This window comes from Guptibacillus hwajinpoensis (assembly GCF_020524165.1).
GTDB classification, from domain to species: Bacteria; Bacillota; Bacilli; order Bacillales; family Guptibacillaceae; genus Guptibacillus; species Guptibacillus hwajinpoensis_D.
Window position 1 is genome coordinate 692,057 of the sequence record NZ_JAIVKU010000003.1, and the last position, 57,148, is coordinate 749,204.

The following is a 57,148-nucleotide window of genomic DNA, read 5'->3' on the forward strand; positions in this document are numbered from 1 at the left end:
AATGCCCGTTAATGGTACCCCTATTGGTGAAAGTGTGAGCCGAGCTAACGGAATCAATCACGAAATGGGTAATGTTGTAGACGTCTCCAACAGCGAAGATATTACGGTTTACTTCATGGCTCAAAACGAAGACTATTCTTATTATGTGCCGGTAACAAAGCGAATGGAAGGCGTATCCAACGATGTAAGAGGCGTATTAAAAGGCTTGATGGAAGGCCCGCCTGTTCAATCTGGATTATTTAGTCAGTTTTCGAAAGATATCAAATTACTTGGCGCAAATGAAGAGGACGGATTATTAACACTTGACTTCAATGAAGCCATTTTAACTGGATCAGAAGAAATGGTTTTGCAGCAAGATCTGTTAAATAGCCTTGTCCTTTCGTTAACTGAGCAAACAGATATCAATGAAGTAGCTATAACAGTGGATGGTCATCCTGAAGTAATGGATGAATCTGGGAACGCATTGAGCGAACCCGTTTCAAGGCCAGAAGACGTTAACAAAGTGGGTTTTTAAAATAGAATATGATAGGATGTAGAGGCAGGGAAACTGCCTCTTTTCCATGTTGATAAGAGAGGTAGATGATGATTGAATTAAGTGACATCAGGTGAAAAAGCGAACGATTTGTTATTAGGAGGACAAGTATGAGAGTAGATGGGCGTCAGGAAAATGAATTGAGAGCGATACATATTGAAAGAGACTATATAAAGCATCCAGAAGGCTCTGTTTTGATAACTGTAGGCGATACAAAAGTAATCTGCTCTGCTTCTATTGAGGATCGAGTTCCTCCATTTATGCGTGGACAGGGGAAGGGATGGATTGCAGCAGAATATGCGATGTTACCGCGTGCGACTGAGCAGCGAAACATTAGGGAATCAAGTAAGGGAAAAGTGGCTGGACGTACGATGGAGATTCAGCGTTTAATCGGAAGGGCGCTACGTACCGTAGTTGATCTTGATGCGCTTGGGGAACGTACAATCTGGATAGATTGTGATGTCATACAGGCTGACGGGGGGACACGTACTGCCTCTATTACTGGAGCATTTGTGGCACTCGTCATTGCCGTTGAAAAAGGAATGGCGCGCAAGCAAATCAAGAAAATGCCTATCACTAATTTTCTTGCCGCTACGTCGGTTGGCATAGACAAAAATGGGTCAGCGTTATTAGATTTATGCTATAGAGAAGATTCTTCCGCTCAAGTCGATATGAATATTGTACTGACAGGTAGTGGAGAATTTGTTGAATTACAGGGAACAGGAGAAGAAGCAACATTCAATATGGATCAACTGAATGAAATGCTGGCCCTTGGAAAAGCAGGGGTTGAGGAATTAATTAAAATTCAAGCTGAAGTGATTGGTGACTTCGCGACGAAGATAAAGGAGGCTCCCTCATCTAATGCGTAAGCTCCTTATTGCCACACAAAATGAAGGGAAAGTAAAAGAATTCAAGCGAAGATTCGAATCAGCTGAGTTAAGCGTTCTTTCTTTATTAGATATTGAAAATGCTCCAGATGTGGCTGAAACCGGGAGCACCTTCGCTGAGAACGCCGTTTTAAAAGCGGAAGCAATCATGAAACTCACAAATCAGCCTGTCATTGCGGATGATTCGGGGCTAGTTATTGATGCGCTTGATGGAGATCCTGGCGTCTACTCTGCGCGCTATGCAGGGCCAGAGAAAGATGATGAAGCGAACATTGATAAAGTTTTACAAGAAATGAAAGATGTGCCGAAAGAAAAGCGCAACGCTTCCTTTCATTGTCTCCTAGCAGTAGCAATTCCCGGTCAAAACACTGAGATATTCTCGGGTACGTGCAATGGCATGATTACGTATGAACGATCTGGAAGTTATGGTTTTGGGTATGACCCGATTTTCTATGTTCCTTCTTATGACAAAACGATGGCTGAGCTTTCTCCTGAAGAGAAAAATGCGATTTCCCATAGGGGACAAGCGCTCGACCGATTAGAAGAGGCATTCAAAGAGTTATTTTAACGAAAAGAGGTGGCGTAAAATGAAAGTCCTTATTGTTAGTGATAATCATGGATCTGAGGAAGAATTGCAGCATCTGGTAGAGCGACATCAGCATGAAGTGGCGTGTATGATTCACTGTGGAGACTCAGAATTTGATTATGATGCAGACGAGATGCTTCCATTCGAGGTAAGAGTGAGAGGGAATTGTGATTTTGATAACCGATATCCTGATGAGTTCGTTCACACAGTAGGAAATAAAACCATCTTCGCCACACACGGTCATCTGTATAATGTGAAGATGACATTAATGAAGTTGCACTACAAAGCACAAGAAGAGCATGCTGACCTTGTTTGTTTTGGCCATTCTCACGAAGTTTTAACCGAATTTGTAGACGGGACGCTTTTCCTTAATCCCGGTAGCGTTAAACTTCCAAGAAGACCGACGATCCAAACATACGCCATTGTGGAGTGGACAAATGATACGGTTCAAGTACATTACTATGATGAAAATGGAAAAGTGATCGGGGAAATTTCTAAAACATTTTCTCTTTAAATAGGAAGAAAAACACAGCCTCTGCTGTGTTTTTTGACTTATTTCTATTGACTTTACGAATGCAGTCCGTTATATTAATAAATGTCGCTAGAAACTTAAGGAATAAAAACTTAAGGAATAAAAAAGCATCATGACACCTTTGATCATTAGCATGTCCCAGTAGCTCAGCAGGATAGAGCAACAGCCTTCTAAGCTGTGGGTCGCAGGTTCGAATCCTGCCTGGGACACCATTATATATTTTCTGTAAAGGCATTTATCCTATGTGGTAGAATGGCTTTTTTTTGTTTATCATCTATCTCTAATAAGCTGGTACAGTAACTATAAATGGAGAGGTAAAAGGATTCCACATTCCAGTAGCGTGCTTCAGCTTGAGTTTACAGGTGGATACTGATAAACTGATACCTAATCGTAGCTGCGCCTTTCCTGCTGTAAACTCTTTTAATAGAGAATATAAGAGAGTGGAGCGATTACGTCATGGATAAAGAAAAGGATGAAAGGAAAATAGTTTATTTTCCAAACGTGGCAGGCAAGCTTGTCGAAAAAGGAATGGCAGCACTTAAAGCTAAAGAAATACAAGAGGCACACGAACATTTTAGTCAGCTACTTGAAATCGAACCAGATCATCCGCAGGGGCATTTTGGAATGGTCTTGAGCCTTGTAGAGATGGGCGATTTGAATGAAGCGTCTGAACGCTGCGAAACAATGATGCAGCAGGGGATCGGAGACTATTACGACATTTTTCAAGTATACATATCAATTTTAGTTCAGCTTGGAAAGTATCAGAAAGTAGTTACGATGATTGAAGCGGTATTACAAGAAAATCAGCTTCCGTCTAATATTGCGGAGTCGCTCTACCAGCTGCTTCATTTTAGCAGACAAATGACGAGCTATGATCTTGATTCTGAGAATGATTATGATGCTGGTCAGGAGGAAGATGTTGACAAGCTTATTGCTTATCTTGAAAGCGATAAGACGGAAAAACAGTGGTTAGCTATTCAAAAATTAAGCACTGTAGATGAAAGTAAGTCTCTCCCCGTATATCTTACATATTTAAATGCAACAAACAAAGATCCCCTTCTTAAAAGTTTAGTTTTACAAGTGTTGAGAGAAAAAGAATTGGATCAAGAAGTCGTCGTACATAAGTTCGGAAGAGAGATTACAGTAAACCCTGCTACATTAAAGGATATCTTTTTACAAGAATTTTCTTTAAGTGTAAAGGCTAAACTCTCTGACGTAGTTGAACAGGGGAATCCAGCTCTTTTTGAAATGTGCATGCAAATTTGGTGGCATTATTTATTTGCGATCTCTCCCTTTGAAGCAGAGCCTTCCAATAGTTCCGTGTGGGCAGCTGCTGTTCACAAAGTAGCATCTGAAATGAATGGGGAAGATGTGTCGAATGAGGAACTTCGTACATATTACGAAGTGAAGCCTTCTGAGTTTGAAGTCGCTGCCAATCGGATCATGAACATTGAGAATCAGCCGTTTTATCGACCGTTCGAATAGTAATACATGGAAAGAAAATGGTTTTGCTTGCGCTAACGCTCCATTATCGTTAAGCTGTACTATGGCTAGACGGTTTTCGTTCACGCTGTATGTGTTGAAAACTCGCTGTTCTATGTTATAATACAATAGTTGCAAACCCATATTTACTAGTAAAAGAGACCGTTTGAAAGACTGTCGACGCTTTTATACTCCAAAAAGCGTCATCATTTTTAAACGCTCGATTAGTGGAAATATATTTATTGTTGGAGGTAATGTGTAAATGACTGCAAATTGGGAAAAGCTTGAAGGTAACCAGGGCGTTCTTACTGTTGAGGTGGACGCTGCTGAGGTAAATAATGCGCTAGATGAAGCGTTCAAAAAAGTTGTAAAACAGGTGAATGTACCTGGATTCCGTAAAGGAAAAATGCCACGTTCTCTTTTTGAAAAACGTTTTGGTGTAGAATCTCTTTACCAAGATGCTCTTGATATTATTCTACCTAAAGCTTATTCAGAAGCAATTGACGAATCTGGTATCGAGCCAGTTGATCGTCCTGAAGTTGACGTTGAGCAAATGGAAAAAGGTCAAAACTTGATTTTTAAAGCAACTGTAACAGTTAAGCCTGAAGTGAAGCTTGGCGAATACAAAGGTCTTGAAGTAGAAGAACAAGATACGAACGTTACAGATGAAGAAGTGGAAGCAGAGCTTAAATCTCTTCAAGAAAAACAAGCGGAGCTTGTTGTAGTTGAAGATGGCGAGCTTCAAGAAGGCGATACTGCCGTTATCGACTTCGAAGGTTTCCTTGGTGAAGAACCATTTGAAGGTGGAAAAGGCGATAACTATTCACTAGAAATCGGTTCTAACACGTTTATTCCAGGTTTTGAAGAGCAATTGATTGGTGAGAAAGCTGGCGCTGAAAAGGAAGTTAAAGTAACTTTCCCTGAAGAGTACCATGCTGAAAATCTTGCTGGACAAGAAGCTACGTTTAAAGTGAAAATTCATGACATTAAGCGTAAAGAGCTTCCAGAACTTGATGATGAATTCGCTAAAGATGTAAACGAAGAAGTTGAAACACTTGATGAGCTTAAGAAAACAACGAAAGAAAATCTTGAGAAACAAAAAGCAGAAGATGCTGATGTTCAAAAGAAAGACACGTTGATTGAAAAAGCTACTGAAAACAGTGAGATTGACCTTCCATCAGCTATGGTAGATGCAGAAGTAGACCGTATGCTTCAAGAATTTGAGCAGCGTCTACAGCAACAAGGTATGAACCTTGAAATGTACTACCAGTTCTCAGGACAAGATGAGAAAGCACTTCGCGAACAAATGCAAGAAGACGGTGAAAAGCGCGTGCGCACAAACCTAACTCTTGAAGCAATTGCGGATGCTGAAAATGTGGAAGTTTCAGAAGAAGAAGTGAACGAAGAACTTTCTAAGATGGCTGCAATGTATAACATGGAAGAAGAACAAATTCGCCAAATGCTTATGATGCAAGGTGGCACTGATGCACTTAAAGGTGACCTACGTATTCGCAAAGCAATCGATGTTCTTGTAGATAACAGCAAAAAAGCATAATAGAAGCGAATAAACTGGCTTATTTGAAACAAGGCGCTTACTGCGCCTTGTTTTTACAAAAAGAAGTAGTAATGAAATCACACAAAGATGCTAAACATAGTAGTAGGACAATCATTCGATACATAATAAGCTATAAAGAGTCGTTTTACTTCGTATCCTTTTGCGTTATATGATACAATTTCAATACATAAATAGGATGAGAAACCAGTGGTGGATAACCGTTTAGATTGCTTGTTTTGTAATCGAAGTTCAAATGAACAGACGGAGTTCCTTTTCCAGATAGACCTACTCGGGTTTCATCGAGATCAAAGGTTAGGGGTGAATTCATGTTTAAATTTAACGATGAAAAAGGACAACTTAAGTGTTCTTTCTGTGGTAAAACACAGGATCAAGTCCGTAAGTTAGTTGCAGGACCAGGTGTTTATATCTGTGATGAGTGTATTGAGCTTTGCACTGAAATCGTTGAAGAAGAGCTTGGAACTGAAGAAGAGGTGGACTTCAAAGAAGTACCGAAACCTCATGAAATTTGCCAGATTCTTGATGACTATGTCATTGGGCAGGAGAAGGCTAAGAAGTCACTATCAGTAGCGGTTTACAACCACTATAAGCGAATTAATGCATCTTCTAAACCAGATGATGTTGAGCTGGCGAAAAGTAATATTGCGCTAATCGGGCCAACTGGTAGTGGTAAAACACTTCTTGCACAAACGCTTGCTAGAATTCTTAACGTACCTTTTGCCATTGCAGATGCTACGTCATTAACAGAAGCTGGTTATGTTGGTGAAGATGTTGAAAACATCCTTCTAAAGCTAATTCAGGCGGCAGATTACGATGTGGAGAAGGCTGAAAAAGGCATTATCTATATTGATGAAATTGATAAAGTAGCTCGTAAGTCGGAGAATCCGTCTATTACGCGTGACGTATCTGGTGAAGGTGTGCAACAAGCGCTTCTTAAAATTCTTGAAGGTACAACAGCTAGCGTACCTCCTCAAGGTGGCCGTAAACATCCTCATCAAGAGTTTATTCAAATTGATACAACAAATATCCTCTTCATATGTGGAGGAGCATTTGACGGTATCGAGCAAATCATTAAGCGACGCCTTGGTAAGAAAATTATTGGATTCAGCGGTGAAGCCAAACAAGAGGATCTTAAACCAGGTGAATACTTAGGTAAAGTCCTTCCGGAAGATTTGCTTCGTTTTGGACTTATCCCTGAGTTCATCGGTCGTCTTCCGGTTATCGGAAGCCTTGAGCCACTTGATGAAGAAGCTTTAGTAGAAATTCTTACGAAACCTAAGAACGCTCTTGTAAAGCAATACCAAAAGCTTCTTGAGCTTGATGATGTTGAGCTTGAATTTGAAGATGAAGCCCTCGTTGAGATTGCAAAACAGGCAATTGAAAGAAAAACAGGCGCGCGTGGCCTTCGTTCCATTATTGAAGGTATCATGCTTGATGTCATGTACGATCTTCCTTCGCGTGAAGAAATTAAAAAGTGCGTATTGTCTGCTTCTACAGTAAGCGAGAAAACGACGCCAAAATTAATTCTCGAAGATGGCTCAGTCATCGATGAAGATAAGAAATCACCAAAAGAAAGTGCATAATAATGAAACCAGCCACCTGTGGCTGGTTTTTTTGCTTTTACTTGTTCATCTCGACATTTCTTTATAGGAGGGATCCGCTCCGAGCGTAGAAGCCGGATGATGAAATCAACATCTTTTCCTGAAGATCGTCTGCTCATTTTGGTGATTTCCGGTTTATGGAACCAAAGCTCAGGAGATACTAGTGCTATTGATTATTCATCAGGAGGTAGGAGTATGAATTGGACAGGGATAGCACTAGCAATACAATTATTCTTCGGGATTGTGATAGGATTATATTTCTGGAACTTACTTCGTAATCAGCGAACTCAGAAAGTTTCTATAGATAAGGAATCACGAAAAGAAATGGAGCATTTACGCCGGCTAAGAAGCATCTCTTTAAGCGAACCGCTATCTGAACGTATTCGACCTACAGGGTTTTCAGAGATCGTTGGTCAGGAGGAAGGAATTCGCACATTAAGAGCGGCGATCTGTGGTCCAAATCCCCAACACGTTCTTATATATGGCCCTCCTGGGGTAGGGAAGACGGCGGCAGCACGGCTTGTACTCGAAGAAGCGAAACGTAATTTTGGAACGCCTTTCAAACAGTCAGCTGTCTTTGTGGAGTTGGATGCAACGACTGCAAGATTTGATGAGAGGGGAATAGCGGATCCGTTAATTGGATCTGTTCATGATCCAATTTATCAAGGGGCAGGTGCAATGGGACAAGCAGGTATTCCTCAACCAAAGCAGGGTGCAGTTACCAATGCACATGGCGGCATTCTCTTTATTGACGAAATAGGTGAGCTTCACCCAATTCAAATGAATAAGTTATTAAAGGTACTAGAAGATCGTAAAGTTTATCTTGAGAGTGCTTATTATAATGAAGAAAACACTACGATTCCGAATCACATACACGATATTTTTCAAAATGGCTTACCGGCTGATTTTAGGATGATCGGAGCCACAACTAGAACGCCTGATGATATTCCTCCGGCTATTCGGTCAAGATGTATGGAAGTTTATTTCCGTGAGTTGAGTCAGGAAGAGATTGCTCGCATTGCAACAAGAGCAGCCAAGAAGTTAAATCTCACTCTTGATGAGGACGGGATTGAACGTGTCAGTCGATATGCAAGAAATGGGCGTGAGGCAGTTAACTTAATGCAAATTGCAGCAGGACTAGCCATTACTGAAAAACGTGACAGAATAACTGCTGCAGACATGGAATGGGTCGTCCATGCAAGTCGACTCACTCCACGACCAGAAAGAAAAATACCGCTTTATCCAGCAGTTGGTGTAGTGAATGGATTAGCGGTTTATGGCCCTAACACTGGTGCGTTACTTGAGATAGAGGTTACTGCTGTAAAAGGGAAAATGGATAAAGAAGGATCGGTAACGATAACAGGAATTGTAGAAGAAGAAAGCATTGGTAATCAATCTAAATCCATTCGAAGAAAGAGCTTGGCAAAATCTTCTGTAGAAAATGTGATGACTGTACTTAAGTCCATGGGCATTCCTGTAGACATTTATCAGTTACATATCAATTTTCCTGGAGGTGTCCCTGTAGATGGTCCATCTGCTGGTGTAGCTATTGCCACAGGAATTTACTCTGCCATTAAAGGAAGCCCTGTGAGTAATAAAATTGCCATGACAGGTGAAATTAGTATTCACGGATTTGTAAAACCAGTAGGCGGTGTTTTTGCAAAAGTGACGGCCGCTCGTGATGCTGGTGCTGAAATGGCGCTTATTCCAAAAGAAAACGATGAGGAAATGCTCCAAGTAATCAAGGGCATTAAAGTGGTACCCGTTACGCACCTTTCAGAAGTATTCGATGCGGCTTTTATGACGGAAAAACACCAAGAGTTTCCTTCCATCGTTATTGGAAAATCCCAGCCCGGAAGTTAACGGGCGGGGATTTTCTTTGTATCTCTTTCAATTCGTAGAAATTTATCTCAACTAGTAAAAAATGTTGAATAGAAAGAACTGTTTATTTTGCAGAAAAACAACAATTAGGATCTTTGTGTAAAATCAGTAAGCAATAAAGCGAGTTTTCTATTCTAAGTAAGTTTTTTTGCAGTTTGAGCAGGGATGATTAGACAAGTAGAAGAAACTTAGGATACAATGAAGTACAACTTATCAATAGTATAAGGTCGGATTAAAATGAACGATATAACGTTTTTATAGTTTGTTGTCTGGAGGTGCCATGATTGAAAAATGAACATAAAACATTACCGTTGCTACCTTTAAGAGGGTTGCTCGTCTATCCATCAATGGTTCTACATCTTGATGTTGGTCGAGATAAGTCTGTTCAAGCCCTTGAAAAGGTTATGATGGATGATCAAAAGATTTTTCTATCTACGCAAAAAGAAGTAGAAATTGAAACACCTGAAGTAAGTGATATTTATGAGGTTGGAACACTTGCTACTGTCAAGCAGATGTTGAAATTACCAAATGGAACAATTCGTGTGCTTGTTGAAGGACTTCAGCGAGGCAAGATTATTGAATTTAAAGATACAGAAGAGTTTTACGAAGTTGAGATTGAACAAATTGATGAAAGTGCAGATAGTAACGTGGAAGAAGAAGCGTTAATGCGTACTGTCCTTGATTTATTTGAACAATATATTAAAGTTTCTAAAAAAGTGACGGCCGAAACATTTGCCTCAGTAAGTGATATTGAACAACCGGGGCGACTAGCTGATATTATTGCTTCTCACCTATCTTTAAAAATCCGGCAAAAGCAAGACATTCTCGAAACGTATAGTTCATACGAAAGATTAAATAAATTGATTGAAATTCTTCAAAATGAAAAAGACGTTATTGATCTTGAGAAGAAAATTGGCCAGCGAGTAAAGCGCTCAATGGAAAAAACGCAAAAAGAATACTATCTTCGGGAACAAATGAAGGCTATTCAAAAAGAACTTGGAGAAAAAGAAGGCAAAACTGGGGAAATCGCTTCTTTAAAGGAAAAGATTGAGGAAGCCAACATGCCTGAAAACGTTCAGGAGATGGCCTATAAAGAGCTTGATCGCTATGAAAAAATTCCACAAAGCTCAGCTGAAAGTTCTGTGATTCGAAATTATATCGATTGGTTAATTCAAGTACCGTGGTCGAAAGAGACAACAGATAATCTTGATATTAATCATGCAGAAAAAATTCTTGATGAGGATCATTATGGCCTTGAAAAAGTGAAAGAACGGGTACTTGAATACCTTGCCGTTCAGCAGCTCACGAAATCCTTAAAAGGACCAATTCTTTGCCTGGTTGGACCACCGGGAGTCGGAAAGACATCCCTGGCAAGATCCGTTGCACGATCAATCGGGCGGGAGTTTGTTCGTATTTCACTTGGCGGAGTACGTGATGAAGCAGAAATTCGTGGACATCGTAGAACTTATGTTGGAGCGATGCCAGGACGTATTATTAGAGGCATGAAAAAGGCGGGGACAGTCAATCCAGTTTTCCTTTTGGATGAGATTGACAAAATGTCAAATGACTTTCGTGGAGATCCATCTTCAGCGTTGTTGGAAGTATTGGATCCACAGCAAAATAATACGTTTAGTGATCACTATATCGAGGAGCCATATGACCTTTCAAAAGTCATGTTTGTGACAACAGCGAATAACCTTGCAACGATTCCAGAGCCACTTCTTGATCGAATGGAAGTAATTCAAATTGCGGGTTATACCGAAATAGAGAAAGTCAACATAGCTAAGAATTATCTTGTGCCGCGACAGCTTGAAGAACACGGCTTGAAAAAAGGCAATCTTCAAATTAGAGAAGAGAGCCTTTATAAGCTTGTGCGCCATTATACAAGAGAAGCCGGTGTCCGAAATCTCGAACGACAAATCGCAACCGTTTGTCGGAAGGCAACAAAGTTAATTGTCTCAGGTAAGAAGAAACGTGTAATTGTTACTGAAACGATGCTTGAAGAATTACTCGGTCATCCGAAATTCCGATACGGCGAAGCGGAGAAAGAAGATCAAATTGGCACCGCAACTGGTCTTGCTTATACAACAGCAGGAGGCGACACACTAGCTATTGAAGTTTCTCTATCACCAGGAAAAGGCAAGCTGATTTTAACAGGGAAACTTGGCGATGTGATGAAAGAGTCAGCACAGGCTGCGTTCAGCTACATTCGCTCAAAATCAGAAGAGCTGTCGATTGATCCAACCTTCCATGAAACGAACGATATCCACATTCATGTTCCAGAAGGTGCTACGCCTAAAGACGGTCCTTCTGCTGGCATTACGATCGCTACAGCCCTTGTATCTGCGTTAACAGGTAAAGCTGTTCGAAGAGATGTAGGGATGACTGGAGAGATTACGCTCCGAGGTAGAGTTCTTCCGATTGGTGGACTGAAGGAAAAGTCGTTAAGTGCTCACCGTGCCGGATTAACTACAATCATTATGCCGAAAGAAAATGAGAAAGATCTGGATGATATTCCAGAAAGCATTCGTAAGGATTTAACGTTCCTTCCAGTGTCACATCTGGATGAAGTGTTAAATACCGCACTTGTGGGGGAGAATAAATGAAAGTAACAAAATCAGATTTTATTATCAGTGCCGTTAAACCAGAGCAGTATCCTGTAGAAGGTTTACCAGAGATTGGCTTAGCTGGACGATCCAACGTAGGGAAATCTTCTCTTATTAATACACTGATTAATCGTAAGAACCTTGCTAGAACATCACAAAAACCTGGAAAAACCCAGACGCTTAATTTTTATCTAATTAATGAACTGTTATATTTTGTTGATGTTCCTGGCTATGGATTTGCTAAGGTATCTAAAAAAGAAAGAGATGCCTGGGGTCGTATGATTGAAACGTATTTGACAGATCGCGATCAGTTAAAAGCGGTTATTCAAATTGTCGATTTACGTCACGCTCCTTCAAATGACGATGTCGTCATGTATGATTGGTTAAAGCACTATGAAATTCCAGTCATTGTTGTAGCTACAAAGTCGGATAAAATTCCTAAAGGGAAATGGCAAAAACATTTAAAAGTTGTAAACCAGACATTAAAGATTGAACCTACAGATCGACTTGTTACGTTTTCTTCTCATACTGGACAAGGAAAAGAAGATGTTTGGAGTGCGATTAAATCATATTTATAAGGTTAAGCTCGGTCACATGACCGAGCTTTTTATATGTCGAATATTTTCTGATTATTAGGAAAAAAGACGTTTTTAAATCAAATAGATAGGGAATGGGAATATATCGGAGGAAACAGAAGAATACGCATTCTCATTGGCTGTAATCAGAGCTTAGTCCAATATAGGAGGTGTAGACAGTACAAGTCAGAATTGAAAGAAATGTCTAAATATTGGTATTATAAAAGTGTTGCAGTTTACATAATTCGAACTGCATAAAGAAAAAGTCGTTTTAGGGGGACGCGTGATGATGAAGAGAAAATGGAGTTTTCTAACCGCACTAATGTTAATGTTTCTTCTTGTTTTAACAGCGTGTGGAGGGAATGAAGAAAGTAATGGATCATCTAGCTCTGAAGGAGACGACGGACTTGAATTAACGGAAGATGGAAAGTTTAGCTATGTCGTTTCAGGTGAGTTTCCACCATTTAGTACAGTAGATGCAAATGGGGATCTTGATGGGTTCGACGTTGCAGTGGGTAAGGCGATTGCGGAAAAGCTTGATCTTGAACCTGCAGTTGAAAAGTTTAAATTTAGTGGGATGGTATCCGCTATTCAGTCTGGTCGTTATGACGCAGCAGTAGCTAGCCATACGATTACAGATGAACGTAAGGAAGCTGTTAATTTTAGCGAACCATACTATTATTCTGGACCGGTTCTATATGTTCAACCTGGTAGCGATATTCAAAGCGTAGAAGATCTAGAAGGCAAAGATGTAGCTGTCTCAAAAGGTTCAACTTATGAAAAAACCGCACAAGAGTATACGGATAAGATTTCAAATTACGATAGTGACCAAACTGCTTTACGCGCACTAAGCGAAGGAAAGCACGATGCGGTTATTACAGATGATATTACAGGCAAGCAAGCTATGGAAGAAGGTTTTGAAATTGAAAAAGTAGAGCAGCTTGGAACAAGTGAACAAGCTGTCGCAATAAAGAAAGAAAACTCAAATCTTCTTGATGCTGTTAACAAAGCGTTAGAAGAGTTAAAAGAAGACGGTACGTTAACAAAACTTAGTGAGGAATACATCGGAGTCGATATCACCCAGAATCCTGAAAGTGAGTAAGAAAGAGGAATGTGTGCGGTGCGCGCATTCCTTTTTTACCTGTAATGTTACTGAATTCTAAGGAGCTGATCGCACTTGCCAACTTTTGCTCATTTTTTTGAAACGTTATTAGAAAGTTATCCGGTATTTTTTGAAGGTCTTTGGCTGACGATTCGCGTTACGTTCGTATCCGTTTTGATTGCTGTTTTTATTGGCCTATTTTTTGCTTTATTTAAAATATCACAATCAAAAATTCTGAATTGGATTGCAAATGTGTACATTGCTGTTATTCGAGGTACACCGCTTATTGTTCAAATTTTTATCTTTTATTTTGGTTTAACCGAGTTTAATATTCCGAAATTCTGGGCTGCTTCCATTGGACTCGCCCTACATAACGGGGCTTATATTGCAGAGATCTTTCGTGGGTCCATTCAATCCATTGACAAAGGTCAGATGGAGGCAGGCCGCTCTCTTGGAATGAGTCATACGCTTGCGATGCGACGTATTATTCTTCCTCAGGCATTTAGACGCGCTTTGCCGCCTCTTGGTAATCAATTTATCATTGGATTAAAAGATTCCTCTCTAGCAGCATTTATAGCCCTTCCAGAATTATTTAGCGTTGCGACTACACAGGGGGCAAGAACGTTTGATGAGATGACATATCTACTTATTGTAGCGGTATACTATCTTGTTCTTGTACTAATCTTCACGCTTCTTGTTAATCTCCTTGAAAAACGTTTATCAGCTAGTGATTAAGAACGAAAGAGGTGTTGTCCGTGGTAGAAAAATCTGAGATGATCCGTGTTGAGAAGTTGAATAAATCGTTTGGAGATCTTCACGTGCTTAAAGATATTGATCTTGAAGTAAATGAAAGTGACGTTGTTGTACTCATAGGTGCCAGCGGTTCCGGTAAAAGTACGCTACTTCGGTGTATGAATTTTCTAGAGATCAAAAACAGCGGGAATGTGATTATTGAAGGGGAAACCATAGATCCCGAAAAAAATGATTTAAATAAAGTCAGGCAGCGCGTTGGTATGGTGTTCCAACATTTTAACCTCTTTCCGCATAAATCCGTATTAGAAAATGTGATTGAGGCGCCGTTAATGGTTAAGAAAATTAAGCGGGCCCAAGCGGAAAAAGAAGGAAAAGAACTACTTGCAAAAGTAGGACTTGGTGATAAAGCGAATGTCTATCCTAATAAGCTTTCCGGAGGGCAGAAGCAGCGAGTTGCAATCGCTCGAGCGCTTGCAATGAAACCTGATATCATGCTGTTTGATGAGCCGACATCAGCGCTTGATCCCGAGCTAGTAGGAGAAGTACTATCAACCATGAAAGAGCTGGCGAAAGAAGGGATGACGATGGTTGTCGTTACTCATGAGATGGGTTTTGCACGTGAGGTAGGCGATTGGGTTGTCTACATGCATGATGGGAAAATCGTAGAAAAAGGCCATCCTAAAGAATTATTTAGTGAGCCAAAAGAACAGAGAACACAAGATTTCTTAAGTTCTATCTTGTAAAGGTAAGGAGCGTAGGCTCCTTACTTTTTTTTCGTTACAAGATAGATTCCAAGTGCAATCAATACAAGTGGCCAGAATTTTCCTACGAAGGAAAAGGTTGAATTGAGCCACATCTCTAAGCCTGAATAAAGAAGTTCAATAATCGAAAGAGCAAGTAGCAGCAAGCCAGGGACGAGGCCACTTTTTTTTGTTTTGTAGTATGTCATAAGATAAGCTGCACTTAAAATTAGTGTGTACATTCCCCAGCTATCTGGCCAAACAGCTAACTTCGTAACAAAATAGAAATGTACACCAAGTCCAAGAAGTAAAATTCCCGGAAAAAGCATATTTCCTTCTTTTGCGATAGAACCTTGAATGATCATGGCAAGACCTATGACGATTAAAATCACCTGCCAGTTCATAAGCTGATCAGAAAAAGGAAGGTTTAGCGTTTGAAATAAATAATAAAGTCCGATTCCAATAAACAAAACACCGGGAAAAACACCTTGACGTTTCAATGAAAATCCTCCTACTGTAAGAAATACACAAGTTTTGCTATACATTTGATTTTCTGGTACATTAATAGTTGTATGATTACTAATAATATGCAGAGATAATTCTTTCTTCATCATATCATAATTGCTTTCATAGTCTGTTCACATTTCGTAACTCTGTGCAATTTGTCACATGTTATACTAGTGATAGATGATAGCAAAAGATTAGGTTTGGTTAACAATTTTTTGGGGGTGGAACGATGCACATCCTGGTCGTAGGGTTGAACCACAAAACAGCCCCTGTGGAAATACGAGAGAAACTTTCCTTTCAGGAGAATGATTTGCCTGAAGCGTTAGATAAGTTGCGTCACTCTAAAAGTATTCTAGAAGCAGTGATTTTGTCGACATGTAACCGTACCGAGTTATACGTTGTAGCTGATCAGCTTCATACAGGGAGATATTATTCAAAAGCTTTTCTATCTGAATGGTTCGGAATTGAAAAAGATGAGTTTTCCCCATATCTTGTGATTCGTGAGAACGATGCGGCGACAGAACATCTTTATCGAGTTGCAGCAGGTCTCGATTCGCTTGTTATAGGAGAAACGCAAATCTTAGGACAAGTTCGCGATGCGTTTTTACTTGCTCAGAGTTCTGACACAACAGGCACGATTTTTAATCAGTTGTTTAAACAGGCCATCACGCTAGCGAAACGCTCACATTCTGAAACAGAAATTGGAGAAAATGCCGTTTCTGTTAGTTATGCTGCCGTTGAATTAGCGAAGAAGATTTTTGGTGGACTTCACAATAAACACGTAGTTATTCTTGGTGCAGGTAAAATGGGTGAGCTAACAGCGAAAAATTTGCAAAGCAATGGTGTCGATCAAGTAACGGTTGTAAATCGTACGCTTGAGAAAGCAGCGGAACTTGCTTCAAGATTTAAAGGACAGGCTCGCTCGATGGATGAGATAGAAGTGGCACTTTCGGATGCTGATATTCTAATTAGTTCTACCGGGTCTACAAATTATGTTTTAACGGAAGAAAATGTAAAGCCGTTACTTAAAAAGCGTAGAGGTCGTCCGTTATTTATGGTGGATATTGCTGTCCCAAGAGATCTTGATCCTTCGCTGAATAATATGGATTCCGTTTTTCTCTATGACATTGACGATCTTGAAGGGATTGTCGAAACAAACATTGCTGAGCGCAAGAAGGAAGCAGAGAAAATTGAGCTTATGATTGAAGAAGACCTCGTGCTATTTCGAGAGTGGCTCAATACACTTGGCGTCGTACCTATGATAACGGCTCTTCGTACGAAGGCGCTTTCCATTCAAGCTGAAACAATGAAGAGCATAGAGCGAAAACTTCCTGATTTAACGGATCGAGAACGAAAAGTATTAAGTAAACATACGAAAAGTATAGTGAACCAGCTGCTACGTGATCCTATTGTTCGGGTAAAGGAGATGGCTGCAGAGCCAAATGCAGAGGAGTCGCTCGAGATCTTCACGAAAATCTTTGCGATTGAAGAAGAAATTGAGAGAGAACTTCATAAGCAGCGAGTGAAAGAAAACGAAGAAAAAAGGCAGCATGAATCCGTTGAATACTCCACTTTATTACAGGCATCGCAGTTGCGCTCCTAGGAGAGGAGACATGATTTGTGACAAACGCCAGCTGGCTTTATGATATAACCATACTACTTTATGCCCTTAGTGTACTGGGTTATTTTATTGATTTTCTGCAGAACAACCGGAAAGTAAATCAGTTTGCTTTCTGGTTGCTTTCTATTGTTTGGGTGCTGCAAAGTGCGTTTCTTGTAACGCAGATTATTGAAATTGGCGGTTTCCCGATTTTAACACCTTTTGAGGGGTTATTTTTTTATGCGTGGGTGATTGTCTCACTATCGCTCTTGATTAATTGGTTTTTTCGAGTCGATTTTTTTGTCTTTTTTGCAAATGTACTCGGTTTCAGCATTATGGCCATAAATTTATTTGCTACTCGAGAACAGGCTTCTAGTTTGTTAACAGAACAGCTGATGTCTGAGCTATCCATTATCCATATTACAATGGCGTTTTTATCATATGGGGCATTTTCGCTTTCGTTTATTTTTTCGATCATGTATTTGATTGTTTATCAAATGTTAAAAGGGAAAAAGTGGAGTAAGCGCTTAAGAAGATTTGGCGACCTTTCGCAGCTTGAGAAGCTCTCGTATTTATGTAGCGTTCTCGGCGTTCCTCTTTTATTACTAAGTCTTATTTTAGGGATTGTATGGGCAATGCTAAAGGTGGATCAATTTAGTTTATTTGATGCTAAGGTGATTATTTCATTTTTTGTATTAGGCGCTTACAGTACGTATTTATATCAGAAAGTGGCTAGAGAAATGGAGGGGCGATCCCTCGCTTTATGGAACGTTGCAGCGTTTCTAATTGTTTTAATTAATGTCTTCCTTTCTGGAACATTTTCAGAATTCCATTTCTGGTATGTGTAAGGGAGAACTGAAAGGTTGGAGGAGTGTTCATGCGTAAAATTGTCGTTGGCTCAAGAAGAAGTAAACTAGCGATCACGCAAACGAAGTGGGTGATCAGTAAGTTAAAAGAACTAAATCCAGGAGTAGACTTTGAAATAAAAGAGATCGTCACGCGTGGTGACAAAATCCTTGACGTTACTCTTTCCAAAGTAGGTGGAAAGGGATTGTTTGTGAAAGAAATTGAAGACGCCATGTTGAAAGGTGAAATCGATATGGCGGTTCATAGTATGAAAGATATGCCTTCTGTTCTTCCTGAGGGACTCATGATTGGTTGTATTCCTGAACGTGAAGATCATCGCGATGTGATTATTTCAGAATCAAAGAAACCATTTCGAGAACTACCTGAAGGTGCCGTAATTGGAACAAGTAGTCTTAGACGTGGTGCACAATTAAAAGCCATTCGTCCGGATGTTGAAATTAAGTGGATTCGCGGAAATATTGACACGCGTATCCGTAAATTAACAGACGAAGATTACGACGCCATTGTGCTAGCCGCTGCAGGCCTTCATCGCATGGGATGGTCGAAAGAAGTTGTAACAGAGTATCTTGATCCCGACTTGTGCGTGCCAGCAGTCGGACAGGGAGCGCTTTCGATTGAGTGTCGAGAAAGCGACGATGAGTTAAGAGCGATTCTAGAGAAATTTAGCGATAAGGAAACGACTAAGACTGTATTAGCTGAACGTGCTTTTCTTCATACGCTTGAAGGAGGCTGTCAAGTACCTATTGCAGGTCACGCCACGCTTAACGGTGATACGGTTACGGTTACTGGACTTGTTGGAGAGCCTGATGGGTCAGTCATTATTAAAGAAATGGAAATGGGCACTGATCCAATCCAAGTAGGTAATAAGCTTGCGAATCAAATGAAGGAACAGGGTGCTAAAGAGATTCTTGATCGTGTGAAAGAGGAATTAGATCAATGAGTTCTCCGCTCTCAGGAAAGCGTGTAATGGTCACGAGAGCTCGGGAGCAGGCAGCTACATTTACAAAATTAATCGAGGAAAGAGAAGGGATTTCCATTGAAATCCCTCTTATTTCTTTCGAACCTCGAAAACAATTATTACACTCGCTTCGCTTGAGCGAGTATAGCTGGGTTTTATTTACGAGTGCCAATGGCGTGCGTTTTTTCTTAAATCAGGTAAAACTTCCCAAAGGTGTAAAAATTGGCGCGGTTGGAAGTAAAACAGCAAAAGCTCTTAAGCGGTATGGAATACAAATTGATCTTATGCCTGATGATTTTGTAGCTGAAGGACTTGTTGCTGCGCTAGCCAAGCAAGCTACGCCCGATGAGAAGATACTACTACCAAGAGGAAATCTTGGTCGAGCAGTATTACCAGGGCAATTAAGTGAATTAGGGTACGAAGTGACTGATTTACCTATCTATGACACGGTCATTCCATTTGAATCCAAGGCAGCTTTAATTGAGGTAGTGGAAAACCGAGCATGTGATGTGATTACGTTCACTTCTTCGTCAACAGTCCATCATTTCGTTCAACTTCTCGGTGCGAACAATTTGAAAGATCAGCTTAAAGGGATCACAATAGTAGTCATTGGACCGATTACAGAGAAGACGTTGCGATCATATGGGATCGTACCGCAGGTTGTTCCTGAACAATATACCATTGAAGGAATGCTTGAAAGCCTGGAGGATTTCTTTGATAAATAGGAGGAAGAAGATAATGGAAACAGTAAACTTTCAACGTCACCGTCGCTTAAGACGATCTGAATCAATGAGATCGCTCGTTAGAGAAACGTATTTACATAAAGAGGACTTGATTTATCCAATTTTTGCAGTTGAAGAAGAGGATGTAAAGAGAGAAATTCCTTCAATGCCTGGTGTCTATCACTATTCATTAGACCGTTTGAATGAAGAGGTTCGTGAAGTAGTTGATCTTGGTATAAAGTCCATCATGATGTTTGGCGTTCCAAATCATAAAGATGCAGTTGGGTCAGAGGCCTATTGCGATACTGGCATTGTACAAAGAGCAATTGCCCAAGTTAAAGAAGAGTTTCCTGAGTTAACGGTGATTGCAGATACATGCCTTTGTCAGTATACAGATCACGGGCATTGTGGTGTTATAGAGAACGGATACGTACAAAACGATGAGTCTCTTGAACTACTAACTAAAACAGCGATCTCTCAAGCAAAAGCGGGGGCTGACATTATTGCCCCATCTAATATGATGGATGGTTTTGTGGCGGCTATTCGTCATGGTCTTGATGAAGCTGGATTTGTTGATGTTCCTGTTATGAGCTATGCTGTGAAATTTTCATCTGCGTTTTATGGTCCATTTCGTGATGCTGCACACAGTACGCCGCAATTTGGGGACCGCAAAACCTATCAAATGGACCCTGCCAATCGACTTGAAGCGATCCGAGAAGCAGAGAGCGACATTGAAGAAGGTGCAGATTTCTTGATGGTGAAACCGGCCCTTTCTTATCTTGATATCATTCGTGAACTAAAAGATCGCTTCCCGCTTCCGATGGTTGCGTATAACGTAAGTGGGGAATATTCCATGATAAAAGCAGCTAGTCAAAATGGATGGCTGAATGAACAAGAGGTTGTTCTTGAGAAACTAACAAGCATGAAACGTGCGGGAGCAGATTTAATCATTACTTATTTTGCAAAAGACGCTGCTCGCTGGCTAGATCAATAGAACCGAAAGAGAGGGACTACAAAAATGGGTAATTATGATCGTTCCAAAGAAGCTTTTAAAGAAGCATCTAAAGTGATGCCTGGCGGCGTAAACAGTCCGGTAAGGGCATTTAAATCCGTTGGCATGGATCCGATTTTTATGGAAAAAGGGAAAGGCTCTAAAATTTACGACATTGATCAAAACGAGTATATCGACTATGTACTCTCTTATGGACCACTTATCCTTGGCCATGCTGATGAACAGGTTGTGAATCGGCTTAAAGAGGTGACGGAGCTTGGAACGAGTTTTGGTGCACCTAGTCAGTATGAAACGAAGCTTGCGGAGCTTGTTATTGAACGAGTTCCTTCAATTGAAATCGTGCGAATGGTAAACTCTGGTACGGAAGCTACGATGAGTGCATTGCGTTTAGCAAGAGGTTATACCGGCCGAAATAAAATTTTAAAGTTTGAAGGCTGCTACCATGGCCACGGTGACTCTTTGTTAATTAAAGCTGGGTCTGGTGTCGCTACCCTTGGTCTTCCTGATAGTCCAGGTGTGCCCGAGGGCATTGCGAAAAATACTATTACAGTCCCGTATAATGATCTTGAAAGTCTTCGCTATGCCTTTCAGGAGTTTGGCGATGATATCGCGGGTGTGATTATAGAGCCTGTAGCGGGCAATATGGGTGTCGTCCCACCTCAGCAGGGGTACCTTGAAGAAATTCGCAAAATCACAGAGGATAATGGAACTCTTTTGATCTTTGACGAGGTTATGACAGGGTTTCGGGTAGGTTACAATTGTGCTCAAGGGTACTATAACGTTACACCTGATTTAACTTGCCTTGGTAAAGTCATAGGTGGAGGTCTACCAGTTGGCGCTTATGGTGGTAAAAAGGAAATAATGGAGCAAATCGCTCCAAGTGGTCCGATTTATCAAGCAGGGACATTAAGTGGGAACCCACTTGCTATGACAGCTGGTTACGAAACGCTTTCACAACTTACACCAGAAAGTTATCAGGAATTTGAACGTAAAGCAGAGAAGCTTGGAGAAGGGCTTTCAAAAGCTGCAGCAAAATACAACATCCCTCACACCGTTAACCGTGCGGGATCAATGGTTGGTTTCTTCTTTACTAACGAGGACGTCATTAACTTTGAAACGGCATCTTCTTCTAACCTTGATCACTTTACAACCTATTTCAAAGAAATGCTTGCTCAAGGAATTTCACTTCCACCATCTCAATTTGAAGGAATGTTCCTTTCAACCGCTCATACGGAGCACGACATTGATGAAACAATTGCTGCTGCAGAAGCAGCTTTCTCGAAGCTCGTTTAATTCAAAGCTACTGGCAAATATGTCAGTAGCTTTTTCTAATGACCAAACAATGAGAACTTTCTCATTCTTAATCAAATTAGACATAATCCTGTGAATTACTCATACATGTGTAATGTATGGATAATGTTTGAAAGGAGGAGAAAGCATGTCTGAAGGCACATATTTGCATTTCTCCGTAGAGGAGCAGGTCTGGTTAAAGAAAGGACAGGAAGTTGAAGAAGTTCTATCTATTTCACTTGATCCTGAAATTTCAATTGAAGAGTATGAAGATTATGTAGCTGTGAAAGGCTGTTTATATTTAACTGGAGAATATTTGCAGCGTGATCAGACCAGTGAGGAAGAAATGAATGAAGGGTCTCCTTATCGCTCGATTCATGAAGTACATGTAAGAGAAGATGGAACGGCATCGATGGGTCACCGCTTTCCAGTAGACATTACCATCCCTGCTAGTCGTGTAAGAAGTCTAGAAGATATCTTTGTTACGGTCGATACATTTGACTATACGCTAGTTGAGGAAAATTGCCTTCAGTTGAAAGCTGATATTTCCATTAGTGGAATTCAGGGTGATCAAAATCGTGAAGAAGTAGAAAGTGATTCTTCGGAAGATTATGAGGTAGAAGAAAGCGAATATGTTCATGAAGAGGAGGAGAATGTTTGGGAAAATGATATTAAATATGTCGATCATCAAGAAGAATCACTAGAACAGACCTTTCATTTACGATCTCCTCAAGTAGATATGCGAGCTCAGTCGAATCAGTTTGAAGTTGATTATTCAGAGACAAGTGCAGAAAATGAAGAGCACCAGGCGTATCAGGAACCAACGTACGATTATTTAACGCGAATGGCTCAGCAATTAGAGGGGTCAACTGAATACAACAATCAGCCAATCGTGGAAGAAACGCGCTCTAGCCACAACGAATACGTGGATTATGAAGAGGAAGAGATTTACGAAGAAAAGCAACAAGCACCACGCGAAGAAAATGCTCTTTATTTAACAAGTATGCTGACAAAAGAGGAAGAGCAATTTTCAAAAATGAAAATGTGCATCATCCAACCTGGTGATTCATTAACTGAAATTGCTGAGCGATATCGTGTTCTGCCAAGTCATCTTGCTCGTGTAAACCGTCTTGAAGAAGAAGAAGTAAAAGAAGGTCAGATACTCTATATTCCTATCAATCGATAACTTCGCTTGCCCCACTGCTAATGAATTATGAAATCGGCGGGGGGAAAAGGAGTAATGAAGATGAACTTATTAACACTTATAGCAGAAAAATACGGATTTAAAGAACTAAGGTGGGTTCAAACGCCTGATGTAATTATGACACACGTAGGAAAGCGAAAGGTATCATACTGGCGGGAGCGGGATTTGCTTGAGTATCATCTCAACTTCCGTGACCGTCTTTTTTTTAACTCTGGGATTATGTGTAATCGAATGATTCGCACCCTGAATCAAGAGGCATTCATTCCAATCGATTCAGGATTTCTGACAGTTCATGATTTTGTGGAAGATGAATTCGCGTATGAGCTGTTTCCAGAAATGGTAGGGTATCTTCTATCCTCCCTCATCAGATGTGGTATAGAGCAGGACGATTCTCATACTCTTTCGCCATTTCCTTACCGGGAGACAGTAAAAGCATTATCAGCAGTTAAGACGTTAGATCCAGAGTCGTATTTTCTCCTTATTAGCCTAATTCCAGATGTGAAAAAACGACTTTGCTATCATAAAGATATACTAAATGGAATGATTCCATTTTCATCTCATTCTTTAAAAGAAGTGATGGGTCAGCTTTACTTTGAATGTAGTGATGAAGCACCTGTTTCAATGTGTAAAGTGCTCTCAAATGAAGTGCATTTGTGGTATGAAAGAAAAAAGCGTTCCGATTTTAACCACTATTTTAACGCTTTATTAAGTGAAGTGGATCGTGAACTTAGAAGTGCGCTTATCCAAACAGTCATTGCGCCGTGGGAATGGCAAACGTGTATTCAGTCGCTTCAGAATGAAGGGAGCAACGTAGATCGAGTGATGAAGGAGTTCGTTGAAAAGTGGGAAGCGATGAAGGAGATAACGGGTTTAGTGGGGCTCTCCATCTTGGAGGGGAGGGTTGCGGTTCATGAGTGATCCAGCACTTCTATTTCAATATGACTTATATCCTGAACGTGTCATGAAAATGGGGAAAGTGACTAAGATTGAAACAGAACGTGGAACGTTTGCTCTAAAGGAGACAAAGCTAAGGAAAGACCAGATGGATCGTATCTTATACCTTGAGGAACGATTTAAACAGCTTAAATTTGAAAGTTTTGTACCTCTTGAACGAACGAAATACGGTGATGCTTTTGTTTATACAGGAGATGGAGTGGCTTATTTAACTCCCTGGGTGGACGGAGGCGAAGGACACGCTGCTCAAAAAGAAGAGCGGTTCATTCTAGACCTTGCAGAACTTCATGGGTATACTGCTAGAGATCAAGCATTTTCTGAAGAAGTGATCAAACAATCTTATCAAAAGATGATTTTTATGAGAGAAAGCAGACAGTTTGAAATGGAGAAATATGTTAATGCAATTGAAAAACGTATCTATCTCTCACCTTTTGAACTCACGTTTGTGACTCACTTTCACCAGTTAATGAAATATTGTGATCTTGCTAAAACAAGATTGGATCATTGGTATGAGCAGGTCTTAGAAGCGAAAAGATACCGCACTGTGTTTTGTCATGGGAAATGTTCGCCATCACATTATGTTATGAATGGCGGACGAGGGTATTTTATTAATTTCGAGAGAGCTGTCATTGATACGCCTGTTCGGGATCTTGCCTACTTTATTCGGTCATCTGTGCATCCATTTCAGTTTAATCCGGCAACGACAACTGCACATATTGGGCGATATGAATCGCAATTTTCGTTATTAGAAGAAGAGAAAGAGCTCCTTGCAAGCTATTTATATTTCCCTGAATCTGTTTTTAATAGTGTCACCCGTTTTAATGAGAATCGCCAGTACTGGCCCCATATTAAGCATGTCCGGTTATTTACGAAAAAAATAGAAGTGATGAATGGGATCGATCATGTGTTGCAAACATTTTAGATCCATTCAAAATAAAAACACACTTCTAGTGCTACAAGGATAATGAGGATAAGCACATCGACTGAAGTTGGAAATAGAATCGTTCGAATCGTCTGAAACACAATAAAGGGCGGAACAAATTGAGCGCAGATGTCCCTGAATTTATAAACAGCCGGTGGGAGCTGATAGCGATTCATTCCCCCAAAACGTTTTTTCATAGCGTATTCCCCTTTGTTTTCATCTGCCGTTACAAATAGTCTATGTATAAAAGCGGATGGGGTGATTAAGAAGGCAGAGAACTGGCTAAGCTAAGAAAAAGGGCGCTTAGTATCTTGACGATCTTGAATCTACACGGTAAACTTATTTATACAAATAGTCGACAGGCAAAGATAGGGAGTAGTAGAATGTGAACCCTTCAGAGAGAGAAATCGTCCGCTGAAAGATTTCTCAGGATCGTAGCATTTGAAGTCGCCCTTAAGCTGTTTCTCTGAAATAGTAGTAGGAGAATCCGGTAATCCCGTTATTGGAATGAAGCGTATAGCTAACGCTTGTTTAGCTGTAAATAAAGGTGGTACCGCGAAGAAACTTCTTTCGTCCTTTTCCTAAGGATGGGGGGAGTTTTTTTGTTATTTAAAAACACCTCTTCATGAAAATGGGAATGCGACATCGGCCTAAGACTTATTGAATGGAAAGGAAGAGTGGCAATGGTGAATAAAGAGCTATCGATGCCGACGAAATACGATCCGAAGGCAACCGAGCAAAAATGGTACCCATATTGGGTAGATGGTAAGTTTTTTGAAGCAACAGGTGATAAAGCGAAAGAGCCTTATACAATTGTAATTCCGCCGCCAAACGTTACAGGTAAACTTCATTTAGGGCACGCCTGGGACACAACGTTACAAGATATTCTCTCACGTGTAAAGCGAATGCAGGGCTACGATGTTCTCTGGCTGCCAGGAATGGACCATGCAGGGATTGCCACACAGGCGAAAGTTGAAGGGAAGCTTCGTGAAGAGGGAACCTCTCGTTATGATCTTGGACGTGAGAAGTTTCTTGAGAAGTCATGGGAATGGAAAGAAGAATACGCAGACTTTATCCGCAGTCAGTGGGCGAAGCTTGGTCTTTCTTTAGACTATTCAAGAGAGCGTTTTACACTTGACAACGGTCTGTCTGATGCAGTGCGTGAAGTGTTTGTTAAGCTTTATGAAAAAGGGTTAATTTATCGTGGAGAATATATTATCAACTGGGATCCCCAAACTAAAACGGCTCTTTCTGATATTGAAGTCATTCACCAGGAAGTAACGGGACATTTCTATCATATGCGCTATCCTCTTGCTGATGGTTCAGGGCATATCGAAATTGCAACAACGCGTCCTGAAACCATGCTTGGTGACTCAGGAATTGCGGTTCATCCTAAAGATGAGCGTTACAAGCATCTTGTTGGAAAGAAAGCGATCTTACCAATAGTAGGTCGTGAGATTGAAATTGTGGCAGATGACTACGTGGATATGGAATTTGGCTCTGGAGCTGTTAAAATCACTCCAGCCCATGACCCTAATGACTTTGAAATTGGTAATCGTCATAACCTTGAGCGTATCCTTGTTATGAATGAAGATGGCTCAATGAATGAGAATGCAGGCGACTATCAAGGAATGGATCGTTTCGAATGTCGTAAAAAGCTAGTAAAAGATTTGCAGGAAAAAGGGATTCTTTTCAACATTGAAGAGCACGTTCATTCCGTAGGGCACTCTGAACGAAGTGGTGCTGTAGTAGAACCGTACCTTTCCACTCAGTGGTTCGTTAAAATGGGCCCACTTGCTGAGCAGGCGATTGCGCTTCAAAAATCAGACGACAAAGTTAACTTTGTCCCAGAACGATTCGAGAAAACTTACTTAAATTGGATCGAAAATATTCGTGACTGGTGTATTTCGAGACAGCTCTGGTGGGGCCATCGCATTCCTGCATGGCATCATAAAGAAACAGGTGAGATTCACGTTGGATTGGAAGCGCCAGCAGATATTGAAAACTGGCAGCAAGATGAAGATGTACTTGATACGTGGTTTAGTTCGGCGCTCTGGCCTTTCTCAACGATGGGCTGGCCGGACGAGGAAGCAGCAGACTTTAATCGCTATTATCCAACGAACGTTTTAGTCACAGGGTATGACATCATCTATTTCTGGGTAGCGCGTATGATTTTCCAGGGCATTGAGTTTACAGAGCAACGTCCATTTAATGATGTATTGATTCATGGTCTTGTACGTGATTCTGAAGGACGTAAGATGAGTAAATCACTTGGTAACGGTGTTGATCCGATGGATGTTATCGAGAAGTACGGTGCTGATTCGCTTCGTTTCTTCCTATCCACTGGTTCATCTCCAGGTCAGGATCTTCGCTTCTATTGGGAAAAGGTAGAGTCTACTTGGAACTTTGCTAATAAGATCTGGAACGCTTCACGTTTTGCTCTTATGAATATGGATGGCATGACGTATGAAGAGCTTGATTTAACCGGTGAGAAATCGACAGCGGATAAATGGATTTTAACTCGCTTAAACGATACGATTGAACAAGTGACGCGTCTCATTAATAACTACGAATTTGGGGAAGTTGGTCGCTACCTTTATAACTTTATCTGGGATGACTTCTGTGACTGGTATATTGAAATGGCGAAACTACCGCTATATGGCGAAGATGAAGCAGCCAAGAAAACAACGCGATCTGTTCTCGCTTATGTACTGGATCAAACGATGCGCCTTCTTCATCCCTTCATGCCGTATCTGACAGAGGAGATTTGGCAGCACCTTCCGCATGAAGGAGAGTCAATTACGGTAGCAAGCTGGCCAGTGAAGAATGACGAACTTCACTTCCCTGAAGCAGCAGCTGATATGGCGCTACTTACTGAGATTATTCGTTCCGTTCGAAACATTCGAGCTGAAATGAATGTAGCACCAAGCAAGCCGATTGAACTTCGCATTAAACCGAAGTCAGGGGAAGCACAAAAGCAGCTTGAACAAAACAGTCAATACATTGAGCGGTTCTGTAATCCTGAGACATTAACCATCTCCGCCGATCTTCAGGCACCTGAAAAATCAATGACAGCTGTGGTATCTGGAGCAGAGCTATTTCTCCCGCTGGAAGGCTTAATTAACATTGATGAAGAAATTGAGCGACTAAAAGGAGAAATGAAGAAGCTCGATGCTGAAGTCGATCGAGTACAGAAAAAGCTCGCTAATGAACGCTTTATCAGTAAAGCTCCTGAAAAAGTTGTTGAAGAAGAACGAGCGAAAGAAAAAGACTATCTTGAAAGAAGAAGTAACGTGGAAGCGCGCATAAATGAACTAAAAAAATAAGAAATTGACGAATCTCTTCTTAGAGATTCGTCTTCTTTTAAGGAGGAGCGAGAATGTTTCAGTCATATGAAGAGGCAGTAGGTTGGATACATAGTTTGTTAAATCACGGCATCAAGCCCGGGTTGGAGCGAATGGAATGGATGCTCGAACAGCTTGATCACCCGGAAAGACGATTAAAAACCGTGCATGTTGGTGGGACAAATGGAAAAGGTTCAACCGTAACTTACATGCGGACGGTGCTTGAAGAGTCAGGCTATGAAGTAGGAACGTTTACTTCTCCTTATATTGAATCGTTTTCGGAACGAATAGCTGTGAATGGACAACCCATTAATGAAGGTGACTTAATAGCTCTCTGTAATCGTGTTCAGCCACTCGTTGAGATGGCATCCGTTTCACCCCTTGGTTCTCCAACCGAATTTGAAGTGATTACAGTTATTGCCCTCATGTACTTTGGAACAATTGCCTATCCAGATCTTGTTTTAATGGAGGTTGGTCTAGGGGGGCGACTTGATTCAACTAACATTATTCATCCACTTGTTAGTGTGGTTACAAATGTTGGCTATGATCACACTCATATCCTCGGTAGTGATCTAAAACAAATTGCCTATGAAAAAGCAGGAATTATTAAGTCAGGTGTTCCGCTCGTTACAACTGCTGAAAAAGAAGAAGTACTAACGCTTTTGCATGAAACAACAAAAGTGAAAAACACGAAAATTTACCGCTTGAATAAAGAATTTTCTGTAGTCGAACATAGGAGTGACGGTAAAGGAGAGCGCTTCTCTTTTCAATCCCCATATCGTAAACTCGTTGATCTCTACATTCAAATGAAAGGTGAACACCAGGTTAAAAATGCAGGTGCAGCGCTCATGGCGCTTGAGTACTTGCGTGTTTTTTATGGTCTACATATTGAACAAGATATGGTTCAACGGGGTCTTGAAAGAGCCGCATGGCCAGGACGATTTGAGAAGCTTAGTTCCAATCCACCTATTATTGTAGATGGGGCACACAATCCTGAAGGTGTTCAAAGTCTGGCAAAAACCCTGCAACAGCATTACGCTGAGGCGAAAATTCACGTTATTTTCAGCGCACTAGGAGATAAAGATATTGAATCAATGTTAAAGCCGCTCTATTCGCATATTCATACGATTACCTTTACAACTTTTGATTTCCCACGGGCGATTTCAGCTGAGAACTTATTCAAAAGAGCGACCTTCTCACCAAAATCGTACGAAGAAGACTGGAGAAGAGCAATAGAAACAACCATTGAGCAGATGGGTGCCAATGACCTACTGTTAATAACGGGTTCTCTCTACTTTGTATCTGAAGTTCGTCGTTTTCTAAAAAATTAGAATTTAATGCAAAAAAATAGGACTTTTTCGCTACTTTTTGCTAAAATGGAACGTAACCACATGCGAATGGAAAAATATTCTTTCTTTAAAGGGAAGATGGAGGGGGAAATAATTGACGGCAACAATGAAACGTAACGTCTGGATTGTATGGCTTTTGTGCTGGCCACTACTCATTTTTGCAACGTTCTATTTCTTTCCCCCCGATTTTACAGGGAATATGGCCGATATTTTTGCGCTCTTTGTACTTCTTGCCGTTGTTGCCATGATGCCAATCAATGTGAAAGGAACGGACCTTTTTTTTATCCAGGGAATTTCATTAGCAGTCTTTCTTAGGTACGGTTTATTCGTGGAAACAATCTTAACTCAGTTAGCGATTCTCGTATTTTTGTTGAATTTGCGCGTCACGAGGAAAGATAGTCACCGCTACCCTGTTAATATGCTCATGTTTATGATTGTTTCACTCGTATCAGGAGGACTTTTCTATTTACTTGGAGGCTCTACGGGTGAATTCTCTGGGGATGCAATTACTCAACTTGTTCCCTCTATTGTTTACATTCTGTCGCTAATTGTTGTTAATCAAATACTCCTTCATTTTTTACGCATCTCTATTTATAAAGAAGCTGATACGAAATTTTTTGGGAAAGATATGCTTTGGGAAGCGATTTCCACAGGGGTAACACTTCCAGTCGGGTTCCTTTTGTATATGTTACATACCTATCTTGGCACAATTGCCATCTTCTTTGTCGGGGTACCTTTTGTTCTAGCATCTCTTATGCTCAGGTTGTACTACTCGAGTCGAAAAGTGAACGATCTGCTTCAACAAACGAGTGAAATTGGTCAGCAAATTACCCAGTCTCTTGATACGGATGAAATCCTGCATTTGTTTTTGAACGAAGTAAAGGATATGTTTGTTGTTGATTATGCCTATATCATGGATGCGGAGCAGGTAAAGAAGCTAACAATTATTAAGAGTTTTGAAAAGGGGAGAGGCGTTCGGGATAATGGAGATGATAGCCTTTTTGAGGAAGGGATTAGCTCAAGAGTCTGGCGAAGTGGACGTAGTCGATTATATACAAAGCGAGCACAGTGGAAAAATCTAACTAGAGGAATTCTTCCACAAACAGCGAACGCTGTTATATCAGTACCAATGAAGCGTAATAAAAAGGTTGTCGGCATCATCACACTAGCAACCGATCGCGTTCGGTCATATGAAAAACATCATATTCTTGTTCTTCAAATTTTGGCGAACTATTTAGCGGTTGCGGTTGATAATGCAAGACACTATGAAGAGACAAAAAGGCGAAGTGAGCGGTGCCCGTTAACGAATTTGTACAATTTCCGATTTTTTGGTGAGTTATTAGATGAGAAATATAAGCGTTTTGACGAAACCCCTGACCCATTCTCCATTATTCTTCTTGACTTGGATCATTTCAAAAAAGTAAATGATACGTTTGGTCATCACAGCGGAAATGAAGTGCTTTGTGGAGTGGCGAATCGACTGGAAGAAGAGATTGGAGAACGAGGGACTGTTGCACGGTTTGGCGGAGAAGAATTTGTAGTTCTCCTTGAAAGTCATTCTCATAATAAGAGTTTACAAGTTGCTGAAGACTTACGATGTGCTATTGCGGACCGGCCGTTTGAAATCTTTAATGATCTTGATAACGGCAATCGTCAGGTCATATACGTAACGGCAAGTATAGGTGTAGCAACCGCTCCTGAGCAAGGAGAAGATCCCCAAACGTTAATACGAAATGCAGATCGGGCAATGTATACGGGGGCAAAGCAACAAGGGCGCAATCGTGTTGCGAGCTATGTTGGATGAGTAAATCCCTATTCTTCACAGTGCGGAGGATAGGGTTTTTTGTTTCGCATTTCCTTAATCATACAATTGACAGTTTTGCAGAAATTGTGTATTTGCAGGTTTTTCTGTTTTAAATTTAAAAAGGTTGTTAGCCATAAGTTGGGAGATTAAGTTTAAAACTACCATTGCTTTTTTGAAAAATCATATGAAGAAGGATGAAAGATATGGAGGTTTGGTTACATAGTTATTTATTTCTAATTGGCCTTGCTCTTGGTTCTTTTTATAATGTTGTTGGTCTTCGTGTGCCGATCAAACAATCGATTGTCGCCCCTCGTTCATCTTGTCCAACATGTGCACGCGAGCTTTCACCATATGAGCTTGTTCCTGTTTTTTCATATTTGTTTCAGCGGGGAAAATGTAGAGGATGTTCTTCAAGTATTTCATCTATTTACGCATTTGTTGAAATTGTTACAGCTCTTCTTTTTACAGCCGCACCTTTTTTGGTAGGATGGTCAAAAGAATTGATGATTTCCTATGGATTGATTTCGCTTCTCGTTATTATCTTTGTTTCAGATACCATATATATGTTAATTCCTGATCATGTTCTTTTATTTTTTGCAGCTTACTTTGTTTTGGGGAGAATTATTGTTCCGATGGATCCATGGTATAGCCCTTTGATAGGGGCGGTAGGAGGCTTTTTATTGCTCCTGGTAATTGCTGTGATTAGTAATGGGGGAATGGGTGGCGGTGACATTAAATTGTTTGCGGTACTAGGATTTGTTTTTGGATATCAAGAATTAATCATTGTCTTTTTCTTTTCTACATTAGTTGGGACGATTATTGGGGTCACGGGGGTATTGATTGGAAAAGTAAAAAGGAAGCAGCATATTCCGTTTGGACCTTCTGTGGCGTTGGCAGCTCTTATAACGTATTTTTATGGCGAACAACTCTTACAATGGTATTTTTATTTTCTTTTATAAAGGAGTGAATACAGGCTATAAGCTTTTTCTATCTTAAACTAAAATAAGTTAGATTAACTTCTTTGAACTCCTCGCTTATGAACGAGGGGTTTTTATGTGATGTCATCCTTTTCAACTCTAGTATTTTCAGTTCTAGCATTTCGCGAGATTTCATAGACTGTAGTACAAGCCGGTACTTGAGGGGGATGGAAATGGATAAGGAGAAACGAACGATTTCAATCCGATTAAATGATGAAGTCCATAATACTCCAGAAACACATAAAGAAAGCGCAGCGGCTGAGGAAAAAGAATTCGAATGGATTTTACCTGAGCGACGCGATGCAAAGAAAATCGTAGAATTAAAAAAACGTCATAGTCAGAAAAAAGCCACAACATTTTTTGAGCAGTCAAAGAAGAGCCCGAGGTTACCAGTGGGACGCAAAAAGAAAAAGCATCTTGTTCCTCATAAGCGTGTGGTCACCTTCCATAAAAAAGTTGTCGCTTCAGCAGTCTTTGCCATTGCGCTTGGCGTTTTATTTGGATTCGGTTTACTAATGGTCTTTGGTGGAGAAAGTGTCGCCACGCCTATAGATAAATCGAACGAAGCGGTATCCGTGGCAGCAAGTCAAACAGATTTATCTCTTGACCTACACGTCGTGCAGTCCGGTGCATATGAAACGAATGAGTCTGCTAAGGAGTTTCAAGATAAGCTAAAGGATAAAGGCTTACCTGCAACGATTTTTAAAGGAGAAAAATATTTCTTACTTATTGGTGTATCGCCATCTGCAGAAGGTCAAGATGCCCTTGCGACCTACTTTGAAAGCAATGGGCAGGAGGTATATAAAAAACTATGGACGATTGAGGGGAAAAAAGTGGTGGCGAGCGCGGATCTGGCAAATCATTTGAAAGAGAGTAAGGAGTTAATTGAGGAGCTAACGACGCTTGACCTGGTTGCTTTATCAGATGGAGAGGTTTCAAGTAAAGAGGTTACGAAAGTAAAGAAAGCGGTACAAACCTGGAATGAAAAAGGGAGCGGAATAAAGGAATGGGAAGAAAGTGAGGGACAAGCCTTAGCAGAAGCCTTAAATGCTGCCTCAAAAGAAATTGAAGATTATTCGGCGGAAGAAACAGTACCCTCGTTATGGATGGCTCAGCAACATTTATTGGATGCGCTAGCAATGTATCAAGAAGTTGTGGAAGGGTTGGAATAGTCTGATATTTGCGGAGTGAATGAATAAGCGGTACGATATGATAGGAGTGTTAAGAGCGACCCTCCTGAAAGGATCGCTCTTAACGAACTAAAATAAGATTAAACAAATTTTAACTGTATGCACATACAGAATCGAAGTGAAACGAAAAATGTAAAGGAACGTTAGAAAATTAATTTGTGGAAAGAAAAGGGATTTGATAAGCTGTTATCAAGCCCTTTTCCCACTTGTGAATCTTTTACAAAAAAGGGTGGTAAAATGAAGCGCCTCGTCTTAGCCTCAGGGTCTCCACGAAGAAAAGAACTTCTAGAGCAAGTGAACCTCCAATTTGAGATTATCGTTAGCCGCTTTGAAGAACATCACTCTCAATCTGTGCCCCCTTCTGAACTTGTGAAACAGCTAGCTTTTGGGAAAGCCAATGATGTTTTGACCAATGCCTCGGACGCTATCGTTCTGGGAGCAGATACGGTTGTCACACTTGATCACGATGTACTTGGGAAGCCAGAAAGTCGCCAGCATGCGAGGCAGATGCTGAAAGCTTTGTCTGGCCGAAAGCATATCGTTTATTCGGGTGTGGTCATTCTGTCAAGCGAGCAACGTTCACAGTTCTATGAAGCAACAGAAGTAGAATTTTGGGACTTAAGAGATGCGGATATTGAGAATTATCTTGATACCGGTGAGCCGTTTGATAAAGCGGGAGGTTATGGGATACAGGGTTTCGGTGCCGCCTTTGTGAAACGTATTCACGGGGATTATTATAGTGTGGTAGGGCTTCCGATTTCCAAAACGCTTAGAGAACTTGAGGCTTTTGGAATTTTTCCGGAGATTCAGCGTTAGTCAGACACGAAGATGAATCCAGGGAGGAAGCGTGTTGCTTAAAACACCGTTAATGATTCGTGATTATCCTGAAGAGGAGCGCCCGAGAGAGCGTCTCGTGAAGGATGGTCCTGAGACATTATCTAATCAAGAGTTATTGGCGATTATTCTCAGGACCGGGACAAAGCAGGAGTCTGTCCTGCAGCTATCTTATCGCATTATTCACTATTTTGAAGGGCTGCGGCTTCTTAAAGATGCTAGTATTGAAGAATTAACCTCATTAAATGGCGTGGGTACGGCTAAAGCTGTTCAACTCATTGCGGCGATGGAACTCGGTAGAAGGGTCAGTCGTCTTCAAATGGAGGAGCGCTATACCATTCGTTCACCAGAAGACGGTGCGAATTATGTGATGGAAGACATGCGCTTTTTATCACAAGAGCACTTTGTTTGCTTATACTTGAATACGAAGAATCAGGTGTTACATCGTCAAACTGTTTTTGTTGGAAGCTTAAATGCATCTATTGTGCATCCTCGAGAAGTTTTTCGAGAAGCTTTCAGGCGGTCAGCTGCATCATTAATTTGCTTTCATAATCATCCAAGCGGTGATCCGACACCAAGCAGAGAAGATATTGAGGTAACAAAACGTCTCGCAGAGTGTGGTAAAATGCTTGGTATTGATATGCTTGATCATATTATTATCGGAGATCAGAAGTTTATTAGTTTAAAAGAAAAAGGATACGTATAGGCAGTGGAATAGTTTTCCCACTACCGTTTTCAATACTGATGCAGTATAATCATACTTATGAGTTTTGCTTGAATTGAAGGGAGATTTAACATAAATGTTTGGTGGATTTTCAAGAGATATGGGAATAGATTTAGGTACAGCTAACACGCTGGCATATGTAAAAGGAAAAGGTGTCGTCGTTCGTGAACCATCAGTTGTTGCACTTCGTACAGATACGGGATCAATTGAAGCAGTTGGTAATGACGCGAAGAATATGATTGGTCGTACACCGGGGAATATTGTGGCACTTCGTCCAATGAAAGATGGCGTAATTGCTGATTTTGAAACGACAGCAACGATGCTGAAATATTTTATTCAGCAGGCACAGAAAAATCGTTCTGTTTTTGCGCGAAAGCCTAACGTAATGGTCTGTGTACCTTCTGGCATTACAGCTGTTGAAAAAAGAGCGGTTGAAGATGCGACGCGTCAGGCAGGTGCACGTGAACCTTATACGATTGAAGAGCCTTTTGCTGCTGCGATTGGTGCAGATCTACCAGTTTGGGAGCCGACCGGTAGTATGGTTGTCGATATTGGTGGGGGAACAACAGAAGTTGCCATCATTTCTCTTGGAGGAATTGTTACAAGTGAATCGATCCGCATTGCTGGAGATGAAATGGACGAGTCTATTATTCAGTATGTGAAGAAAACGTATAATTTGATGATAGGTGAACGTACTGCTGAACAGCTTAAACTTGAAATTGGTTCTGCTGGAACAACAGAAGGCATTGATGCCATGGATATTCGTGGCCGTGACCTTGTAACAGGTCTTCCAAAAACAATCAGCGTTTCTGCTGATGAAGTGTCTGGAGCTTTACGTGACACAGTCAATAGTATTATGGAAGCTGTGAAAGTAACGCTTGAAAAAACACCACCTGAGCTTGCAGCTGATATTATGGATCGTGGCATTGTTCTTACAGGAGGCGGAGCGTTACTACGAAACTTGGATCAAGTCATTAGTGATGAAACGAAAATGCCTGTTATTGTTGCAGAAAATCCGCTTGAATGCGTTGCGATTGGTACCGGACGTGCGCTTGAAAATATCCATTTATTCAAATCTAGAGCTGGTATAACTTCCCGCTCAAAACAGAAGTAGTTGGAAGGTGTAACGCATGCCACAATTTTTTTCAAATAAACGTCTCATTGTATTGCTTGTGAGCATTATTATTTTAGTTGCGTTAATCGGTACATCAATGAAGGAACGCGATGCGCTTACAATGCCTGAGCAGTTTTTCAAAGATTCCATTGGATGGCTTCAATCAATCTTCTATAAACCCGCTAATTCAGTAGCGGGTTTATTTGAGAGTATTGGAGATATGAAAGACATGTATGAAGAAAATGAGCTACTTAAGTCGAGGCTTAATGAATTCGTTGCCGTGTCAGAAGAGTTAAAAACGGTTAAGAAAGAAAATCAAGATTTAAAAAGCGAGTTAAACATTGACTCCTCAACTGGACTCTCGAACTATCAGACGTTTCATGCAAATATGATTGCCCGGTCACCTGATCGCTGGAATGATTTGTTAACGATTGATAAAGGAGAACAGGATGGGGTAGAAGCGGATATGGCCGTTGCCACACCTGATGGTCTAATTGGTAAGGTGAAAAATGTTCAGCCTTTCTCTTCAACCGTTCAACTAGTAAGTGATGTTGATCGGACGAATCGAATTGCTGCAATGACGCAGGAAGATAAGAATGTTTTCGGAACGATTGAAGGATATGATACGGAAAAAGAAGTGTTGCTTTTCTCAAAAATCCCGGTAGATACGAAAGTGGAGAAAGGTCAAACCGTTATTACAGCCGGTAATGGTGGGATTTTCCCACGCGGTGTTGTCATTGGTGAAATTGTTGATATTGAAACAGATAATGTTGGGACTACTCAAACCGCTTATGTAAAACCAGCTTCTGATTTATATGATATTAACAATGTGATGATTATCGATCGCGGTGCACAAAACGTAAATCCTGATGAGGGGGAAGGTGAAGAAGAATGAGGCGTTTTTTTCTAGTTGGAACGCTATTTGTTCTTTTTCTTCTGGAAGGGACCGTTTTTCAGGTGTTTGCACCTGAACAATACGGCTTTGACTTTCAGCTCATTCCGCGTTTTGTGACGGTGATTGTCGTCATGGTTGGAATGGTGTTGTCTCCAGCTTATGGCGTTCTATACGGTGTTGTTTTTGGACTTCTACATGATTTGATTTATACGGATCTTGTCGGAGTATATATGTTTGGAATGTCGGTTGCAGCTTACATAATCGGTTATTTATCGAAAGTTTTTCACCTGAACTGGTTTACGACCCTCATACTTGGTTTACTAGGCGTCACATTGGTGGAATTCTATGTGTATGAATTGTTTTCTTTAATTAATGTAACGGACGTATCTTTCCATTCCTTTTTCTACAGTCGCTATCTTCCTTCCTTACTTTTAAATGGAATCTTCTTGCTTATTGTTTACTACCCTGTAAAACGGTTGCTTGAAGATTTATCTGAAAGCCGTAGACAAGAAAATCAGGCCAAAAGAAGGAGTTTCCTTTAGCAACGTTGAATTATTCTATGTTGAGGTGAATGAAATTGTCTATGGTACAAAAGCAAACGCAGCATTTTGTAACGATTAAAGGAACGAAAGACGGCCTGAATCTGATTTTAGATGATTCCTGCGCTTTTCGTGATGTTATAAATGAGCTTGATGAAAAACTTTCCGCTCGTCATATTCAGCAAACAGAAGGACATACGATTACCGTTACGCTTAAAATTGGCAATCGGTATTTAACTGAAAAGCAGGAAAAAGAACTTCGAGCAATGATTCAATCGAAGCAAAATCTTGAAATTGATCGCATTGATTCAAATGTCATCTCTCGAGATGAAGCGGAAGAAGAGCGCAAGAGATCCACGATTACATCCGTAGCGAGAACGGTTCGATCTGGACAAGTTCTTGAAGTAGATGGGGATTTGCTTCTAATCGGAGATGTGAATCCAGGTGGCACTGTAAAAGCTTTCGGCAATATTTTTGTAATGGGAACGCTTCGTGGTATTGCCCATGCAGGAGCTTATGGGGATATCAAGGCGGTTATTACAGCTGCTGTGATGAAACCTTCGCAGCTTAAAATTGCGGATCTTATCAGTAGACCGCCTGATCAAGTAAGCGCAAGCATTCATGAAGCAGAATGTGCTTTTGTCAAAGACGGTCAATCTGAAATTAGCGTTGATCGCGTTCAAATACTGACCAAAGTACGACCGAATTTGACTAGGTTGTAGACAGAAAGGGGAATGTTGTGTGGGAGACGCTATCGTCATTACTTCCGGAAAAGGTGGTGTGGGTAAGACCACAACGACAGCAAACATTGGAACAGCTCTTGCACTATCGGGGAAAAAAGTATGTCTGGTTGATACGGATATCGGTCTTCGAAATCTTGATGTAGTGATGGGGCTTGAGAATCGTATTATTTATGATCTCGTCGATGTAGCTGAAGAAAGGTGTCGGCTTCATCAAGCCTTAATTAAAGACAAGCGCTTTGAAGCGCTTTATATGCTTCCAGCTGCACAAACGAAAGATAAATCTGCTGTGCAGCCTGCGCAAATGAAAAAAATTATTGATGAACTAAAGCAGGATTATGATTACGTGTTAATCGATTGTCCGGCGGGCATTGAGCAGGGCTTTAAAAATGCGATCGCTGGGGCAGATAAATCCGTTGTTGTCACGACGCCTGAAACGTCAGCGGTAAGAGATGCCGATCGTATTATTGGTCTTCTCGAAAAAGAAGAGAACATTGAAGCGCCGAAGCTTGTCGTGAATCGTATTCGAAACCATATGATGGAAAGTGGCGAAATGCTGGATGTCGATGAGATTGTTTCGATTCTTGCAATTGACCTGTTAGGCATTGTTGGAGATGATGATACGGTCATTACCGCTTCAAACAAAGGGGAGCCAATTGCGCTCGATCCTAGTTCAAAAGCTTCCATCGCCTATCGTAATATCGCTAGACGCATTTTAGGTGAATCAGTTCCGCTTCTTTCTCTTCAAGAAGAAAAAGGCATGTTTAGTAAAGTGAAAAAGTTTTTTGGAATACGTTCTTAAATCTCGGCTGCGGCCGGGATTTTTTTATTGGAAAAGCTAGGGGACGAAGAAGGAATTGGTTGTCTAAACATATGCGTCTCTATCAGGAACTCATTCTTTTCTAAGTATTCAACTGACATATCCACTCAGGACAAGTCATAAACTGAATACTACTTATAGGAAGGATGGGTGAGGAATGCGGAAAGATCTGGATGATGTGAGAAAGCGACTCCATTCGAGAAAGAAGCAGCGTCAACCCTTGCGTACAAAGCCTCGACCAGGACGAAGTCATGATCATATACCTTCGTATTCAAATCAAGATGTAGAAATGAAGATTCACCCGCTATTTAATAAGCAAAGTTTTTTAATGCGAGCGATGATTGCTGCTTGTTTATTTTTGGGGGCAGGCATTTTATTTAAAGCAGAGAGCGATCGTCTCGTTCCAGCCCAGGATTACGTTACTGAAATGATGGCGGAAGAATTCCAGTTTGCGACGGTGAAGGATTGGTATGAAGGAAAGTTTGGGAATCCCGTGGCTTTGTTTCCAACAACGCCTGAAACCAACTTGAATGCTGAAGCCCCTGTCTATGCACTACCTGCAAGTGGTAAGGTACAGGTACTTGAGAATTTTGAAACGACTGGAAAAGGAATTATGGTCGAAACCGTACTCAGTTCAGGAGTCGAAGCGATTGATGCAGGGGTGGTCACTTATGCAGGAGATAAAGAAGGGATAGGGCAGACTGTTGTTTTACAGCATACGGATGGAAGCGAGTCATGGTATGGTATGCTGGATTCAATTGATGTTTCTCTTTACGATTTTGTTCAAACAAAGGATCAACTTGGGAGTGTCTCAAACTCTGAAGATGGGAAGACAGGAACGTTTTATTTTGCCATAAAGAAAAACGAAGCGTTTATTGACCCGCTTCAAGTTGTTCCAATCGAATAATGCTAAAAATGATAACGATCCATCCGCTATTCTGGATGACAATAGGTCTTTCTATTCTAACAGGGCGTTTTCGAGAAATACTGCTGCTGTTCGTTGTTGTCCTTATTCATGAGTTAGGGCATGCGGGAGCAGCCCGTTTTTTTGGATGGCGAGTAAAAGAAATTGTTCTACTTCCATTTGGTGGTGTGGCTGTTGTAGATGAGCATGGAAACCGCCCGTTCAAAGAAGAACTAATTGTTATACTCGCCGGTCCATTTCAACATGTCTGGCTGATTGGGACTGGGGCTATTTTCTACTATTTTGGGTTATGGGATGAGATGTTTAGTCTCTTTTTACTTCATAACCTAATGGTTCTCCTCTTTAATCTATTGCCCATATGGCCACTTGATGGCGGCAAGCTTCTTTTTTTATTGTACTCTCTCCGCTATCCTTTTAAAGCATCTCATAAAGTGATGCTTCATTCTTCACTTCTTTGTTTATGTGTCTTAATCATTGCAACGGCGGCTTATTTTCCATTTCACTTAAATCTATGGATGGTCATCATTTTTCTTTCTGTGTCACAGTTTAAAGAATGGAAACATCATCATTATATCTATTTGCGGTTTTTGCTTGAACGGTATTCAACTTCCATTAAAGGAAAGAAAAAGGTTGTTTGTGTAGCTCCTGATATGAAATTGACTGAGCTTCTCGCCTCGTTTTATCGAGGTTATCACTATCAAATTGTAATAGAAGATATGAACATAGAGGCAGATGAGAAAATTTTGCTCGATGCCTATTTTAAAAAAAATCAAATTGGGTGTGCAGTTGGTACACTATTTAGGTAAACTAAAGAAAAGTACGAAAAGGAGAGCGGCTATGGAGTTTATTGTTCTTAAAAAAAAGGAGTGGCAGGCAGCCGCTATCGTAAACAATCAGGAGATTACAGACATTTGGGCGGAAGCCACCTGTCAAAGAAAACCGGATCAGGGAGATCTGATATTCGGGAAAGTTTCTTCCGTTTTAGATGATAAAAATGCTGCTTTTGTCTCCTTAGGTAGTGGAAAACCCGGCCTTTTAAATGGTGATGAACTTATTTGCGCACAGAAAAAAAAGACAGCCGGGGAACGGATGCCGGCTGTTTCTGCTTGTATTAAAGAAGGACAGTCGATCCTTGTTCAAGTCAAACACCCTGGTGTGGATCGAAAAGGGCCGATTGTGACAGAACTCGTATCATTAACTGGGGAGTCTCTTGTTTATATGCCGTACGCCGGCTATTCGGCTGTATCCAAGCAGTTGCCAGAAATGCGAGAAGAACTTCTTCAAATCGCTCATGAACATTGTGTCGAACAAGAAGGACTTATTTTTCGGACAAGCTCTGCCTATTTGAGTGAGGAAGCACTTATAGAGGAATTAGATCATCTTCGAGAAGAATGGCAACAAATTCTGCAATCTACCGAAGGGGAGCGGGTTCCAAGTGTTATCAAGAAAGCTGGTGGACTTGCTGAACGAATTAGCAAGCTCTATCCCCTTCATCGAGCAACTGAACTAGCTACAAATGACGAAGCTGCGTTGAAAACCTTTCTGCCTTTATTGGCAAAAGGTGCGAAAGTTATGTCAGAAGAGCAAACTGGGAAAGTGATTCAGCTTCTTGAAGGAACCATTCAGGGAATAGAAAAAACGGTTAAAATAGGGAAAGCAGCCCTACATATTGAAGAAACGAATGCCGTAACGGCCATTGATGTAGACAGCGGTGGTGTAAGAAGAAGTACTAAAAACCAGACTCATCTTGAAGTAAACATGATGGCCATTGATGAAATTGCAAGGCAGCTACGACTTCGGAATATTGGTGGCATGATTATTGTTGACTTTTTAAGGGTAGATGAGAAAGAACGCGAAGCCCTTTTAACACAAATGAAGAAGAAGGAAAAAGCAGACAAACGGTTAAAGGTAGGCGGTTTTACCAGACTTGGGCTGTTTGAGATGCAGCGTAAGAAGGCGGGTCTTCCTCTAAGTAAGTTTATTTGAAGTCGAAATGAAAGAAGAAGGATTTCTTGCATTGACACCACAAATTTCGCTGTGGTATGATTTAGTGGTTAGTTCGTTTGGAAGCACCCAAAGAGCTACAACCGCTCAAGAACAGGTTTTTAAGCTAGTCTCTAGCACCTGCAATGGCGAGTCTTAGTATTAGAGGAGGTGCACGTAATGTACGCAATTATTGAAACTGGTGGTAAACAAATCAAGGTTACTGAAGGTCAAGAAATCTACATCGAGCTTCTAAACACTGAAGCTGGTGAAACGGTTACTTTCGACCGTGTGCTAATGGTTGGTGGAGACGATATTAAAGTTGGTTCTCCTATGCTAGAAGGCGCTACTGTAACTGGTAAAGTTGACAAGCACGGTAAAGGTAAGAAAATCACGGTTTATAAATATAAGCCAAAGAAAAACTACCGTCGTAAGCAAGGACACCGTCAACCTTACACTAAAGTAGTTATCGACAAAATTAACGCTTAAGGATCATTAAGATGATACGTTTCAAGCTGAAGCGAGATTCGGACAATCGCATCCTTTCATTTTCTCTTTCAGGACACGCTGAGTCTGGGCCTTATGGCTATGATTTAGTCTGTGCAGGTGTTTCTGCCGTGTCGATCGGGACAGTGAATGCGATTGAATCCCTTTGCGATGTAACTCTCATAGTTGATATGGAAGATGAAGGCGGCTACCTTAGCTGTACCGTTCCAGATCACCTGGATCAGCGTACAGGTGAGAATGTTCAACTTCTCCTCCAAGGAATGGAAGTATCCATTTCCGCTATTGCCGAGGAATACGGCAAGCACATCCAAATTACTCACACATAGGAGGTGGGACAATATGTTGAAAATGAATCTACAGTTTTTCGCATCGAAAAAGGGTGTAGGTAGTACAAAAAACGGCCGTGATTCAATCTCCAAGCGTCTTGGCGCGAAGAGCGCAGACGGCGAGTTCGTATCCGGCGGTTCGATTCTTTTCCGTCAACGCGGAACTAAGATCTACCCTGGTACAAACGTTGGCCGCGGTGGAGACGACACTCTATATGCGAAAATCGACGGCGTCGTGAAATTCGAGCGTCTTGGACGTGACCGTAAACAAGTAAGTGTATATCCAGTTGCTAAAGAAGCATAAGCAGCTTAAGAAAAACTCTAACCGTTCGGTTAGAGTTTTTTGATATAATAGACGAAATGGGCTAGAAAAGTGACGATGCACAATGAATACGCGAAAGATTGTTTTCTTTTTAAGGGAAGTAACATGAAGGAATCATCTATTGTTATAATGAAGGAAATGGTTAAAGCATTGGGAGTGCAATTATGTCTAAAAAGTGGAATACCTTTGACGTTCTGCGCCATTCTCGTCATGATTGGTTAAATCGTTTGCAGTTGATCAAAGGCAACCTTGCACTGGATCATGTGGACAGGGCAAAGGAAATTATCGAAGAAATTATTATCCAGTCGAGACAGGAAGCAAAATTATCGAATTTAAATGCTCCGAAACTTGCAGAATATATATTAACGTTTAACTGGTGTAACCATTTATTTCAGTTGGATTTTGAAGTGATCGGAGACGAATATGATATTTGCGCTTACGAAGCGGATCTCATTGAGTTAATCGCTCAATGTACAACGGTGCTTGATTCACAAGTGAATGTCCCTGCGGATCACCACTTGTTATTAACGCTTCAGTTGTACCATGAAGAAATTCATCTTGTTTTTGACTTTCAGGGTGAAGTTTCCGATCAAAACAAGCTCAAGCTGGCGTTCGAGAATCCTGATGTAAAAAGCGCTAAATTGATTGAATTAGAGCAAACGGAACAGGAGCTAGTTAGCACGTTTTTGATTAAATGAGGTGAAAGTATGTTTGTAGATCAGGTCAAAATATTTGTAAAAGCAGGCGATGGTGGAAATGGTATGGTTGCCTTCCGTCGAGAGAAGTATGTACCGGATGGTGGCCCTGCAGGTGGCGACGGAGGAAAAGGCGCTAGCGTCATTTTTGAAGTAGAAGAAGGTCTTCGTACACTGATGGACTTTCGTTACAATCGTCATTTTAAAGCCAAAACCGGTGAGCATGGCCGCTCGAAGAATCAGCATGGCCGCAACGCAGAGGATATGGTGGTTAAAGTTCCACCAGGTACAATTGTATCGAATGCAGAAACAGGAGAAGTGATTGCAGATTTAACGGAACACGGCCAGCGGGCAACAGTGGCTCGAGGCGGTCGTGGAGGACGCGGTAACTCACGTTTTGCTTCTCCATCTAATCCTGCTCCAGAGCTTTCTGAAAATGGTGAACCTGGAGAAGAGAAAGATGTCACGCTAGAACTTAAGGTGCTAGCCGATGTAGGTCTTGTTGGCTTTCCAAGTGTAGGTAAATCCACCCTTTTATCTGTTGTTTCTGCAGCAAAGCCAAAAATTGCAGCGTACCATTTTACAACGATTGCACCTAATCTAGGTGTTGTTGATACGAAAGATGGTCGCAGTTTTGTCATGGCTGATTTACCAGGACTTATTGAAGGGGCGCATGAAGGGGTTGGACTTGGGCATCAGTTCCTGCGTCATATTGAACGTACACGAGTGATCGTACACGTGATTGATATGTCTGGTATGGAAGGTCGAGATCCGTATGAAGATTATATCAAGATTAATGATGAGTTAAAGCAGTATAAAATGCGATTGATGGAGCGTCCACAAATTATTGTTGCGAATAAAATGGATCTTCCAGATTCACAGGAAAATCTCGAAATCTTTAAGGAAAAACTGGAAGAAGATTTCCCGATTTATCCGATTTCTGCCGTAACGCGTCAGGGTGTACAAGAAGTTCTGTTTGAAATTGCAGATAAGCTTGAAACAACACCTGAATTCCCTCTTGATGAAGAGAAGGAAGAAGAAACGCGCGTTATGTATCGTCACGAGAAAGGTGCACCTGAATTCTTTGTGACGCGTGATAGCGATGGGACGTTCGTCGTGAATGGACCTCGAATTGAAAAGCTATTCAAGATGACAGACTTTAACCGAGAAGATAACGTCCGTAGGTTCGCGCAACAAATGCGTAGTATGGGGATTGATGAGGCGCTGCGTGAGCGTGGAGCTGAAGACGGAGATGCGGTTCGGATTCTGGAGTTCGAATTTGAGTTCGTAGACTGATGAACGGATAAGACTGTCCAGATCGATGGGCGGTCTTTTTTTTACATAGTAGCCACAAATATGGGTCGTAGCTGGCCGAAATAGAGGTGAGGGGAAGAATGAGCAAAGAAGACAAGAATTTTTATCTCGTTCGAGAAGATGTGTTATCTGATTCGATGTTAAAAACGCTACAAGCGAAACTTCTTCTTGAAAGTGGAACAGTGGAATCTGTACGAGAAGCCATTGATGAAGTAGGCGTAAGTCGTAGTGCCTTTTACAAATACCGCGACACTATCTTACCGTTCCATACGATGATTATTGAACAGATTGTCACGCTCTCTGTTCACCTGGAAGATCGTTCAGGAGCACTATCAAGGGTACTCAGTACAGTCGCGCAGCTTGGTTGCAACTTATTAACAATCAATCAAACCATCCCTCTACAGGGCTATGCTACGGTGATCTTAACAATGGAAATTGGAGAAGCCAATCTTCGCTTGAACAGTTTACTTGAGAAAATTAAAGAAATAGAAGCCGTTAACAATGCAGAAATTATTGGATCAGGAGCATAGGGGGAGAATATGGATACGCAAAAGAAGATAGGTTTTCTTGGACCAGAAGGAACGTTTACAGAAATCGCAGCAAAAACGCTATTCCAAGAGGAGGATCGCACACCGTTTCCAACCATCCGCGCCTGTCTTGAAGCGGTGGAAAAAGGAGACGTTGACTATGGGGTGGTTCCGCTAGAAAATACGATCGAAGGCTCTGTTAATATGACCCTTGATCTCCTTTCACAACAAGTTTCCCTACCGATCGTTGGAGAACTCGTCTTACCGATTCGACAGCACCTGCTTATTCATCCTAATCAACAGGATTGGAAAAAGGTAAAGCGTGTCCTTTCCCATCCGCATGCGATTGCGCAGTGTCATGTCTTTCTTCAACAGGAGCTACCAGGAGCAGAACTGAGTAATGCAGCTTCAACAAGTGCTGCTGCTGAATATGTTCAGAGCTCAGGGAAGGTTGAAGAGGCTGCAATTGGGAATGAACTCGCTGCTGAAAAATACGGTCTAACGATTGCTCAAGCTGATATTCATGATACGGAAGATAACGATACGCGATTTCTTGTGTTGCACAAAACACCTGAAGCTTTGCCGAGAACACCATTATTCAGGGAAGACCGTGTCACATACAAAATTATTCTTCCTTCAGATTATCCAGGCGCACTGCATCAAGTTCTTGCAGCATTTGCATGGCGCAATCTTAATTTAACGAAAATTGAGTCACGTCCGATGAAAACAGGGCTTGGAAATTATTTCTTTATTATTGATGTAGAGCGTCCGAATAGGGATGTCCTGTTAAAAGGCGTCATGGAAGAAATTCAAGCGCTTGGCATTGGCATCTCTGTGCTTGGTGAGTATCCATGTTTTGTTGTTAATCAAAAATAATTGGTTTATTGCCGATTGATCTAAAAGAGAACGGCCAGGAGCCGTTCTCTTTTACGTTTAAAATGCTTGTCGCTAATTTAATCCTGTTCTAACAGAAATCCTTGTTCTTTTAAGGCGTTAATTACCGCTTCAAGTTGCGGTTTTGAATTCGCTTCAATCGTATGAAGGTGTACTCCCGAAGTAAGTTCCGATAAAAGGGATGCGTTTGTCGTCGAGAGTTTGGCAAGGAATTGATCTGCTTCCAAACGATTACCAACGAAAAGGGATGCTGTTAAATGGCCATACATTGGATGCTCAACAGTAACATCTTTCACAGTACCTCCATGATCTACAATGGTATAAAGCTCTTTTTTGGTATCGAGTGGTGAATGTTTGCAGGCAATGATCTGTTCATGTTTCAAGTCTTTTTGATCTGAACTAAACAACATATATCCCTGTGAAGTCGCAATGATTGGTTCATTTCTTGCCTTTAGTAAAGAAATATCCTGAACGATTACTTGCCGACTAACATTTGTTCGTCTGGATAAATCACTTCCGGTTAATGGTTTTTCGCTCTCTTTTAACCACTGAAGTAGGAGCGACCTTCGCTTCTCTCCTAATATTTTTTCTCCTTGTCCCATAACTGAAAACCCCTTTCCAAGAACATGATCTCTACCCTTATTATATCTTTGTTACGGAACAGCGTGTAAGGATTTCATGAAATCCGTCTACCGTTTTTTCGATCTCTTGCAGAGTTGTGTCTCTTCCAAGACTAATGCGCACGAGTTCTCTTGCTTCATCATTTGTTCTTCCCATCGCACGTAATGTTCTGGAAGGTTGCTGCTGACCTATGGTGCAAGCTGATCCAGTTGAGACAGCGATGCCAATCCGATTTAACTCTAACATCACATGTTGTCCTTCAATCCCTTTTAAACGAATCCCAATAATGTGTGGTAGTCCCTGTGCCCCTTCGATGACAATATTCGGATGCGCTAATCGGTTCACGAGGTGAGCGCGTAAATTTATAAGCTTTTTTTGATTCGTGTTCATCTGATGGACCGCTTCCTCTGCTGCAGCTGCAAATGAAAAAATGCCTGGAACATTCACAGTTCCAGCACGAAATCCTTTTTCATGAACAGTTCCTGGCATAACTGGCTTCCATGAGATCGAGGGATCGATATAGCAAGCGCCAACGCCTTTAGGTCCATACACTTTATGAGAAGAAAGAGATACGGAAGAAAGGTGCATCTCAGCTACATCCAAGCTTACTTTTCCAAACGCTTGAACAGCATCTGTGTGAAAAAGGATATGGCGTTTTGCTAGCTCTTTACCAATTTTTTTGAGAGGTTGAAGTGTACCAATCTCGCTATTCCCAAAAGCAAGTGATACTAAAATAGTGTCTTCCCGTATGGCTTCTAGAATTCGCTCCAAAGACACTTGGCCGTTTTCGTTATAAGAAAGGTATGTTACATCGTACCCTGCTTGTTTGAACTGTGAAATTGTATTGAGTACAGACGAATGCTCAGCACTTGCTGAAATGATATGTCCTTTTGAAAAAGAGTTAATCATACTTTGAAGTGCTAAAACGTTAGCTTCCGTTCCACCAGAAGTGAAATATACTCCGTTCGGATGGCCATTTATAAGCGAGGCGATGGAGCGCCGTGAATTTTCTAATAAATGAGTAGCGTCAGTACCAGCGTTATGAGCACTTTCTGTATTCCCAAAGAATTGTTTGGCGGAATTCGTGTAAGCATGTAAAGCTGTATCGGACATAGGGGTTGAAGCCGCATAATCTAAATAAATCATATTTTCTCCTCATTTTCAGTCTTGTTATTTATTTAAATATATGTAAATATAGGTGTCAAGACACATGTTAAGTTTTGTGGTTGTTTTTCGATATCGGTTAGTGAGAGAAGGGATTTCATGGAGCAGGTGAGCACGGAAGTATTAGTGATTGGTAGTGGTGTAGCTGGATTGATGGCTGCTGAACTTCTTTCATTGGATAAGAATGTGACAATTATCACAAAGTCAACTCTTGGTAAAAGCAATTCTAAGCTTGCACAGGGTGGAATAGCAGCAGCAACTACTGAAGAGGACAGCTGGACCAATCATTTCTTTGATACGATTCGAGCGGGCGTCTTTCATAATAACGAAGAACTAACGGAGCTGCTCGTTAAAAAAGGTCCAACGCAAGTAAGGCACCTTATTAATCTTGGAGTTCAGTTTGATAAAAGCGGTGATGGAGAATACAAAAGGTGTCAAGAAGGGGCACATAGTGTATCGCGAATTTTTCATGCTGGGGGAGATGCTACGGGAAAAGAAATCATTCATACGCTCATACACCGCATAGAAAAGCGATGTGCCATTTTGGAGGAACATATGGCAATTGATTTCCTTACGGATGAAGGGAAATGTATGGGAGTCAAAGTACTTAATCAAAACGGAGACACCATCATAGTGAAGGCAGCATATACGATACTTGCAACAGGAGGAGCGGGACAGCTTTACCCTGTCACATCTAATGACTCAGCGATTACTGGAGATGGGCTTGCCATGGCTTACCGGGCTGGAGCTACCTTAACGGACCTTGAGTTTATGCAATTTCATCCAACGATGTATGCAGGTGATTCTCATTATTCGTTTCTTATTTCTGAAGCGGTTCGCGGTGAAGGAGGCACGTTAATTACATCAAATGGGAGACGTCTCATGGAAGGGAAGCACGAGGGGTGCGACCTTGCGCCAAGAGATATTGTAGCGAGAGCCATTCAAGATGAGAATTCCCCAGTATACCTCGATATTTCAAGCATATCCCAGTTTGAAGAAAGATTCCCGACAATCGCGATACAGTGCCAAAAACATGGGGTAGATTTAGCAAAAGGAATGATTCCTGTAAAGCCTGGTGCCCATTTTCTTATGGGTGGTGTCATGACGGATCAGTTTGGTCGAACTTCTCTTGAAGGATTATTTGCTCTTGGTGAGGTTGCCCATACAGGTGTGCACGGATCCAATCGTCTGGCAAGTAACTCTCTACTAGAAGGTATTGTTTTTGCACATGAAGCAGCTGAGTGGATATTGCACCATCATCGAAATGTGCCAAGAAGCGAAATAAAAGAGCAAGAAACGATTCTGAAAGAGCCGTCGGTAAGTACATCGGAATTAAAAAACGTTATGGCGCAGTATGTGGGTATGAAACGCACAAGGGCAGGACTTGATTTTGCGATAAAGTTATTTCAACCGGATACGATGGATGAAGTTAGTAAGTTAGATTTTCAGTCACTTGAACGAGCTAATATGGGTCTGGTCAGCTGGCTTATGGCGACTTCCGCTTATTTACGTAAAGAAAGCAGGGGCGCTCATTACCGAGCCGACTTTCCGCTACAGCTACAAGAATGGAAGCAAAAAAGAATACTTAGGAGGATTCATCAAGATGATTGGGTTAAAAGTCAGAAAAGATCTCGAACAATTCTTTATTGAAGATATAGGAACTTCGGATTTGTCGAGCGAGTTTCTATTTCCTATAGATGAGCAAGCAGAAGCGGTTTTTATTGCGAAGGAAAGTGGCGTTTTTTGTGGTAAAGAAGTAATCGAAATTGGATTTCAAATGCTTGATGAAGCAAGTCGCATTGAAGTAAACATAACGGATGGTGATGTTGTTCAAGAAGGAGATGTTATTGCATCTGTAAAAGGAAATATTCGAGCAATACTGACGGGGGAACGCGTTATATTGAATATGATTCAACGAATGAGCGGTGTGGCTACGATGACAGCTCGTGCGATTGAACTTCTTGATGATACTTCCATTCGTATTTGTGATACGCGTAAAACGACCCCAGGACTTCGCATGTATGAAAAGTATGCAGTGAGGTGTGGAGGAGGGGTTAACCATAGGATAACACTTGATGGTGGTGTAATGCTAAAAGATAATCATATTGCACAGTTTGGGAGTATTGAAAGGGCCGTATCACATGTTAGGAGCCGTCTTGGACATATGACTAAAATTGAAGTTGAGACATCAACTGAAGAAGAAGTGCTTGAAGCTGTAAAGGTTCAAGCTGATGTAATTATGTTCGATAACTGTTCACCAAAAGAAGTAGAGGCGTACACGAAATTAGTTCCTGAACCGCTGATCTCGGAAGCTTCAGGGGGTATTACGCTTGATAACCTAGCATCTTTTCGGAAAACAGGGGTTAACATGATTTCACTAGGTTGTTTGACTCATTCTGTTCAAAGCCTTGATATTAGCTTACGCATGAAAGGGGAATTATAAAATGAGTATTTTAAATGCCTTAACGAAGCCTGGACTACCCGAACACTATAAAAACTTATCAGAAGAAGAGATGGTAAAGAGGGTCGAAGTAATTAAAGCAGAGATGGGAGAAAGGCTATATCTTCCGGCTCATCATTATCAAAAAGATGAAGTTGTTCAGTTTGCAGATGATACTGGAGATTCTCTTCAACTTGCACAGTTAGCTGCGCGAAATAAAAAAGCAGAAGCGATCGTGTTTTGTGGGGTTCATTTCATGGCTGAAACCGCTGATATTTTAACAGAAGACCATCAAACAGTGATTCTTCCTGATATACGAGCAGGTTGTTCAATGGCAGACATGGCTGATATTCATCAAACAGAGCGCGCCTGGACAAAGCTTCAATCACGTTTTGGTGATACACTTCTTCCTTTAACGTATGTCAATTCAACGGCTGCGATAAAAGCGTTTGTTGGGAAAAATGGAGGCGCAACAGTGACATCCTCTAATGCAATGGCGATGGTGGACTGGAGCTTTACTCAGAAAGAACGTATATTGTTTTTACCAGATCAACATCTCGGAAGAAATACCGCTTATGAACTTGGTGTTCCTTTAGAAGCAATGGCCGTATGGGATCCGATTACGGATACGCTAGAATACGAAGGCGATGATGAAAAAGTTAGAGTGATATTATGGAAAGGTCATTGCTCTGTCCATGAGAAATTTACTGTTGAAAATATAGAAGATGTAAGACAGCGTTTTCCAGGTATGAATGTCATCGTTCATCCTGAGTGCAGTTTTGACGTAGTGGAACGCTCGGATTTCTCCGGCTCTACAAAAATGATTATTGAGACGATCGAACAGGCGAAATCTGGGTCAAAATGGGCGATTGGAACGGAAATGAATCTGGTTAACCGTATCATTCAGCAACATCCAGATAAGACGATTGTCTCCTTAAACCCAAACATGTGCCCATGCTTAACGATGAATCGTATTGATTTACCGCATCTACTTTGGGCGCTTGAGGAGATTCAGCAGGGAAAGAAAACCAATCAAATTAAAGTAGAGGAAGAAACAGCTTATTACGCAAATCAAGCGTTGAATCGTATGCTTGATCGTGCCTAAAAAAAAGGAATCAAACGTTAAGTTTGATTCCTTTTTTTTTGATCTTAATCAATTCCATCACTCATAGGCACACTCTCTCCTGCATATTAATGTGATGATCTTACCCTTTTAAAAAGGTAGCAATCTGCCCAGTCATGCATACACTGTACTGAATTTCATTGTACTGATTACAGGAGGGAGTTTTTTAGGTTGAAAATACATGTCGTTCAAAAAGGCGATACGTTATGGAAAATCGCTAAAAAATATGGTGTTGATTTTGAACAATTAAAAGCTGTTAATACGCAGCTCAAGAATCCTAATATGATTATGCCAGGTATGAAAGTGAAAATACCATCTGGTGGTGTTCCAGTTAAAAAGAAAGAAATGCCAATTAAAGAAATGAAAAAAGAAATGCCTAAGAAAAAAGAAGCGCCGATGAAGCCAAAAGAAAAACCGGCTATGACGATGCCGATCAACAATGAGTTAAACATGGGTTTAAATATGAACATGAATATGAATATGATGCCTCAGGAAGAAAAACCTAAGAAAGTAAAGCCAAAAGAAACAAAGCCTGAAAAGAAAGTTGAAGAGAAAAAAGCAGCGGAGAAAAAACCGATCGAGAAAGCGAAAAAAGTTGCTGAAAAGAAACCTGTTGAAAAAGCAAATAAAGCAGAGAATTTATTTTATCCTATGAATGATGAGGAAGTACTAAGTGAGTATGAATCTTCATCGATGGAAATGCCTCCTCCGCCAAAGCAAATGAATCAAGGATATCCGAGTAACGTAGCCGGAACGACTAGCTATGCGAATAAAGAATACAACGGTGGTTATCCGGGCTACCCATCTTCTGTAGGTGGGGCACAAATGGGCTATCCTAACAACCAAAACGTTGCAGGAGCTTACGAAAATTCGAATCAAAATGTAGCTGGAGCAAACATGAACAATTATGGAATGAGCGAAGAAAGCTCTGAAGTAGCTGGAGCGTATGAAGGCTACGGTCAAAAAGGAAACAACGGAGGCTATCCAGGCTCAGTGGCAGGGATGCAGTCGTGGGGAAATCCAAACGAGAACGTAGCTGGAGCGTATGAGGGCTACGGTCAAAAAGGAAACAACGGAGGCTATCCAGGGTCAGTGGCAGGGATGCAGTCATGGGGAAATCCAAATGAGAACGTAGCCGGAGCGTATGAAGGCTACGGTCAAAAAGGAAACAATGGACCAGGGTCAGTGGCAGGGATGCAGTCATGGGGGAATCCAAATGAGAATGTAGCTGGAGCATATGAAGGCTACGGTCAAAAAGGGAATAATGGAGGCTATCCAGGGTCAGTGGCAGGGATGCAGTCGTGGGGGAATCCAAATGAGAATGTAGCTGGAGCATATGAAGGCTACGGTCAAAAAGGGAATAATGGAGGCTATCCAGGGTCAGTAGCAGGCATGCAGTCGTGGGGAAATCCAAACGAGAACGTAGCTGGAGCGTATGAAGGCTACGGTCAAAAAGGAAACAATGGACCAGGGTCAGTAGCAGGCATGCAGTCGTGGGGAAATCCAAACGAGAACGTAGCTGGAGCGTATGAAGGCTACGGTCAAAAAGGAAACAGTGGACCAGGGTCAGTAGCAGGGATGCAGTCATGGGGAAATCCAAATGAGAACGTAGCTGGAGCCTCAATGAATGGGTATGGTAATGGAATGACGCCATATGCTCATAAAGGCAATGAAGAATATCCAGAAGCTGTGATGGGCGCATATGGTTATCCAAATCAAAATGTAGGTGGAATGATGATGCCTCCTGGCTATCCAAATCAGCCGATGTATCAGCAGCATAACTGTGGGTGTGGAGGGAGTCAAGTCTCCCCTTATCAACAAATGGCGCCATATGCAAACCCTGGATACGTTCAGGGAGCGAATAAAGCTCCTATGATGGATTATATGGGAATGGAAAGTAGCTATGCGGAATCACGCTAATAATAGGGAGGGGGCTATCCTAAAGGGGATATGCCCTTTTTTTCTCCAAATCAATCCAGTTAATTCCCTTGTTTGGAGAGCTACTTCTAACAAAGGAGAGGCTGTTTTTCTAAAAGCGGCGGAAAGAAAAGAGACCATACTAAAGCAAATCGAAATTTCGTCGGCTGTATCTTCATTTGTTCCTTATCTTCCTTTCTCAGATGGCGAATGGGTAAAAGAAAGTGGTGGACTGACGTTTGCATGCATGAAAGCAATACAAGGACGAGCGCTTAATTATGCATATAAGGAAGATCGTCTTCTTGCAATGGAGAAAATTGCTCATTTTCATGAAGAAGTTGAGGGAATGATAAGCGATTCAATTCCAACCGTCTCGCTTAATCGAAAGTGGACGAACCGCTTCCTTCGTTTTAAACAAGAGATCGCAACTAACGTGTTTCCTCTTGAGCAGGAAAAGCTTATTTGTTTTTATTTGTCGGTTGGTGAAAAAGTTGTCTCCGAGATGATAGAAGTAGAACGACTTGAACAAACTGCATTACGCCACCACTACATTGTTCACGGTGACCCTGCGCACCATAATTTTATATTTAATCGTGATCAATTACGCTTGATTGATGGTGATCTGGTTAGCTATGCACCACGTGAATATGATTATTTACAGATGTTAAACCGAATGCTGCCTTACTGTGATTGGTCCCTAGAAGAATGGAGAGAATCGCATATTTTTTCGCTCCGTCAATGTATTGAAAACCCTTTTCTCAGAAAACTTCTTGCCTATCCTGCCGATTTTTACCGGGAATGGTTAGTGAATCCTAGTGGAAGAAACGAGCTGTTAGTGAAAACAGCGCAACAGCATTCAAAACGAGCTGAATTCATTCGTCATGTTCTTTAATAGGTACCATTGTTACCTAGAACTAACAGATTAAAAACATAAGCCTCCTCACATTCTAAAGGTGAAAGGAGGTTTTAAATTTGAGAAAAACGATACTAACGCTTTCTACGATGATGCTTGCAGGTGGGTTAATTGGGTGTACGGCTAATAATGAGGCGATGGATACTCGTTATAATGATTCCACACGTCCGATTGGGTATTACACAAGTGAAAATAATAACGGTGACTACCGAGAAGGTGCCGTTACAGACATGATTGATCGCGATTATGCAAATGGTGTTAAAGCCCCGGATCAAAAGCAAATTGATAAACGTAATGGGATGAATGGGCCAGGTTACATGCGAACCGATGATAATTATTCCGGTTATGACAATGAGTTGTCTAAACGTCTTGCGAAGCGTATCAATAAGCTTAAAAACGTGGATGACTCTCGTGTTATCGTATACGGAGATCAGATTATGATTGGCGTTGATACAAACGACAAAAATGATGTAGATGTAAAGGATAAAGTTCGTAGCGAAGTAGCGAAAGTGACGAAGCAGAAAAATATTTCCATATCAACAGACGAAGATGTATTTGGCCGCATGGGTGATGTGAACAATCGTCTAGCAGATGGCAATGGTTTTGAAGAAGTTCAGTCTGATGTCAATGCCATCCTAAATGATATTGGAAATGCTGCAAAACGACCATTTGAAAATAACAAATAAAGAAAATAGCGAGGGGGCATGAGCCCTCTCGTTTACATATGCAGAACATTTTTTTCTCAAATGATTCCTATGTTAAAGTTGAGGAATCAGTTCATTTGAAAGGAGTTCTTCAACATGGCAGGACATTCCAAATGGAAAAATATTCAGCGGAGAAAAAACGCACAGGATGCAAAACGTGGAAAAGTATTTATGAAGTTAGCTAAAGAAATATTTGTCGCTGCAAAGCAAGGAGGAGGCGATCCAGAAACAAATCCTTCCTTAAGGCTTGCTATTGATAAGGCAAAATCATCAAATATGCCAAACGATAACATTGATCGTGCGATAAAAAAAGCAACAGGCGACCTGGACGGTGTGCAATACGAAAATGTAACATATGAGGGCTACGGACCAGGGGGAGCAGCCATTATGGTTCAATTACTAACAGATAACAAAAATCGTGCTGCGGCTGATGTACGGCATGCATTTAGTAAAAATAGAGGGAATATGGGCGAAAATGGCTGTGTCTCCTTTTTATTTAATCGGAAAGGCCTTCTGATCATAGATCGCTCAGAAAACGAACTTGATGGAGAAGATTTAATGCTTCAGGTCATTGAAGCCGGTGCAGAAGAAATGGAAACGACGAAAGAAACCTATGAGATCTATACAAATCCACAAGATTTCCAGGATGTTAAACAGCATTTAGAAGCGAACGGTTTGACATTCTCATCCGCTGAAATAACGATGATTCCAGAAACGTATACCCCATTAGAAGACAAGGATGGGATTGGCATGGTGAGGCTCATTGACCAACTTGAAGATAATGATGATGTTCAAGAAGTTTATCATAATGCAGAAATTAATGATGAGGTTTATGAGCAATTGTAAGCTACAGATAGTCTGTAGCTTTTTTGATGCATACAGACTGCTAAATTGGAAACGCTAACGGCATGAACTTCTTGTATATGGAAGAAAGGTGTTGTAAACATATGAAAAACCTTTATCCACTCATTCTCATAGGTTGTCTAGTGGTCTTTGGTGGAAACTCCGTTGAGGCGTTCTCCCCTGAAAACGGGTTAACGGTAAAAACAGAGACTGGGCAAGCGGAAGGACCGTTAATCATTGAAGTTGAGTTGCGAACAAATTACGCAGATGGTGTGACCACAAAACGATCTGTATATGAAACGATTTGGGCGATGGAAGATTTGTGGAGTCAATATGCAGACTGGCAACTTGTTGATCAGGAAGAAGGTAAAATGGTTTTTGAGCGAAGTTTTGAAGATATTTCACCGGCTAGTAAACAAAATGGACACTTTGGTCTAACAGAAGACGGTGTTTTAACCATTTTTGATGGTGATCCTGCCGATGAGAAAGTCATTCAGACGTTTTTCCAAATCGACGTAGGTAAGCTTGAAAGTCAGAGGCGGGAGCAGCTGTTAGAAGGCATTCCAGTCGAGTCATGGTACCAGTTTGAAGATGTCATTCAATCTTTTACGAAAATTAAAAGCGAACCTGTCCAGTAGGGCGGGTTTTTGCATTTAATAAACAGTTCTCGTGAGCTCCAATCTCTTCGTTTCATAAACGCTCGTCTCCGCTTTT

56 protein-coding genes, 1 tRNA gene and 2 other annotated features (1 of these 59 only partly in view) are annotated in these 57,148 nt (G+C 41.1%); of the genes, 53 read left to right on the plus strand and 4 right to left on the minus strand.

The annotated features are described in order from the left end of the window. From LC090_RS06675 to LC090_RS06740, 14 genes are all read left to right on the plus strand, one after another. Positions 1-514, plus strand: partial view of a GerMN domain-containing protein gene (locus LC090_RS06675; RefSeq protein WP_226656458.1) — the 3' end only. 572 nt of this gene lie to the left of the window's left edge; the window shows 514 of its 1,086 coding nt (coding positions 573-1,086); the start codon falls outside the window, past its left edge; it ends in the stop codon at positions 512-514. Between the two features lie 128 nt (positions 515-642). Then, positions 643-1,401, plus strand: coding sequence for a ribonuclease PH (rph, locus tag LC090_RS06680; protein ID WP_226656459.1), 759 nt, complete (start codon positions 643-645; stop codon positions 1,399-1,401). After that, positions 1,394-1,987, plus strand: a complete 594-nt coding sequence (locus LC090_RS06685) for an XTP/dITP diphosphatase (RefSeq protein ID WP_226656461.1) — start codon at positions 1,394-1,396, stop codon at positions 1,985-1,987. The genes rph and LC090_RS06685 overlap by 8 nt, the downstream gene beginning before the upstream one ends. Positions 1,988-2,006: 19 nt before the next feature. Then, positions 2,007-2,519, plus strand: a complete 513-nt coding sequence (locus LC090_RS06690) for a metallophosphoesterase (protein WP_226656463.1) — start codon at positions 2,007-2,009, stop codon at positions 2,517-2,519. Between the two features lie 153 nt (positions 2,520-2,672). Next, a tRNA-Arg gene (locus LC090_RS06695) sits at positions 2,673-2,749 on the plus strand. Positions 2,750-2,993: 244 nt separating this feature from the next. Beyond that, positions 2,994-4,022, plus strand: coding sequence for a tetratricopeptide repeat protein (locus LC090_RS06700; RefSeq protein ID WP_226656464.1), 1,029 nt, complete (start codon positions 2,994-2,996; stop codon positions 4,020-4,022). A gap of 259 nt (positions 4,023-4,281) precedes the next feature. Further along, positions 4,282-5,574 carry a trigger factor gene (gene tig, locus LC090_RS06705; protein ID WP_226656466.1) on the plus strand — a complete coding sequence of 431 codons (1,293 nt, stop codon included), beginning with the start codon at positions 4,282-4,284 and terminating at the stop codon, positions 5,572-5,574. Between the two features lie 326 nt (positions 5,575-5,900). Continuing rightward, entirely contained in the window at positions 5,901-7,175 is a 1,275-nt protein-coding gene (gene clpX, locus LC090_RS06710; protein ID WP_226656468.1) for an ATP-dependent protease ATP-binding subunit ClpX, read from the plus strand. A 213-nt stretch (positions 7,176-7,388) separates the two neighbouring features. After that, positions 7,389-9,056, plus strand: a complete 1,668-nt coding sequence (gene lonB / locus LC090_RS06715; protein ID WP_226656470.1) for an ATP-dependent protease LonB — start codon at positions 7,389-7,391, stop codon at positions 9,054-9,056. Positions 9,057-9,358: 302 nt separating this feature from the next. Next, on the plus strand, positions 9,359-11,680 hold the full coding sequence (gene lon / locus LC090_RS06720; RefSeq protein WP_226656472.1) for an endopeptidase La: 2,322 nt from the start codon (positions 9,359-9,361) through the stop codon (positions 11,678-11,680). Continuing rightward, entirely contained in the window at positions 11,677-12,258 is a 582-nt protein-coding gene (yihA, locus tag LC090_RS06725) for a ribosome biogenesis GTP-binding protein YihA/YsxC (protein ID WP_226656475.1), read from the plus strand. The genes lon and yihA overlap by 4 nt, the downstream gene beginning before the upstream one ends. 283 nt (positions 12,259-12,541) lie before the next feature. Next, complete coding sequence (locus LC090_RS06730) at positions 12,542-13,357, plus strand: transporter substrate-binding domain-containing protein (protein WP_369522727.1); 816 nt, start codon at positions 12,542-12,544, stop codon at positions 13,355-13,357. A 75-nt stretch (positions 13,358-13,432) separates the two neighbouring features. Further along, positions 13,433-14,092, plus strand: a complete 660-nt coding sequence (locus LC090_RS06735) for an amino acid ABC transporter permease (RefSeq protein ID WP_098444432.1) — start codon at positions 13,433-13,435, stop codon at positions 14,090-14,092. 38 nt (positions 14,093-14,130) lie between these two features. After that, positions 14,131-14,853, plus strand: a complete 723-nt coding sequence (locus LC090_RS06740) for an amino acid ABC transporter ATP-binding protein (RefSeq protein WP_226656632.1) — start codon at positions 14,131-14,133, stop codon at positions 14,851-14,853. Positions 14,854-14,873: 20 nt separating this feature from the next. Here LC090_RS06740 and LC090_RS06745 read toward each other — a convergent pair whose 3' ends face one another. Then, on the minus strand, positions 14,874-15,350 hold the full coding sequence (locus LC090_RS06745; protein ID WP_226656477.1) for a LiaI-LiaF-like domain-containing protein: 477 nt from the start codon (positions 15,348-15,350) through the stop codon (positions 14,874-14,876). 236 nt (positions 15,351-15,586) lie between these two features. On the opposite strand from LC090_RS06745, the gene hemA reads away from it, so the two are divergent. The 9 genes from hemA (at position 15,587) to LC090_RS06790 (ending at position 24,886) form a co-directional block, all read left to right on the plus strand. Next, positions 15,587-16,960: a glutamyl-tRNA reductase gene (gene hemA, locus LC090_RS06750; protein WP_226656479.1), complete on the plus strand. Its 1,374-nt coding sequence runs from the start codon at positions 15,587-15,589 to the stop codon at positions 16,958-16,960. A gap of 17 nt (positions 16,961-16,977) precedes the next feature. Continuing rightward, positions 16,978-17,805 carry a cytochrome C assembly family protein gene (locus LC090_RS06755; RefSeq protein ID WP_226656481.1) on the plus strand — a complete coding sequence of 276 codons (828 nt, stop codon included), beginning with the start codon at positions 16,978-16,980 and terminating at the stop codon, positions 17,803-17,805. Between the two features lie 29 nt (positions 17,806-17,834). Continuing rightward, complete coding sequence (gene hemC, locus LC090_RS06760; RefSeq protein ID WP_226656483.1) at positions 17,835-18,764, plus strand: hydroxymethylbilane synthase; 930 nt, start codon at positions 17,835-17,837, stop codon at positions 18,762-18,764. After that, positions 18,761-19,507, plus strand: coding sequence for a uroporphyrinogen-III synthase (locus LC090_RS06765; protein ID WP_226656486.1), 747 nt, complete (start codon positions 18,761-18,763; stop codon positions 19,505-19,507). The genes hemC and LC090_RS06765 overlap by 4 nt, the downstream gene beginning before the upstream one ends. A gap of 13 nt (positions 19,508-19,520) precedes the next feature. Then, positions 19,521-20,498: a porphobilinogen synthase gene (gene hemB, locus LC090_RS06770; protein ID WP_226656488.1), complete on the plus strand. Its 978-nt coding sequence runs from the start codon at positions 19,521-19,523 to the stop codon at positions 20,496-20,498. 24 nt (positions 20,499-20,522) lie between these two features. Next, a complete protein-coding gene (gene hemL / locus LC090_RS06775; protein WP_226656490.1) occupies positions 20,523-21,809 on the plus strand; it encodes a glutamate-1-semialdehyde 2,1-aminomutase in 1,287 nt (428 codons plus the stop codon). A gap of 145 nt (positions 21,810-21,954) precedes the next feature. Then, a complete protein-coding gene (gene spoVID, locus LC090_RS06780) occupies positions 21,955-22,992 on the plus strand; it encodes a stage VI sporulation protein D (RefSeq protein WP_226656492.1) in 1,038 nt (345 codons plus the stop codon). 60 nt (positions 22,993-23,052) lie between these two features. Further along, positions 23,053-23,928 carry a hypothetical protein gene (locus LC090_RS06785; RefSeq protein ID WP_226656494.1) on the plus strand — a complete coding sequence of 292 codons (876 nt, stop codon included), beginning with the start codon at positions 23,053-23,055 and terminating at the stop codon, positions 23,926-23,928. After that, complete coding sequence (locus LC090_RS06790) at positions 23,921-24,886, plus strand: phosphotransferase (protein WP_226656496.1); 966 nt, start codon at positions 23,921-23,923, stop codon at positions 24,884-24,886. The genes LC090_RS06785 and LC090_RS06790 overlap by 8 nt, the downstream gene beginning before the upstream one ends. On the opposite strand, the gene LC090_RS06795 is transcribed toward LC090_RS06790, so the two are convergent. Beyond that, positions 24,883-25,083, minus strand: a complete 201-nt coding sequence (locus LC090_RS06795; protein WP_098444420.1) for a hypothetical protein — start codon at positions 25,081-25,083, stop codon at positions 24,883-24,885. The genes LC090_RS06790 and LC090_RS06795 overlap by 4 nt on opposite strands. A 159-nt stretch (positions 25,084-25,242) precedes the next feature. Beyond that, positions 25,243-25,467 (plus strand) — a binding site (T-box leader). A 102-nt stretch (positions 25,468-25,569) separates the two neighbouring features. Here LC090_RS06795 and LC090_RS06800 point away from each other — a divergent pair. From LC090_RS06800 to pheA, 22 genes are all read left to right on the plus strand, one after another. Beyond that, a complete protein-coding gene (locus tag LC090_RS06800) occupies positions 25,570-28,212 on the plus strand; it encodes a valine--tRNA ligase (protein ID WP_226656498.1) in 2,643 nt (880 codons plus the stop codon). 53 nt (positions 28,213-28,265) lie between these two features. After that, positions 28,266-29,561: a bifunctional folylpolyglutamate synthase/dihydrofolate synthase gene (locus LC090_RS06805; protein ID WP_226656500.1), complete on the plus strand. Its 1,296-nt coding sequence runs from the start codon at positions 28,266-28,268 to the stop codon at positions 29,559-29,561. A 112-nt stretch (positions 29,562-29,673) separates the two neighbouring features. Next, on the plus strand, positions 29,674-31,383 hold the full coding sequence (locus LC090_RS06810; protein ID WP_226656502.1) for a sensor domain-containing diguanylate cyclase: 1,710 nt from the start codon (positions 29,674-29,676) through the stop codon (positions 31,381-31,383). Between the two features lie 203 nt (positions 31,384-31,586). Continuing rightward, entirely contained in the window at positions 31,587-32,342 is a 756-nt protein-coding gene (locus LC090_RS06815) for a prepilin peptidase (protein ID WP_226656504.1), read from the plus strand. A 191-nt stretch (positions 32,343-32,533) separates the two neighbouring features. Beyond that, positions 32,534-33,532 (plus strand): SPOR domain-containing protein, encoded by a 999-nt coding sequence (locus tag LC090_RS06820; RefSeq protein WP_226656507.1) that lies wholly within the window; start codon positions 32,534-32,536, stop codon positions 33,530-33,532. Positions 33,533-33,787: 255 nt separating this feature from the next. Continuing rightward, complete coding sequence (locus tag LC090_RS06825; protein WP_226656509.1) at positions 33,788-34,366, plus strand: Maf family protein; 579 nt, start codon at positions 33,788-33,790, stop codon at positions 34,364-34,366. 52 nt (positions 34,367-34,418) lie between these two features. Next, the gene (gene radC / locus LC090_RS06830) at positions 34,419-35,090 is read left to right on the plus strand and encodes a RadC family protein (protein WP_226656634.1); all 672 of its coding nucleotides are present in this window, start codon (positions 34,419-34,421) and stop codon (positions 35,088-35,090) included. Positions 35,091-35,184: 94 nt separating this feature from the next. Further along, positions 35,185-36,222, plus strand: a complete 1,038-nt coding sequence (locus tag LC090_RS06835) for a rod shape-determining protein (RefSeq protein WP_098444412.1) — start codon at positions 35,185-35,187, stop codon at positions 36,220-36,222. 16 nt (positions 36,223-36,238) lie between these two features. Beyond that, positions 36,239-37,117 carry a rod shape-determining protein MreC gene (mreC, locus tag LC090_RS06840; protein WP_226656511.1) on the plus strand — a complete coding sequence of 293 codons (879 nt, stop codon included), beginning with the start codon at positions 36,239-36,241 and terminating at the stop codon, positions 37,115-37,117. Next, the gene (gene mreD, locus LC090_RS06845) at positions 37,114-37,659 is read left to right on the plus strand and encodes a rod shape-determining protein MreD (protein ID WP_226656514.1); all 546 of its coding nucleotides are present in this window, start codon (positions 37,114-37,116) and stop codon (positions 37,657-37,659) included. Before mreC ends, mreD begins: the two co-directional genes overlap by 4 nt. Positions 37,660-37,688: 29 nt before the next feature. Further along, entirely contained in the window at positions 37,689-38,378 is a 690-nt protein-coding gene (gene minC, locus LC090_RS06850; RefSeq protein WP_305076439.1) for a septum site-determining protein MinC, read from the plus strand. A gap of 19 nt (positions 38,379-38,397) precedes the next feature. Next, complete coding sequence (gene minD / locus LC090_RS06855; protein ID WP_226656516.1) at positions 38,398-39,198, plus strand: septum site-determining protein MinD; 801 nt, start codon at positions 38,398-38,400, stop codon at positions 39,196-39,198. A 175-nt stretch (positions 39,199-39,373) separates the two neighbouring features. Then, entirely contained in the window at positions 39,374-40,123 is a 750-nt protein-coding gene (locus tag LC090_RS06860; RefSeq protein ID WP_226656518.1) for a M23 family metallopeptidase, read from the plus strand. Positions 40,124-40,131: 8 nt separating this feature from the next. Beyond that, the gene (locus LC090_RS06865; RefSeq protein ID WP_226656521.1) at positions 40,132-40,947 is read left to right on the plus strand and encodes a M50 family metallopeptidase; all 816 of its coding nucleotides are present in this window, start codon (positions 40,132-40,134) and stop codon (positions 40,945-40,947) included. A 31-nt stretch (positions 40,948-40,978) separates the two neighbouring features. Beyond that, positions 40,979-42,127 (plus strand): ribonuclease E/G, encoded by a 1,149-nt coding sequence (locus LC090_RS06870; protein WP_226656523.1) that lies wholly within the window; start codon positions 40,979-40,981, stop codon positions 42,125-42,127. An 89-nt stretch (positions 42,128-42,216) separates the two neighbouring features. After that, positions 42,217-42,291 (plus strand) — a sequence feature (ribosomal protein L21 leader region). A gap of 13 nt (positions 42,292-42,304) precedes the next feature. Beyond that, positions 42,305-42,613 (plus strand): 50S ribosomal protein L21, encoded by a 309-nt coding sequence (rplU, locus tag LC090_RS06875; RefSeq protein WP_206890068.1) that lies wholly within the window; start codon positions 42,305-42,307, stop codon positions 42,611-42,613. Between the two features lie 11 nt (positions 42,614-42,624). Then, complete coding sequence (locus LC090_RS06880) at positions 42,625-42,957, plus strand: ribosomal-processing cysteine protease Prp (RefSeq protein ID WP_226656525.1); 333 nt, start codon at positions 42,625-42,627, stop codon at positions 42,955-42,957. A 13-nt stretch (positions 42,958-42,970) separates the two neighbouring features. Then, the gene (rpmA, locus tag LC090_RS06885) at positions 42,971-43,261 is read left to right on the plus strand and encodes a 50S ribosomal protein L27 (RefSeq protein ID WP_098444403.1); all 291 of its coding nucleotides are present in this window, start codon (positions 42,971-42,973) and stop codon (positions 43,259-43,261) included. 182 nt (positions 43,262-43,443) lie between these two features. Continuing rightward, positions 43,444-43,977 (plus strand): Spo0B C-terminal domain-containing protein, encoded by a 534-nt coding sequence (locus LC090_RS06890; protein WP_226656527.1) that lies wholly within the window; start codon positions 43,444-43,446, stop codon positions 43,975-43,977. 9 nt (positions 43,978-43,986) lie between these two features. Continuing rightward, a complete protein-coding gene (gene obgE, locus LC090_RS06895; RefSeq protein ID WP_226656529.1) occupies positions 43,987-45,270 on the plus strand; it encodes a GTPase ObgE in 1,284 nt (427 codons plus the stop codon). Between the two features lie 98 nt (positions 45,271-45,368). Then, positions 45,369-45,818 carry an ACT domain-containing protein gene (locus LC090_RS06900; RefSeq protein WP_226656531.1) on the plus strand — a complete coding sequence of 150 codons (450 nt, stop codon included), beginning with the start codon at positions 45,369-45,371 and terminating at the stop codon, positions 45,816-45,818. 9 nt (positions 45,819-45,827) lie between these two features. Next, positions 45,828-46,691 (plus strand): prephenate dehydratase, encoded by an 864-nt coding sequence (gene pheA / locus LC090_RS06905; protein ID WP_226656533.1) that lies wholly within the window; start codon positions 45,828-45,830, stop codon positions 46,689-46,691. A 77-nt stretch (positions 46,692-46,768) separates the two neighbouring features. Here the strand turns inward: pheA and LC090_RS06910 are convergent, their stop codons facing one another. Further along, positions 46,769-47,311: a transcription repressor NadR gene (locus LC090_RS06910; protein WP_226656535.1), complete on the minus strand. Its 543-nt coding sequence runs from the start codon at positions 47,309-47,311 to the stop codon at positions 46,769-46,771. A gap of 40 nt (positions 47,312-47,351) precedes the next feature. Beyond that, the gene (locus LC090_RS06915) at positions 47,352-48,476 is read right to left on the minus strand and encodes an IscS subfamily cysteine desulfurase (protein WP_226656537.1); all 1,125 of its coding nucleotides are present in this window, start codon (positions 48,474-48,476) and stop codon (positions 47,352-47,354) included. Positions 48,477-48,593: 117 nt separating this feature from the next. Between LC090_RS06915 and nadB the strand changes: the two genes are divergently transcribed. From nadB to LC090_RS06955, 8 genes are all read left to right on the plus strand, one after another. Continuing rightward, a complete protein-coding gene (gene nadB / locus LC090_RS06920) occupies positions 48,594-50,144 on the plus strand; it encodes an L-aspartate oxidase (protein WP_226656539.1) in 1,551 nt (516 codons plus the stop codon). Next, positions 50,098-50,937, plus strand: a complete 840-nt coding sequence (gene nadC, locus LC090_RS06925; RefSeq protein WP_226656541.1) for a carboxylating nicotinate-nucleotide diphosphorylase — start codon at positions 50,098-50,100, stop codon at positions 50,935-50,937. The genes nadB and nadC overlap by 47 nt, the downstream gene beginning before the upstream one ends. A gap of 1 nt (position 50,938) precedes the next feature. Further along, complete coding sequence (gene nadA / locus LC090_RS06930) at positions 50,939-52,039, plus strand: quinolinate synthase NadA (RefSeq protein ID WP_226656543.1); 1,101 nt, start codon at positions 50,939-50,941, stop codon at positions 52,037-52,039. 189 nt (positions 52,040-52,228) lie between these two features. Beyond that, positions 52,229-53,977: a SafA/ExsA family spore coat assembly protein gene (gene safA / locus LC090_RS06935; protein WP_226656545.1), complete on the plus strand. Its 1,749-nt coding sequence runs from the start codon at positions 52,229-52,231 to the stop codon at positions 53,975-53,977. Continuing rightward, complete coding sequence (locus LC090_RS06940) at positions 53,961-54,866, plus strand: phosphotransferase (RefSeq protein ID WP_226656547.1); 906 nt, start codon at positions 53,961-53,963, stop codon at positions 54,864-54,866. Before safA ends, LC090_RS06940 begins: the two co-directional genes overlap by 17 nt. A gap of 80 nt (positions 54,867-54,946) precedes the next feature. Then, complete coding sequence (locus LC090_RS06945; protein WP_226656549.1) at positions 54,947-55,573, plus strand: YhcN/YlaJ family sporulation lipoprotein; 627 nt, start codon at positions 54,947-54,949, stop codon at positions 55,571-55,573. Between the two features lie 114 nt (positions 55,574-55,687). Beyond that, complete coding sequence (locus tag LC090_RS06950) at positions 55,688-56,437, plus strand: YebC/PmpR family DNA-binding transcriptional regulator (RefSeq protein WP_226656551.1); 750 nt, start codon at positions 55,688-55,690, stop codon at positions 56,435-56,437. A gap of 101 nt (positions 56,438-56,538) precedes the next feature. Next, the gene (locus LC090_RS06955; protein WP_226656553.1) at positions 56,539-57,072 is read left to right on the plus strand and encodes a BofC C-terminal domain-containing protein; all 534 of its coding nucleotides are present in this window, start codon (positions 56,539-56,541) and stop codon (positions 57,070-57,072) included. Positions 57,073-57,148: the final 76 nt, after the last annotated feature.

Bases quoted from the DNA above. Each gene is read 5' to 3' on its own strand.
- rph (WP_226656459.1), top strand. From the start codon at position 643: ATGAGAGTAGATGGGCGTCAGGAAAATGAATTGAGAGCGATACATATT.
- LC090_RS06685 (WP_226656461.1), top strand. From the start codon at position 1,394: ATGCGTAAGCTCCTTATTGCCACACAAAATGAAGGGAAAGTAAAAGAA.
- LC090_RS06690 (WP_226656463.1), top strand. From the start codon at position 2,007: ATGAAAGTCCTTATTGTTAGTGATAATCATGGATCTGAGGAAGAATTG.
- LC090_RS06700 (WP_226656464.1), top strand. From the start codon at position 2,994: ATGGATAAAGAAAAGGATGAAAGGAAAATAGTTTATTTTCCAAACGTG.
- tig (WP_226656466.1), top strand. From the start codon at position 4,282: ATGACTGCAAATTGGGAAAAGCTTGAAGGTAACCAGGGCGTTCTTACT.
- clpX (WP_226656468.1), top strand. From the start codon at position 5,901: ATGTTTAAATTTAACGATGAAAAAGGACAACTTAAGTGTTCTTTCTGT.
- lonB (WP_226656470.1), top strand. From the start codon at position 7,389: ATGAATTGGACAGGGATAGCACTAGCAATACAATTATTCTTCGGGATT.
- yihA (WP_226656475.1), top strand. From the start codon at position 11,677: ATGAAAGTAACAAAATCAGATTTTATTATCAGTGCCGTTAAACCAGAG.
- LC090_RS06730 (WP_369522727.1), top strand. From the start codon at position 12,542: ATGATGAAGAGAAAATGGAGTTTTCTAACCGCACTAATGTTAATGTTT.
- LC090_RS06740 (WP_226656632.1), top strand. From the start codon at position 14,131: ATGATCCGTGTTGAGAAGTTGAATAAATCGTTTGGAGATCTTCACGTG.
- hemA (WP_226656479.1), top strand. From the start codon at position 15,587: ATGCACATCCTGGTCGTAGGGTTGAACCACAAAACAGCCCCTGTGGAA.
- hemC (WP_226656483.1), top strand. From the start codon at position 17,835: ATGCGTAAAATTGTCGTTGGCTCAAGAAGAAGTAAACTAGCGATCACG.
- LC090_RS06765 (WP_226656486.1), top strand. From the start codon at position 18,761: ATGAGTTCTCCGCTCTCAGGAAAGCGTGTAATGGTCACGAGAGCTCGG.
- hemB (WP_226656488.1), top strand. From the start codon at position 19,521: ATGGAAACAGTAAACTTTCAACGTCACCGTCGCTTAAGACGATCTGAA.
- hemL (WP_226656490.1), top strand. From the start codon at position 20,523: ATGGGTAATTATGATCGTTCCAAAGAAGCTTTTAAAGAAGCATCTAAA.
- spoVID (WP_226656492.1), top strand. From the start codon at position 21,955: ATGTCTGAAGGCACATATTTGCATTTCTCCGTAGAGGAGCAGGTCTGG.
- LC090_RS06785 (WP_226656494.1), top strand. From the start codon at position 23,053: ATGAACTTATTAACACTTATAGCAGAAAAATACGGATTTAAAGAACTA.
- LC090_RS06790 (WP_226656496.1), top strand. From the start codon at position 23,921: ATGAGTGATCCAGCACTTCTATTTCAATATGACTTATATCCTGAACGT.
- LC090_RS06795 (WP_098444420.1), bottom strand. From the start codon at position 25,083: ATGAAAAAACGTTTTGGGGGAATGAATCGCTATCAGCTCCCACCGGCT.
- LC090_RS06800 (WP_226656498.1), top strand. From the start codon at position 25,570: ATGGTGAATAAAGAGCTATCGATGCCGACGAAATACGATCCGAAGGCA.
- LC090_RS06805 (WP_226656500.1), top strand. From the start codon at position 28,266: ATGTTTCAGTCATATGAAGAGGCAGTAGGTTGGATACATAGTTTGTTA.
- LC090_RS06815 (WP_226656504.1), top strand. From the start codon at position 31,587: ATGGAGGTTTGGTTACATAGTTATTTATTTCTAATTGGCCTTGCTCTT.
- LC090_RS06820 (WP_226656507.1), top strand. From the start codon at position 32,534: ATGGATAAGGAGAAACGAACGATTTCAATCCGATTAAATGATGAAGTC.
- LC090_RS06825 (WP_226656509.1), top strand. From the start codon at position 33,788: ATGAAGCGCCTCGTCTTAGCCTCAGGGTCTCCACGAAGAAAAGAACTT.
- radC (WP_226656634.1), top strand. From the start codon at position 34,419: ATGATTCGTGATTATCCTGAAGAGGAGCGCCCGAGAGAGCGTCTCGTG.
- LC090_RS06835 (WP_098444412.1), top strand. From the start codon at position 35,185: ATGTTTGGTGGATTTTCAAGAGATATGGGAATAGATTTAGGTACAGCT.
- mreC (WP_226656511.1), top strand. From the start codon at position 36,239: ATGCCACAATTTTTTTCAAATAAACGTCTCATTGTATTGCTTGTGAGC.
- mreD (WP_226656514.1), top strand. From the start codon at position 37,114: ATGAGGCGTTTTTTTCTAGTTGGAACGCTATTTGTTCTTTTTCTTCTG.
- minC (WP_305076439.1), top strand. From the start codon at position 37,689: ATGAAATTGTCTATGGTACAAAAGCAAACGCAGCATTTTGTAACGATT.
- LC090_RS06860 (WP_226656518.1), top strand. From the start codon at position 39,374: ATGCGGAAAGATCTGGATGATGTGAGAAAGCGACTCCATTCGAGAAAG.
- LC090_RS06865 (WP_226656521.1), top strand. From the start codon at position 40,132: ATGATAACGATCCATCCGCTATTCTGGATGACAATAGGTCTTTCTATT.
- LC090_RS06870 (WP_226656523.1), top strand. From the start codon at position 40,979: ATGGAGTTTATTGTTCTTAAAAAAAAGGAGTGGCAGGCAGCCGCTATC.
- rplU (WP_206890068.1), top strand. From the start codon at position 42,305: ATGTACGCAATTATTGAAACTGGTGGTAAACAAATCAAGGTTACTGAA.
- LC090_RS06880 (WP_226656525.1), top strand. From the start codon at position 42,625: ATGATACGTTTCAAGCTGAAGCGAGATTCGGACAATCGCATCCTTTCA.
- rpmA (WP_098444403.1), top strand. From the start codon at position 42,971: ATGTTGAAAATGAATCTACAGTTTTTCGCATCGAAAAAGGGTGTAGGT.
- LC090_RS06890 (WP_226656527.1), top strand. From the start codon at position 43,444: ATGTCTAAAAAGTGGAATACCTTTGACGTTCTGCGCCATTCTCGTCAT.
- obgE (WP_226656529.1), top strand. From the start codon at position 43,987: ATGTTTGTAGATCAGGTCAAAATATTTGTAAAAGCAGGCGATGGTGGA.
- LC090_RS06900 (WP_226656531.1), top strand. From the start codon at position 45,369: ATGAGCAAAGAAGACAAGAATTTTTATCTCGTTCGAGAAGATGTGTTA.
- pheA (WP_226656533.1), top strand. From the start codon at position 45,828: ATGGATACGCAAAAGAAGATAGGTTTTCTTGGACCAGAAGGAACGTTT.
- LC090_RS06910 (WP_226656535.1), bottom strand. From the start codon at position 47,311: ATGGGACAAGGAGAAAAAATATTAGGAGAGAAGCGAAGGTCGCTCCTA.
- LC090_RS06915 (WP_226656537.1), bottom strand. From the start codon at position 48,476: ATGATTTATTTAGATTATGCGGCTTCAACCCCTATGTCCGATACAGCT.
- nadB (WP_226656539.1), top strand. From the start codon at position 48,594: ATGGAGCAGGTGAGCACGGAAGTATTAGTGATTGGTAGTGGTGTAGCT.
- nadC (WP_226656541.1), top strand. From the start codon at position 50,098: ATGATTGGGTTAAAAGTCAGAAAAGATCTCGAACAATTCTTTATTGAA.
- nadA (WP_226656543.1), top strand. From the start codon at position 50,939: ATGAGTATTTTAAATGCCTTAACGAAGCCTGGACTACCCGAACACTAT.
- LC090_RS06940 (WP_226656547.1), top strand. From the start codon at position 53,961: ATGCGGAATCACGCTAATAATAGGGAGGGGGCTATCCTAAAGGGGATA.
- LC090_RS06950 (WP_226656551.1), top strand. From the start codon at position 55,688: ATGGCAGGACATTCCAAATGGAAAAATATTCAGCGGAGAAAAAACGCA.
- LC090_RS06955 (WP_226656553.1), top strand. From the start codon at position 56,539: ATGAAAAACCTTTATCCACTCATTCTCATAGGTTGTCTAGTGGTCTTT.